This window comes from Paracoccus jiaweipingae, from assembly GCF_044335505.1.
Lineage (GTDB): Bacteria > Pseudomonadota > Alphaproteobacteria > Rhodobacterales > Rhodobacteraceae > Paracoccus.
On sequence record NZ_JBISBS010000005.1, the window covers coordinates 109627 to 167297 of the forward strand.

Below are 57671 nucleotides of genomic sequence, written 5' to 3' on the forward strand. Positions count from 1 at the left end.
GACCGGGTGATCGGCCTGTCGCCCGCCTTTTACGAACGCGTCATGACCGGCGAAATCATCAGCCGCATCACCACCGACACCACGCTGATCCAGTCGGTGGTGGGCTCGTCCGTGTCGATTGCCCTGCGCAACGCGATGATCCTGATCGGCGGCATGGCGATGCTTTTGTGGACCTCGGGCAAGCTGACGGGGCTGGTGTTCCTGCTGGTGCCGCTGGTGCTGGTGCCGATCATTACGCTGGGGCGGCGTCTGCGCGGCATGTCGCGGCGCAATCAGGACCTGATCGCGGACAGTTCGGGCGCTGCATCCGAAAGCCTGCTGGCCGCGCAAACCGTTCAGGCCTTCACCCACGAGGCCCCGACCCGCGCCCGCTTTGGCAGCCTGACCGAACGCAGCTATGACGCCGCGATTGCGCGGGTGCGGACCCGCGCGCTGATGACGGTGATCGTGATTTTCCTGATCTTTGCCGGGGTCACCGGCATCTTGTGGGTGGGCGCGCGCGATGTGCGTCTGGGGATCATGTCGGTGGGGCAGCTGGTTCAGTTCGTGATCTATGCGATCATGGTCGCCGGGTCCGTCGGCGCCCTGTCCGAGATCTGGGGCGAGATCCAGCGCGCCGCCGGCGCCGCCGAACGTCTGGCGGAACTGTTATCGGCACGCGACAGCCTGACCGACCCCGATGCCCCGGTGCCGATGCCCGTGCCGGCAAAGGGGCGCATCGACCTGGACGGCGTGACCTTCCATTACCCCAGCCGGCCCGACACATCGGCGCTGGAAGGGGTTTCGCTGGCCATCGCCCCCGGCGAAACCGTGGCGCTGGTTGGCCCGTCCGGGGCTGGAAAGACCACGGTGATTCAGCTGATCCAGCGTTTCTGGGACCCTGATCGGGGCAGTGTGCGCATTGACGGCGTTGATCTGCGCCAGATGGCCCGCGCCGATTTCCGCCGCCAGATCGCGCTGGTGGCGCAGGATGCGGTGATCTTTGGCGCCTCGGCGCGCGAAAACATCCGCTTTGGCCGCCCCGGCGCCAGCGATGAACAGGTCGAGGCCGCCGCCATGGCCGCCAATGCCCATGACTTTCTGACCGCCCTGCCCGATGGCTATGACACATTCGTGGGCGAACGCGGGGTCATGCTGTCGGGCGGGCAGAAACAGCGCATCGCCATTGCCCGCGCGATCTTGCGCGACGCGCCGATCCTGCTGCTGGACGAGGCGACCAGCGCGCTGGACGCGGAATCGGAACGGCTGGTTCAGAATGCCGTCGACCGGCTGGCGCAGGGCCGCACCACCATTATCGTCGCGCACCGGCTGGCGACGGTGAAAAAGGCCGACCGCATCGTGGTGTTCGACCATGGCCGGATCGTGGCGCAGGGCAGCCATGACGAACTGGTGGCCGAAGGCGGGCTGTATGCCCGGCTGGCGCGGCTGCAATTCACCGATGGCAGCCTTGGCGACGGGAACCAACCGGCCTGAAACGCGTTACAAACCCGACAGTTAAACGAAAGGAGCCGGACATGGCGCTGTGGGATTTCGTGAAAGATGCGGGCAAATCGGTTTTCGGCAGCGAGGCGCAGGCCGCCACCGCCCCCGACCCCAAGGCCGAAGAGACCCGCAAGGTCGAGGCCCTGAAGGCCGAACTAAAATCGCTGGGTCTGGATGGCAGTGACGTTCACCTGACGCTGAAGGGGGATCTGGTCAAGGTCACCGCCAAGGACATCGCGCAGGACAAGCTGGAAAAGCTGATCCTTGCCGTGGGCAACATCAAGGGCATCGCCAAGGTCGAACTGATCGACGAACGTCAGGCCGCTGCGGCGGGTGGTGCCAAGCCGGTGTTCCACACCGTGGCCAAGGGCGAAACCCTGTCGGCCATTGCCAAGGCTTACCTTGGCGATGCCGGTCGCTATCGCGAGATTTTCGAGGCCAACAAGCCGATGCTGTCCGACCCCGACAAGATCTATCCCGGTCAGACGCTGCGCATTCCGGCGAAATAATCACGCCTGACGCTGCGTAGGAAACAGGGGGGCATGGCCATCGGGCCTTGCCCCTTTTCTGACTTTTGTCCCATTGTGACCGGCAGAGCCGTAAGGCCGCAAACGGACAGGGAGGGGAGTCATGGGCCGTTTCACCACCATCGAGGACCGTGACGCGATCGAGGCTGAAAAGCCTTACGAGGCGCGCGACACGGCCAAGACCATCTACAGTTTCCTGACCCGGACGCGCGACCGTCATGGCGACCGTCCGGCGATCAGCTTTCAGCTGTTTTCCGACCCCGGTGCACCGTCGAAAACGCTGAACTGGAACGAATTGCACCAGCGCGTGACCGAAACGGCCAATCTGTTCCGCAGTCTGGGGGTCGGGCCGACCGACACCGTGGCCTATCTGCTGCCCAACTGTCTGGAAACCCCGATCACCCTGCTGGCCGGGGCGACGGCGGGGATCGTGAACCCCATCAACCCCCTGCTTGAGGCCGAACATATCGCCGGCATCCTGCGCGGCACCAAGGCCAAGGTGCTGGTGACGCTGAAATCCTTTCCCAAGACCGACGTGGCCCAAAAGGCCGCCGAGGCCGTGGCGCTGGCCCCGAATGTGGAAACCGTGATCGAGGTCGACCTGCACAGCTATCTGACCGGGATCAAGCGGCTGGTGGTGCCCTTTATGCGGCCCAAGGTCAGCGTGAAACACCACGCAAAGGTGCTGGATTTCAACGCCGCCACCAGTGGCTGTAATCATGACCGGCTGGATTTCGACGACCCGCAGCAGGACCGCGTCGCCGCCTATTTCCACACCGGCGGCACCACCGGAATGCCCAAGGTCGCGCAGCATAAATATTCGGGCATGATCTATAACGGCTGGCTTGGCGGGCGGCTGTTGTTCACCGAACAGGACGTGCTGATGTGTCCGCTGCCGCTGTTCCATGTCTTTGCCGCCTATCCGGTGCTGATGTCCTGTCTGGAATCGGGTGCGCATATCGTCATGCCGACCCCTGCCGGATACCGGGGCGACGGGGTGTTCGACAATTTCTGGAAGCTGATCGAACGCTGGCACGCGACCTTCCTGATCACCGTGCCGACCGCGATTGCGGCGCTGATGCAGCGCCCGGTCAATGCCGATGTGTCCAGCCTGACCAGCGCCATTTCCGGGTCTGCCCCGCTGCCGGTCGAGCTGTATAACCGTTTCAAGGCCGCCACCGGGGTTGAAATTGCCGAGGGTTATGGCCTGACCGAAGCCACCTGTCTGGTGTCGTGCAACCCGTTTGACGGCAAGAAAAAGGTCGGCTCGGTCGGGATCGCCCTGCCCTATACCCATGTGCGCATCCTGCGCCATGACGATGACGGCAACCATATCGAATGCGGCATCGACGAGGTGGGCGAGATCTGCGTCGCCAATCCCGGCGTGTTCGAAGGCTCGACCTATACCGAGCCGGACAAGAACCATGACCTGTTTGCCGAGGACCGGTTCCTGCGCACCGGCGATCTGGGGCGGATCGACCCCGATGGCTATTTGTGGATCACCGGGCGGGCCAAGGACCTGATCATCCGCGGCGGCCATAATATCGACCCGGCCGAGATCGAGGACGCGATGCTGATGCATCCGCAGGTCGCCTTTGCCGGTGCCATCGGCCAGCCCGACAGCTTTGCCGGGGAATTGCCCTGCGTCTATGTCGAACTGGTCGAGGGCGCGACTGTCACCGATGCCGAGCTGATGGACCACGCGCGCACGCATATCCATGAACGCGCCGCCGTGCCCAAGCATCTGGAAACCCTGCCCGAACTGCCCAAGACCGCCGTCGGCAAGATCTTCAAGCCCGCGCTGCGGCGCATGGCCACGGCCCGCGTCTATGGCGCCGCCCTGAAAGAGGCCGGTCTGGCGGTCGAGGTCGACAAGGTCGTCGATGACCCCAAGCGCGGCTTTGTGATCTACCTGCGCAAGACCGGCGATGTCGACGACACCGCCCTGCGTCAGTGCATGGGCCAGTTCACCCGTCCCTGGGAATGGGTGGCGTAACCCCCGGCGGCAGGTCGGCCAGAACCAATGCCCGGTCGCGGTCATCCAGCCGCGACCAGACATGCCCCAGCACCGCCGCCGATTCCGCCCCGGCGATTGCGGCATCCCCGAACAGCGCCAGCCCGGTCAGCGATTGCTGGACCGTGGTCTGCACCTCGACCAGCGCGGCACCATCGCGGGCAATGGGGTCAAAGAACTGGCGATAGGCCGCCACGACATCCAGCGGCGGCACATAAACCCGGTCGGCCACCGGCACCAACGGCGCGCGGCCGGCATCGTGATAACGGCGCAGAACGCGGGTGCCGGCCCGGATCGCCTCGATCGCGGTGCCGGGGTCGTTGATGCCGGGGGACAGCGCCTTGGACGCGACCTCGGCCAGCACGATCAGGCCATAGGTCAGGTCCTGACGGAAATCGCGTTCGCGCCCGATGGAATAACAGTCACAGATCGCCCCCGCATCTGCCGGTCCCGACACCCAGGCCAGCACCTGACCGGCATGGGTGTAATCGCCCGGCAGCCGCGCCGATTCGACCAGCACCCCGGCCTTTTCCGCCAGCTTTTGCAGCGCATCCACATCCATATGCCGGACATAGGCGCTGGCCCGCGACAGCACCGGCACCCAGTCGCCATTGCGCCCCGGCGCCGGGCCGCGCCGGGCACCAAGGCCGGGCCGGCTGCCCTGTTCGACGGCGGCTTCGCTGGCGGCGAATTCGATCCGCTGCACCACGTCCGACACCCGGCCAAAGCTGTTAAGCTGGTTGATCCAGCGCAGCAGCGTCCAGGTGATGATCGCGATCACCCCCAGCGTGGCCAGAAACAGAAAGATCCGCCCCTGATCGTTATACAGCCCCGCCGCAATGCCGATGATTCCCACGATCGAGAACAGGAAGCTGCCGACAAAGGTCGCCAGCGCATTCTGTGCCAGCGGGTCCTGCGCCAGCAGCCGGATCGACCGGGGCGTCGCATTCGAGGTCGCCCCGCCATAGGCGGTCACCATGATGCTGACCGAAAAGGTCGTCACCGCCAGCATGGACGAGGCCAGAATATGCAGAATGTCATCCACCGACCCCGAGGCCAGCGAAATATCGGGGTTATAGGGAATATATTTGCCGATGGTCGATGACAGCACCGCCGCGACCACGGCAATGGCGCTGAACAGCACGACCCGCACCCATAACCGGCGCCACCAGTCGTTCAGGACATATAAAACCCGGTCCGGGATCAGCTTGCGCAACCATGTCATATGTCTGGTCTAACGCCCCCGCGCCCGCGCCGCATCCGCTTTCTGGCGGCGGGCTGACAGAAAACGACCCGCCGGTGGGGGCGGGCCGCGTGTGACGCATCAAAAAACGTCAAAGATATACAGCAGGATGATAATCGGGATCGGAATACCGATCAGCCAGGCCAATGCACCTTTCATATCCGGTCCTTTCGTTGCATTCAGGACCTGAACGCGCCGGATCGCGCGCGGGTTTCTGAATAAAGGTCAGTTTCATGGATCATCTGATGGCGCGCTCGGGCGGGGTGTGTGAATTTTGCGGCGCGACCGACGGGCTGGCCGCGGTGATGTTTGCCCCTGCGGGCGAGGTTTTGCTGTGCCAGACCTGCCGCGACCCCGAAGCCCCCGCCGCGCATTGGCGTTGCCTCGAGGGCGCGGCATGGTCGGTCGAACCGGCGGTGCAATTCGCCGTCGCCCACAGCCTTGCCGACATCCCCGAGGCATGGGCGCAAGAGGCCCGCAACAACATGCAGCCCGACCCGCAGGTGGCCGAATGGCTGGCCGCCGATGCCGCCGCCGTTGTGCATCGCGATTCCAATGGCGTGGTGCTGGAACAGGGCGATACAGTGGTGCTGATCAAGGATCTGCCGGTCAAGGGCGCGGGCTTTACCGCCAAGCGCGGCACCGCCGTGCGCGGCATCTCGCTGGTGGCCGACAACGCCGCGCATATCGAAGGCCGGGTCGAAGGCCAGCGCATCGTTATCCTGACCGAGTTCGTCAAAAAGCGGTAAGCCGATGAACTGGATCGCGATCGAGCATTGGGCCTATGCCAGCAGCGCGGTTCTGGGGACGCTGGCGGTCACCGTCCTGTTCGCGCTGTTGCTGCGCCGCCCCGGCTTTCGCGTCTGGGTGGCGACGCTGGACGGGCTGGCCCCGCCATTCCTGAACGCCCCGGCGACGCTGTTCGGCCTGACGCTGGCCTTTATCGCCGCCGACACATGGGCCTCGCGCGATCGCGCCATCAAGGCGGTCTTCCGCGAGGCCGAGGGGATGCACACCCTGCTGATCATGGCGCAGGCCCTGCCCGATCCGCAGGCAACCGCGCTGGACCGGGCGGTGCGGGCCTATGGTCAGGCGGTGGTCGATGAATGGCCCGAACTGGCCGACAGCAAAGAGGACCGCAACGTCGCACAGACCGGTGACGCGCTGTTGGCGCTGGTGGCGGGGCGCGGCTTTGGCGCGGTGGCGGGCGACCCGCTGCAAGGCGCGCTGCTGGCCAAGGTGGCCGAGGTGCGGTCCGAACGCGACCTGCGCGCCAGCCTGACGCGGATGCATCTGAACCCGCTGAAATGGCTGGGGATGGCGCTGCTGGGGTTCCTGACACTGCTGTCGATTGCGGTGGTCCATGCCGCCAATCCGCGCGCCGGGCTGGTGGGGGTGATCATCTTTGCCACCGCAGCGGCGCCGTCAGCGGCGGTGGTGCTGGTGCAGGGCAACCCGTTCCAGAAACCCGCCGCCGTCAGCCCGCACGAGATCATCGAGGTCGTCGGCCCGCCCGCCACCGGTTGAGGCCCGCCATAAGCGAACCCCGCCGCAAGCTGACCCCGCCGCAGGCTGAGGACCCGCGCGTCGGCGGTGCGGCAACCGGGCGGCTGCACCGGGACGGCGGCGGCTGTGCCGGGGCGGCAACGGGGCTGCGGGGCGGGTCAGCCCAGAACCGCCCGCCCCCGCGTCACCAGCCCTTGCAGGTCTTTCAGCGACTGCTGGCCGAACAGGGCCTCGTCCCCGGCAATAAAGCTGGGGGTGCCGACCAGCCCCATATGGTCGGCCAGCTCCATCGAGCCTTCGATATGTTCGGACACGCGCGGCCTTTCCATATCGGCGCGCAGGCGGTCGGTATCCAGCCCGGCCTGACGGGCGACGCGCATCACCGTGGCCTCGGTCGCGCGGCTTTTCAGCCCCATCAGGCCGCTGTGCATCTGCCAGTATTTCCCCTGATCCAGCGCCGCCAGTGCCGCCTGCGCCGCGAAATACGACCCTTCGCCAAAGACCGGCCATTCGCGGAACACCACGCGCAGATTACTGTCCGCGCCGATCATCTGTTTGATGACCGGCACCATCTTGCGGCAGAAATGGCAGTTGTAATCGAAGAATTCGGTCAGGGTGATGTCACCCTTGGGGTTGCCCAGAACCGGGGCGGCGGGGTCGCGTTCCAGCGCCCGGCGCAGGGCGTCGGGCATGGGGTTGTCACTTTTCGCCCGCGCCATCAGCGGCAGCGGCGCCGCCATCAGCGCGGCGGATGTCAGGGCAAGCGTCTGGCGGCGGGTGATCATGGTATATCCTTTCGCAGCGGTCCCCCGACCCTGACAGGTTGCGGGCGCGGCGCGCAACCGCCGCGGGGTCACGATCATGTCAGGCCATGACAAACCCGCCCGCATTTGCAAAAGGCCCGCCGGGTGGGCGGGCCTTGCAGGGATCAGCGGGTGAATTTCTTGTATTTGACCCGCTTGGGTTCGATGCTGTCCGGGCCAAGGCGGCGCACCTTGTCGGCCTCGTAATCCTCGAAATTGCCCTCGAACCATTCGACATGGGCATCGCCCTCGAAGGCAAGGATATGCGTGCACAGACGGTCAAGGAAGAAACGGTCGTGGCTGATGATCACCGCGCAACCGGCGAAATCCTCAAGCGCGGCCTCAAGCGCCTGAAGAGTTTCGACGTCAAGGTCGTTGGTCGGTTCGTCCAGCAGCAACACATTGCCGCCCGATTTCAGCAGCTTGGCCATGTGGACGCGGTTGCGTTCACCGCCCGACAGCTGGCCGACCTTTTTCTGCTGATCGCCGCCCTTGAAGTTGAAGGCGCTGCAATAGGCACGGCTGTTCATCGTGGCGTCGCCAAGCTCGATCTGTTCGGCGCCACCGCTGATTTCTTCCCACACCGTCTTGTCGGGGTCCAGCGCATCGCGCGACTGGTCGACATAAGACAGCTGCACCGTGTCGCCATAGGTGATGCCGCCCGCATCCGGCGTTTCATTGCCGGTCAGCATCCGAAACAGCGTCGATTTCCCCGCGCCATTGGGACCGATCACGCCGACGATGCCACCGGCGGGCAGGCTGAAGGACAGATCCTCGATCAACAGCTTGTCGCCCATGGCCTTTTTCAGGCCCTCGACCTCGATCACCTTGCTGCCCAGACGTTCGCCATTGGGAATGATGATCTGGGCGCGGGTCAGCTTGTCACGCTCGGACTGGCTGGCCAGTTCGTTATAGGCATTGATCCGGGCCTTTTGCTTGGCCTGACGGGCCTTGGCCCCGGCGCGGATCCATTCCAGTTCGCGTTCCAGCGTTTTCTGCTTGGCCTTATCTTCGCGCGCCTCTTGCGCCAGACGCTTGGCCTTCTGTTCCAGCCATGCGGAATAATTCCCCTCATACGGGATGCCGCGACCGCGATCCAGTTCCAGAATCCAGCCGGTAATGTCGTCCAGGAAATACCGGTCATGGGTCACGCACAGGATGGTGCCGGGGTATTCGATCAGGTGCTTTTGCAGCCACGCAATCGTTTCCGCGTCCAGGTGGTTGGTCGGTTCGTCCAGCAACAGCATGTCGGGCTGTTCCAGCAACAGCTTGCACAGCGCCACGCGGCGGCGTTCCCCGCCCGACAGGGTATCGACATCGGCGTCATCGGGGGGGCAGCGCAGGGCCTCCATCGCGACGTCGATCTGGCTGTCCAGATCCCACAGGTTTTCGGCGTCGATTTCGTCCTGAAGCTTTGCCATCTCCTCGGCGGTTTCGTCGCTGTAATTCATCGCCAGTTCGTTATAGCGGTCCAGCTTGGCCTTTTTCGCCGCCACCCCCAGCATCACGTTGCCGCGCACATCCAGCGACGGGTCCAGTTGCGGTTCCTGCGGCAGGTAACCGACGGTCGCGCCCTTGGCGGCCCATGCCTCGCCCGAGAAATCCTTGTCGATGCCGGCCATGATGCGCAGCAGCGTCGATTTACCGGCGCCGTTGACCCCGACCACGCCGATCTTGACGCCGGGCAGAAAGTTCAGGCGGATGTTTTCAAAACATTTCTTGCCGCCGGGATAGGTCTTGGACACGCCGTCCATGTGATAGACAAACTGATAGCTGGCCATGGCGGGGCCTCCTTGCGCGAATGGGCGAAAACTTGCAGGCGTATGTAGGCGATTTGCGCGCCCGAGGGAAGGTCAGCGCGTCAGCGCCGCGAAATCGGCGCCGAAATGGTCGCGCAGAAAGGCGCGCTGGGGGGCCAGACGTTCGGCCAGCGCGTCAATGGCCTGCGGCGGCGGCATCAGCCCGTCGGGCGTGGCAAAAACCCGGCGGCGCAGATTGGCATAGGGGTAAGGGCCGATCCCCAGATGCGACTCGACCGTGTCCATCAGGCCCTGCGGGTCGGCGGCAATGCGGCCATAGGGCAGGATCAGCAGCTGGTCCGGCCCGAAATGGCGCTGCCAGCGCGGCACATAGCTGGCGTAATCGCCGCGTTCGTCCAGCACGGGGTTTTGCACCTCGGCCAGCCAGTCGGCCAGCGTTTGCGGGCTGCGCTTTTCGCGGCGCAGGTTCATGCGCAGTTGCGACACCGCCCGGTCGACCGGGTCGCGGATCAGGTAAATCACCTTCACGCCGGGCAGAAAGCGGGCGACAAATTCGACGCCTTCCTTGGGCAGGGTCGAATATTCGGGGCTGAAATCCATCGGCAGCGCGAAATCCGGCGCGGGCGCGAAGATGCGTTTATACCAGTGGTTCGAATAGATGTTCTTCGCGGTCGAGGTCTTGTCCAGATAGGCATCCAGCGCGGGGGGCAGCACCTCTTTGCGGCGGGCGTAACCGGCGCGGATCTCTCCGGGTTTGACGCGGTAATGCCATGCGATCCAGTATCGGTGCGCCTGAATGAAGCGGTGGTTGAAGAAGTGAACCTCTTTATAGGGCGGAATCCATACCTGCGGATGTTCGCCCAGAACCTGCGACAGCCACGATGTGCCGGCCTTTTGCGCCCCGATCCCCAAAATCGCGGGCTTGCGCGGCTGGCCATCGGGGTTCCATGCCTTCACGCCAGCCGCCCCCACAGGTCGTATTCGCTGGCCTCGTCCACGGTGACGCGGACGATGTCGCCGGGGGACAGGTCCGCAAAACCCTGGTCGATGAACAGGTTGCCATCAATTTCGGGCGCGTCGGCCTTGGTGCGGCAGGTGGCGCCTTCGTCATCGACGCTGTCGACGATCACCTCCAGCGTGTGACCGACCTTCTGCGCCAGTTTCGCGGCGCTGATCGCCTGCGCCTTTTCCATGAAGCGTTCCCAGCGGTCCTGCTTGACCTCGGCGGGGACGTGGTCGGGCAGGTCATTGGCCCGCGCACCGGCGACGTTTTCGTATTGGAAACAGCCGACGCGGTCCAGCTGTGCCTCGTCCAGCCAGTCCAGCAGGGTCTGGAATTCGGACTCGGTCTCTCCGGGATAGCCGACGATGAAGGTTGATCGCAGTGTGATGTCTGGACAGGCCGCGCGCCATGCCGCGACCTCGTCCAGGGTTTTCGCCGCGGCGGCAGGGCGGGCCATGCGTTTCAGCGTGTCGGGATGCGCGTGCTGGAACGGAATATCCAGATAGGGCAGGATCAGCCCATCTGCCATCAGCGGGATCAGGTCGCGCACATGCGGGTAAGGGTAAACGTAATGCAGCCGCACCCATGCCCCAAGGCTGCCCAGATCGCGCGCCAGATCGGTGATATGGGCGCGGTGGCCGCGCGTTTCGGCGTGTTTCAGGTCAACCCCATAGGCGCTGGTGTCTTGCGAAATCACCAGCAATTCGCGCACGCCATGATCGACCAGCTTTTCCGCCTCGCGCAGGATGGCATGGGCGGGGCGGCTGACCAGACGGCCGCGCATATCGGGGATGATGCAGAATTTGCAGTGGTGGTTACACCCTTCCGAGATTTTCAGATAGCTGTAATGCCGCGGCGTCAGCCTGACGCCGGATGCGGGCAACAGGTCGATGAACGGGTCCGGGTCAGGCGGCACGGCGGCGTGAACCGCGTCCAGCACCTGTTCATATTGATGCGGCCCGGTCACTGCCATGACCGACGGATGCGCCCCGGTGATATATTCGGGTTCCGCCCCCAGACAGCCGGTCACGATAACGCGGCCATTTTCGGTCAGCGCCTCGCCAATGGCGGACAGGCTTTCGGCCTTGGCGCTGTCCAGAAACCCGCAGGTGTTCACGATCACCGCATCCGCCCCGGCATAGTCGGGGCTGATGGCGTAACCTTCGGCACGCAGCCGCGTCAGGATACGTTCACTGTCCACCAGCGCCTTGGGACAGCCAAGGCTGACCATGCCGATGGTGGGCTGTCCGGCGCGGCGGGTGCCGTCGAACACGGGCGCGGGTGCAAGATCGGGGCGTAGCTGGGGGGGATTCTGGCTCATATCGCGGCATATAGCGACGGGAATGCCGTCTGGGAAGGGCGATGTGGACCGGGGCGGCACCGCTGGCCGCCCCGTCATGCCTTACTTGATGATGGTTTCCGGCCCCATCATCGTGGTCGGCAGCCATGTCGACAGGAACGGCACATAGGTGATCAGGATCAGGAAGATGAACAGGATCGCCAGGAACGGCATTGCCGCCCGCACCACCGACATGATCGGCATCCGCGCCACACCCGAGGTCACGAACAGGTTCAGCCCCACCGGCGGCGTGATCATCCCGATTTCCATGTTCACCACCATGATGATGCCCAGATGGATCGGGTCGACACCCAGTTCGATCGCGATCGGAAACACCAGCGGCGCCACGATCATGATCAGCCCCGAGGGTTCCATGAACTGCCCCCCGATCAGCAGGATCACGTTGACCGCGATCAGGAACATGATCTTGCCCATCCCCGCCCCCAGCATCGCATTGGCAATGTGCTGGGGCACCTGTTCGTCTGTCAGGACGTGTTTCAGGATCAGCGCATTGGCGATGATGAACATCAGGGTGATGGTCAGCTTGCCGGCCTCAAGCAGGGTGTCGCGCGTATCGCGGTGCCACAGCGCGGTGACGATGGCCTGCGGGCGCCTCCACAACGCATCGGGGGCGCGGTCGTCATGCGCCAGCGGCCCCATGTCGCGGTAAACGAAGGTCGCAACGATAAAGGCATAGACGGATGCCACGGCGGCGGCCTCGGTCGGGGTGAAGATGGCGCTGGTCACGCCGGGGATGCCATAGATCCCGACCATGATGATCACGATCAGCATCAGCCCCCAGAACGCGTCTTTGAAGCTGTCCCAGACCTCGGCCCAGCCGGCGAAATCGCCCTTGGGCATGTTGCGGGCGCGGGCCACGGCCCAGATCGCAACCATCAGCATGACACCGGCCAGAATGCCCGGAATGACCCCGGCAAGGAACATCCGCCCCACCGACACATCGGTCGCGCTGGCATAAACGACCATGACGATGGATGGCGGAATCAGGATTCCCAGCGTCCCGGCGTTACAAATGACGCCCGCCGCGAAATCCTTGGTATAGCCCGCCTGCTGCATCGCCGCGATGACGATGGACCCGATGGCCACCACCGTTGCCGGGGACGACCCCGACAGCGCCGCAAACAGCATACAGGCAAACACGCCCGCAATCGCCAGACCGCCGCGCAGATGGCCGACACAGGCAATGGCAAAGCGGATGATCCGCTTGGCCACCCCGCCGGTCGACATAAAGCTGGAGGCAAGGATAAAGAACGGGATCGCCAGCAGCGTATAGTGCCCGGCCATCGCATTATAAAGCTGCTGCGCGACCGATGCCAGCGAGGTGTCGGAAAACATCAGCAAAAACAGGATCGAGGACAGCCCCAGCGACACCGCGATCGGCACCCCGATCAGCAGCAACCCGACGATCAGGACAAAAAGAAGAACGACATCCATCAGTGTTTATCCAGTTTCGGGGTGGCGGACAGTTCGTGCGACAGCTCGTCGATGGCGTCCTCGGCCTCGTGGCTGACGATCAGGGCGCTGCGGCGGCCGGTCACGACCTGCGCCGTTGCCTGAACAAAGCGGAACAGCAACAGGCCCGCGCCGACCGGCAGCGTCAGATAGGGCACGACGCGGGGCAGCTTGTCATAGGCCTCGCCCATGTTGATCGCATCTTCAAGCCAGCGAAAGATCCACAGCATCGGGACCTGTTCGGTCTCGTAAAAGGCGCGGTCGCGGGTCTCGATCAGCCCGGTGGGCAGCCAGCGCCCGCCGGTCTGTGACAGCCCGGCATAGGGCGCCCAGTAATCCCACGCGCCTTTCATCAGCAAGACCGCATAGAAAATACAGATCAGCCCGACCAGCACGGCCAGCACCCGGCGCGGGCCGGATGGCAGCATATTGGTCAGCGCATCCACCCCCAGATGGGCCGTCTTGCGCACGGCATAGCTGGCACCCAGCAGCACCAGTGCCGCGAACAGGATCAGCACGACCTCAAGGCTCCAGATGATGCTGGCCTTGAAGACATAGCGCATGATGACATTGACGAATGTCAGCACCGTCATCGCCCCCAGCAACAGGGCGATCAGGTTTTCTTCGATATGGTCGGTCAGGCTGCGCGCCCTGCGACCGGTGTCGGTTGTCATGGAACTTCCCCGCAAAAGCGCATCACGGCGATGGACGAAAAGCCGCGCGGGACCGGTCATGGGTCACCCGCGCGGCAGATCGGTTTCACGCGGCCACAGCGGGCCGCGTGACGGCGTTATTCGCCGGCGTTGATCTTTTGCGCGGCGTCAATGTTTTCCTGCCCGACATCATCCGCGAATTCGGCCCAGACCGGCTTCATCGCGTCGACCCAGTGCTGGCGCTGTTCGGCGGTCAGTTCGCGCACCTCGACCCCTGCGTCGATGACGCCCTGACGGGCGGCGGCGTCGACCTCGGCCACGGCGGCGTTGCGTTCGACGGTGACGTCATGCAGGATCTGCGCCAATTGGTCGCGGATCGCCGGGTCCAGACCGTCCCACCAGTCGGCACCGGTCACCACCAGGTAATCCAGCGCGCCGTGGTTGGTTTCGGTGATGCCGTCCTGCACCTCATAGAATTTCTGGCCATAGATATTCGACCAGGCATTTTCCTGACCGTCGACAACGCCGGTCTGCAAGGCGCCATACACCTCTGAGAAAGCCATCGGCTGCGGGCTGGCACCCAGCGCCTTGAACTGTGCGACCAGCACGTCAGACGGCTGGATGCGGAATTTCAGCCCCTTCGCGTCAGCCGGTTCCAGCAGCGGCTTGTTGGCCGACAGCTGTTTCATCCCGTTATGCCAGAATTCCAGCCCCAGAATGCCGCGCCGCGCCATGGATTGTTTCATCGCCTGCCCCGCTTCCGAGGACTGGAACTTGTCCACCGCAGCCACATCCTTAAACATGAAGGGCAGGTCGAAAATGCGGAACTGCTTGGTGAAGGTCTCGAATTTCGACAGCGAGGGCGCGCCCATCTGGACATCGCCCTGCAACATCGCCTCGAGCAGCTTGTCGTCATCGTAAAGGGTCGAGTTCGGATAGACCTCGACACAGACCTTGCCGTTCATCTGTTCGTTCACGCGGTCAGCGAACAGTTGCGCGGCAATCCCCTTGGGGTGCTTGTCGGCATTGGTGACATGGCTGAACTTGATCACCATTTCACCGGCGTCACAGGCACCGGCGGCATTCGCTGCGGGGGCCAGTGCCAGAATGGCGGCGGCGGTCATCAGATATGTTTTCATGCGATCCTCCCTTGATCGGTTGTTTCCGTTCTTGACGGGTTACGCCCCGTTCTATTGCCTTTGCGGGCCTGCGTCCACTTGCCTGTGCGCGCAGACACAGCGCGCCGGGACCTCCTTTTCCCGGCGCGCTGCGGGGGTCAGACGACCCCGCTTGCCCGAAGATCCCCGATCGCGCCGGCATCCAGCCCCAGCGCGGTCAGAATGGTGTCGCTGTGCTGGCCAAGACCCGGCACCGCGCCCATGGCGGCCTGCCAGCCATCCGCCCGTCCGGGCGGCAGCAGGGCAGGCACCGGACCCGCGGGCGTATCGACCTGACGCCAGCGGTCACGCGCCCGCAGCTGCGGGTGGTCCCACAGCGCGGCCATGTCGTTCATGCGCGCATTCGCAATGCCCGCGCCGTCCAGCCGCGCCAGCACCTGTGCCGCGTCCAGACCGGCAAAGACATCGACGATGATCTGGCGCAGCGCGTCCTTATGCGCCGCCCGCGCGGCATTGCCGTCAAAGCGCGGATCGTCCAGCAGGTCGGGGCGGTCCAGCACCTTTTCGGCAAAGGCACGCCATTCGCGTTCGTTTTGCAGCCCCATCATCACCGTGCCGCCATCGCCGGTCGGAAACGGCCCATAGGGATAGATGGTGGCATGGGCGGCCCCGGCGCGCGGCGGCGGCGCGGCGCCCTCGAACGCGTAATACAGCGGATAGCCCATCCATTCGGCCATCGCCTCAAGCATGGAAACGTCAATCTGCGTCCCCTGCCCGGTGCGCCCCCGCTGGATCAGCGCCGCAAGGATGTTGGTATAGGCATACATCCCCGCGCAGATATCCGCGATGGAAATCCCCGCCTTGCAGGGCTGATCGGGCGTGCCGGTCACCGACAGAAACCCCGATTCCGCCTGAATCAGCAAATCATACGCCTTGCGGTCGCGGTCCGGCCCATCATCGCCATAGCCCGAGATGTTACAGACGATCAGCCCCGGATGATCAGCCTTCAGATCATCCCATGACAGCCCCAGCCGCGCCGCCGCACCGGGGGCCAGATTCTGGACCAGCACATCGGCCTGACCGGCCAGCTGATGCAGGATCTGGCGGCCCTGCGGCGATTTGACGTCCAGCGTCAGGCTTTCCTTGCCGCGATTGGTCCAGACGAAATGGCTGGCCAGCCCATGCACCCGCTGGTCATAGCCGCGCGCGAAGTCGCCGCTGCCGGGGCGTTCGATCTTGATCACCCGCGCGCCCAGATCGGCCAGTTGCCGCGTCGCAAAGGGCGCGGCAATGGCATGTTCCAGCGACAGAACCGTAATGCCGTCCAGCGGGCGCATCAAAACGACCTCGGCAGGCCCAGCATATGCTCGGCCACATAGGACAGGATCAGGTTGGTCGAAATCGGCGCCACCTGATACAGCCGGGTTTCGCGGAACTTGCGTTCAACGTCATATTCGGTGGCAAAGCCAAAGCCGCCATGGAACTGGATACAGGCATTCGCGGCCTCCCAGCTGGCCTTGGCGGCCAGATATTTCGCCATATTCGCCTGCGGACCGCAGGGCTGACCGGTATCGAACAGCCGCGCCGCCTGATAACGCATCAGGTTGGCGGCCTCGATCTCGATCTTGGCTTCGGCGATGGGGAACTGGACGCCCTGGTTCTGGGCAATGGGCCGGCCAAAGACCACCCGTTCCTTGGTGTAATCGACCACCTTGTCAAGGAACCAATACCCGTCCCCGATGCATTCCGCCGCAATCAGCGTGCGTTCCGCATTCAGCCCGTCAAGGATATAGCGGAAGCCTTTGCCTTCCTCTCCGATCAGGCTGTCGGCGGGGATCTCCAGATTGTCAAAGAACAGCTCGTTCGTTTCGTGATTGACCATGTTGGGAATGGGGCGGACCTCCATCCCGTTGCCGATGGCCTCGCGCAGGTCGACAAGGAAAATCGACATGCCTTCGGATTTGCGCGACACCTGATCCAGCGGCGTGGTGCGGGCCAGCAGGATCATCAGGTCGGAATGCTGAATCCGGCTGATCCAGACCTTCTGGCCGTTGATGACATAACGGTCGCCCTTGCGCACCGCCGTGGTCTTGATCCTGGTGGTGTCGGTGCCGGTGGTCGGTTCGGTCACGCCCATGGATTGCAGGCGCAATTCGCCGCTGGCAATGCGCGGCAGATAGGCCTGTTTCTGCGCCTCGGACCCGTGCCGCAGCAGCGTGCCCATATTATACATCTGACCGTGGCAGGCACCGCTGTTGCCGCCCGACCGGTTGATTTCTTCCATGATGACGCTGGCCTCGGTTAGGCCAAGACCAGAGCCGCCATATTCCTCGGGGATCAGCGCGGCCATCCAGCCCGCCCTGGTCAGCGCATCGACGAAAGCCTCGGGATAGCCGCGCTCTTCGTCGATCTTGCGGTGGTATTCCGCCGGAAACTGCGCGCACAGCGCCCGCACGGCATCGCGGATATCCTGATAATCGTGATCCATTCCTTACCCCTCCAGCTCGGCGGTTGCATCCATGGCCAGCGCGCCATCCTGACGCCGCGCCCACAGCCGGACGCGGCCATCGGGCTGCCGCGCCAGATGCGTCGAAAATGTCATGTTGTCGGTGATCGTCGCCAGCGCCCGGAAGGCAAACCCGGTCACCCGCGCATCGGTATGGCGGCGCAGCGTGTCCATCAGCAGCGTGGCAATCAGCGGCCCATGCACCACCAGCCCGGCATAGCCCTCGACCCCGGTGGCATAGGGGGTGTCGTAATGGATGCGGTGGCCATTGAAGGTCAGCGCGGAATAGCGGAACAGCAGCACCGGATCAGGCGTGATCGCGCGGCTGAAATCATCGCCCTCGGGCGCGGGCTGCGGCTGCGGCGCGGGGGCACCGGGATGCGGGTCCTCGCGATAGACGATGTCGTGTTCTTCCGCGATGGTCTGGGTGCCGCCGACGAAATAATCGTGATTGACGGTGACAAAGACCAGATCGCCCGACCGCCCGGCCTTATGCGTGATCTTGCCGATGGTGGACCGCTTTTCCGCCACCGCGCCAATCGGCATATCGGCCAGAAAGCGGAACCGCGACCCCGCCCACATCCGCCGCGGCAAAGGCACCGGCGGCAAAAAGCCCCCCTTGGCGGCATGACCGTCGCGCCCGCATTCCGACAGCTTGTGAACCGGCAGGAAATGCAGCCAGTGCCACAGCGGCGGCAGCGCGGTGCCGTCGGCATAGGGCGCGTCGTCACGGTCCAGCGTCGCGGCCAGCGCATTGGCCGGGAACGGCGCGATCTGTTCGCGCAGGGTTTCGGACCTGCCAAGCCACTGGTTCAGATGATCCATGTCGATCCGGGGCGCTGCCATCGGGGACTCTCCTTGCTTTCGGGCCAGACTGACCCAAAGTCTGTGTTTGGTAAAACTTGTTTTCATTGGGGTGGCGTTCGGATAACCTGAACGCAAGATGCAAGGCAAGATCCATGAACCTTGACCCGACCACATTGCGCCTGTTCACCGAAATCGCCCGCACCGGGTCGCTGACCCAGGGCGCGCAGGCGGCGTTTCGGTCGCCCGCGGCGGCCAGCGCCCGGATTCGCGCGCTCGAGGACGCTTTGGGCCAGCAATTGCTGTATCGCGACAACAAGGGCGTCACCCTGACCGAGGCCGGACAGACCCTGCTGCGCCACGCGCATATCCTGCTGCGCCAGATCGACACCCTGCGCGACGAAATCACCCAGTCCGGCAGCGGCCATATCCGCATCTATGCCAACACCACCGCCGTGACCGAATTCATGCCCGAGATCCTGTCACAGTTTCTGGCCACCCGCCCCCTTGTCACCGTCGATCTGCAGGAACGCCTGACCCATGACATCCTGCGCGGGGTCGAGGATGGCAGCGCCGATCTGGGCATCGTCTCTGGCCCGGTGGAACGCGCGGGGATGGTGGCGCGGACCTTTTCAACCGACCGGCTGATGCTGGCGACCCCCATCGGCCACCCGCTGGCCCGGCGTGACGCGGTCGATTTCGCCGCCACGCTGGACCACGACCATATCGGCCTGCACGAAGGGTCCACCCTTCTGGCCTTTCTGCGCGGGCTGATGGGACCGGCGGATTACGCCCGCCGCCTGCGCGTGCAGGTCCGCAGCTTCGAGGCCATGTGCCGCATGGTCGAGGCCGGTGTGGGTCTTGGCATCGTCCCCGAATCCGCCGCCCGCCGCCACGCCCGCACGATGGAAATCGCGCTGGTCGCCCTGACCGACGACTGGGCCACCCGCGACCGCAAGCTGCTGATCCGCGACACCAAGGCCCTGCCCCGCGCCGCCGCCGACCTTGCCGATGCCATCATGTCCGCCGGCGCCGGCGGCACCCTGACCGATTAGCCGCGCAAAACGCACATCGGGTATTTGAGCAACGAAGAAACGGGCTTCTGCGTTGTCCAAATACCCAATGCGCCTGATGTGGTCACTCGCGCAGGCGCCAGCCGGTGGCGAATATCCAGCGGATCGCCGCCAGACACAGCGCGATCATCACCCCAACCGCGATCAGCGAGGTCATCACCGGCACATCGGCCATGTCGAAAAACGACCAGCGGAAACCGGAAATCAGGTAAAGCACCGGGTTCAGCTTGGCCACGCCTTCCCAGAACGGCGGCAACATGCTGGCGGAATAAAAGGCGCCGCCCAGAAACACCAAAGGCGTGATCACCATCATCGGCACGATCTGCAGCTGCTCGAAATTGCGCGCCCACAGCCCGATGATGAAGCCCAACAGCGAAAAGGCCAGCGCGGTCAGGAACAGGAAGGTCAGCATCCAGAACGGATGCGCGATATGCACCCCGACGAAGAAAAAGCTGGTCAGCAGGATCAGCATCGCGATCATGATCGCCTTGGTGGCCGCCGCGCCGACAAAGCCCAGCGTCATCTCGACCCAGCCGATCGGGGCGGTCAGCATCTCGTAGATCGTGCCCGAGAATTGCGGGAAATAGATGCCAAAGCTGCTGTTGGACACCGATTGCTGCAACACCGTCAGCATCATCAGCCCCGGCACGATGAAGGCGCCATAGGGGATACCCTCGACCGACTGGATGCGCCCGCCAATGGCCGCCCCGAACACGACGAAATACAGCACCGTCGACAGCACCGGCGAGGCGATGCTTTGCCAGATGGTGCGGAAAAATCGCGACATTTCATGGTGAAAGATCGCACGGATGGCTGGCCAGTTCATGCGTCATCCCCCACCAGATCAAGAAAGACTTCTTCCAGACTGCTTTCCTTGGTCGACACGTCGCGCACCGCGACCCCGGCCGCCGCCAGATCGCCCAGCAGCCGCGCAATCCCGGTGCGTTCGGCCCGCGTGTCATAGTCATAGGTGATCTGCATCCCGTCGCCCGACAGCGTCAGGTCGCGCCCGGCAAACCCATCCGGCAGCGCCGCCAGCGGCTGATCCAGCTGGATTTGCAGATGCTTCTTGCCGAATTCGCCCATCAGATCGGCGGTGGGCCGCACCAGCAGCAGCTGACCCTTGCGGATCACGCCGATGCGGTCGGCCATTTCCTCGGCTTCTTCCAGATAATGCGTGGTCAGGATGATGGTCACGCCCTGCTTGCGCAGATCGCCAACCACCTGCCACATCTCGCGCCGCAGGTTGATGTCGACGCCCGCCGTCGGCTCGTCCAGAAACAGCACTTTTGGCCGGTGCGACAGCGCCTTGGCGATCAGCACCCGGCGCTTCATACCGCCCGACAGTGCCCGCGTGGGGGCGTCTTTCTTGTCCCACAGCGCCAATGCCCGCAAAACCTGTTCGATCCACGCATCATCCGGGCCGCAGCCATACAGGCCACGGGTCAGGTTGACGGTGTTCCAGACGGTTTCGAACGGCTCCAGCGCGATTTCCTGCGGCACCAGACCGATCATCCTGCGCGCCGCCCGCCAGTCGCGGCGAATGTCGTTACCGCCGACCCGGACACTGCCGCCAGATGGCACGACCAACCCGCAAATAATGGAAATCAGCGTCGTCTTGCCGGCCCCGTTCGGCCCCAGAAGGGCAATGATTTCGCCTTCCTGAATGGACAGCGACACATCCTTCAGCGCATGTGTGCCGCCGTCATAGCGTTTCGATAAATGCTCTATCTCGATAATCGCGAACATATCCGACCCCTCGCGCAGCCCCCGCGAGACCTAGTCACCCAATCCCCGCTTGTCCACCGCAGGTCATCGCCCTGGCACAAATATCCCACGGGGGTCCGGGGGTGTGAAACCCCCGGCCCTTGCACAGCCGCATCCGCGCGGTCATCAAAGGGGGCAACCACAAGGCAGCCCATGTTCCCGATCCGCGACCACAACCCCTCTGACCGCGCGCCACTGGTGACCTATGCGCTGATCGCGGCCAATATCGTGATGTTCCTGCTGACCCTGCCCTATGCCGGACCTGATTCGGCGGCGCGTTGGGAACAGCTGGCGCTGTATCCGGCGCTGGTCAGTGACGGCCACCCGCTTCCGGGGCTGCTGTCGCATATGTTCCTTCATGCCGGGCTGTTGCATCTGGCCGGGAACATGCTGTTTCTGTGGATATTCGGTGACAACCTCGAGGATCAGATGGGCCATCTGCCCTATCTGGCCTTTTACCTGACCTGCGGCCTTGCGGCGGCGGGGGCGCAGATCCTGTCAGACCCCGACAGTGTCGTGCCGATGGTCGGGGCCTCGGGGGCGATTGCCGGGGTGATGGGGGGCTATTTGCTGATGTTTCCGCGCGCGCGTGTCGATGTCATTGTTATCCTGCTGATCCTTGTGCGCCGGTTCACCATCCCGGCCTGGGTGACGCTGGGGGCGTGGTTTGCCTTACAGGTCGGGTCGGTCTGGGCGGCCCCTGCGGCCGAGGGCGGCGTGGCCTATTGGGCGCATTCCGGGGGCTTCGTGGCCGGGCTGGTGCTGACGGTGCCGCTGTTCCTGCGGCGCGGCGGGGCGCGGTTCTGGAACCGCACCGGCGGCCACCCGCCCCATACCCCACGGCAATATCCGACACGCTTTCCGCAAATCCGCCGCTGATTAGCAATTTATTAATCTTTGGGTTGTAAACCGAATGGCATGTGCCACCGGAAAAAGGCCTGACCATGCCGAACCCTGCCCCCAGCACCCCACCCATATCGCGGTCGATGCACACGCTGTATTGCATCGACGGTCGCCCTGTCGCGGCATTGTTTGATCGCGGCCTGTTCATCTCGGGGTTTTCCCTGCGCGAAGGACGGGGGACTCATCCCGGCAGTCTGCCTGACACGCCCCATTCCGGCACCGGCTGCAAAGACCGCCTCGCGCGCGAGATCGAGGCTGATCTTCGTCTGCGCTTCGGTGACCGGCTGGTCGCCAGCCGCCAGCGCCCGGCCCCCGACACAACCCGCGCTGCGGCAGCCCCAAATGGCGATACCTGACCCAAAGCCGGGGCCACCCCACCCCGCGGGAACCAGGCGCCATCGCTGACGCCGCCCCCGGTTGCGCCGCCGCTGGCGCCCACCGGGCGATGCCCCGGCCCCCTGTCCGGTCAGGGGGCGCGGCGGCCCACGCTCATATGCCGTTTGCCGGCAAAGCCGGGCTGGCGGGACACGTCGAACCCGGCATCCGTCAGCGCGCGGCGCACATGGCCTGCGGCGGTATAGGTCGCGAAACTGCCCCCCGACGCGGTATGCGCCCCCACCGCGGCCATGATCGGGCCAGCCCACATTTCGGGGTTCTTGGCCGGCGAAAACCCGTCCAGAAACCACGCATCCGCCAAACCGTCCCAGACCGGCAGTTGCGCGGCGACATCCCCGATGATCACCTCGGCCTCGACCAGCCCGACCTGCATCCGCCGCCGGGGCCAGCCATCGCGCAATTGCTGCGCCAGCGGGGCCAGCTCCGGGAAGGCCTGATGGGCGCGCGCCATCTCGTCCACCGACATCGGAAAGCCCTCGAAGCTGGTAAAGCGCACCGGCACCGCCGCCACAGCCGCCAGCGCCAGCAGGTTCAGCCCGGTGCCAAACCCCAGTTCCGCGACGTGAAACCCCGGCCTCAGCCGCGCGGGCAGGTCATTTCCCGCCAGAAACACATACCGGGTTTCCGCCAGCCCGCCATTCAGGCTGAAATACGGGTCGTCAAACCGGCGCGAGACAGGCACCCCGCCATCGCGCCATTCAAGCTGCGGCTGGTTGTCCTGTGGCATCGCGGCTATTCCCCGTGGCATTCGGTTTCGAACTGGCGCGATATGGCAAGGGAACGGGCATCATGGCAAGCATCACGGTGATCGGCGGCGGCATTTTCGGCCTGTCCTGCGCATGGGAGATGACCCGCCGGGGCGCCGCCGTGACGCTGATCGAAGCCCGCGGCATCGGTGCCGGGTCCAGCGGCGGCACGGTCGGGGCGCTGGCCCCCCACGCCCCCGAAAACTGGAACGACAAAAAGCAGGTCCAGCTGGACGCCCTGATCGCGGCACAGGACTGGTGGGCGGATATCACCCGCATCGGCGGCACCGACCCCGGCTATCTGCGCGCGGGCCGCATCCAGCCCGTCCCCGACCAGCGCACGCTGGACCGCTGTGCCGACCGGGTCAGGGCCGCCCGCCAGCACTGGCCGGAATGGGCGGAAATGACCCTGACCGACAGCCCCAGGACCCCGCTGATCTGTGACAGCCCGACCGGGGTCTGGCTGCACGACACCCTGACCGCGCGGCTGTCGCCACGGGCGGCGGGGGCGGCGCTGGCGGCGGCGTTGCGGGCGGCGGGCGCCACGATCATCACCGGTCAGCACGCCACCCCTGACGATATCGACGGACCGGCGCTGTGGGCAACCGGGGCGGCGGGCCTGCACGACCTGTCAGCCGACCTGAACCGCCCCATCGGCAACGGCGTCAAAGGCCAGTCGGCGCTGCTGCATCTGCCCGGCGGTCCCGACCTGCGCAACGCGCCCCAGCTTTACGCGGACGGGCTGCATATCGTGCCACACGCCGATGGCGGCATTGGCATCGGCTCGACCTCGGAACGCGATTTCGACGATGGCCGCGCCACCGACCACCTGCTGGACGACATCCTGACCCGCGCCCGCGCCCTGTGCCCGCTGCTGGAAACAGCCGAACTGACCGACCGTTGGGCCGGCATCCGCCCCCGCGCCGCCAGCCGCGCGCCGCTGCTGGGGCCGTGGCCCGGCCGCCCCGGCCATGTCGTCGCCAATGGCGGCTTCAAGATCGGCTTTGGCATGGCCCCCGCCATCGCCGCGATGATCGCGGACCTGATGCTGTCGGACCATGACCGCATCCCCGCCGCGTTCCGGCTGACCTGAGCCCGCTTCTTCGTTGCCCAAATACCCCGAAAAACCACCGCGCAACCCGAACTGCCTGTTTGCGGAATCCGGCGCGCGCGCCTATATGGCGCCCTGACCCCACTGGACCGGAGGCCCCATGTCCGATCTGCAAACACCCTTTTACCTGATCGACCAGACCCGCCTGCAACGCAACATGGACCGCATCCAGCGCCTGCGCGACCGGTCCGGGGCCAGGGCGCTGCTGGCGCTGAAATGTTTTGCCACATGGTCGGCCTTCGACATGATGAAGGGGCATATGGACGGCACCACCTCGTCCTCGCTGTTCGAGCTGCGTCTGGGGCGCGAAAAATTCGGCGGCGAAACCCATGCCTATTCCGTCGCCTGGGCCGATCACGAGATCGACGAGGCCGTCAGCTATGCCGACAAGATCATCTTCAACAGCCTTGGCCAGCTTGACCGTTTTGCCGGGCGCACCGGCGATATTGCGCGCGGTTTGCGGCTGAACCCGCGCTTCTCGACCTCGGGGTTTGACCTTGCGGACCCGGCCCGCCCGTTCAGCCGGCTTGGCGAATGGGACGTAGCACGGCTGGAACAGGCGATGGACCGGATCAGCGGCGTGATGATCCATTATAATTGCGAAAACAGCGATTTCGACCTGTTCAGCGCGCAGCTGGACCGGATCGAGGCCGAATTTGCCCCCATCCTGCGCCATCTGGACTGGGTCAGCCTTGGCGGCGGCATTCACTTCACCGGCGACGGCTATCCGCTGGATGCGCTGGCCGACCGGTTGAAGGCATTTGCCGACAGGTTCGGGGTGCAGGTCTATCTGGAGCCCGGCGAGGCCAGCATTACCGACAGCACCACACTTGAGGTTTCGGTTCTGGATATCCTGAATAACGGCAAGGATGTCGCCATCGTCGACAGCAGCATCGAGGCGCATATGCTGGATCTGCTGATCTATCGCGAACAGGCCAAGCTGCCGCAGACCGGCGATCATGCCTATCAGATCGCGGGCAAATCCTGCCTTGCGGGCGACATTTTCGGGGATGCCCGGTTTGACCATCCGCTGAAAATCGGTGACCGTATCAGCATCCGCGATGCCGCGGGCTATACCATGGTCAAGAAGAACTGGTTCAATGGCGTCGCCATGCCCGCCATTGCCATCCGCGACGCAAACGGAACGATTCGGACCGTCCGCAGCTTTGGTTACGAGGACTATCGCGACAGCCTGTCGTGACCCTGCCTTCCCCTTCCGTCCCAGAGGAGAAAGTCGAGTTGACGAAACCCAACGTCCTGATTATCGGCGCCGGTGGCGTCGCCCAAGTCACCGCTCATAAAACCGCCCAATGGGCGGCCGAGTTCGGCGATCTGCATATCGCCAGCCGCACGAAATCCAAGGCCGAGGCCATCGTCGCCAGCATCGCGGACAAGGGCCACAAGGTCACCATGACCGCCCATGCCGTCGATGCGATGGACACGGCGGCGGTGGCTGATCTGATCCGCCAGACCGACGCCAAAATCCTGATCAATGTCGGCAGCGCCTTTATCAACATGACCGTGTTGCAGGCCTGTATCGACACCGGCTGTGCCTATATGGACACGGCCATCCACGAAGACCCGGCCAGGATCTGCGAGACGCCGCCGTGGTATGCCAATTACGAATGGAAGAAACGCGATGCCGTGGCCAGGGCCGGCATTACCGCGATTCTGGGGGTGGGCTTTGACCCCGGCGTGGTGAACGCCTATGCCCGGCTGGCCGAGGACGAATATTTCGACAAGATCGACAGCATCGACATTGTCGACATCAATGCCGGGTCGCATGGCCGCTGGTTCGCCACCAATTTCGACCCGGAAATCAATTTCCGCGAATTTACCGGCACGGTTTACAGCTGGCAGGACGGCGAATGGAAATCGAACAAGATGTTCGAGGTCGGTCGCGAATGGGATCTGCCCGTTGTCGGCAAACAGACCGCCTATCTGTCCGGCCATGACGAGGTCCACAGCCTGTCCGCCCGTTACAAGGATTCGGATGTGCGGTTCTGGATGGGCTTCGGCCCGCATTACATCAACGTCTTTACCGTGCTGCAAAATCTGGGCCTGCTGTCGGAACAGCCCGTCACCACCGCCGAGGGTCAGCAGGTCGTGCCGCTGAAACTGGTCAAGGCGGTGCTGCCCGACCCGGCCAGCCTTGCGCCCGATTACACCGGCAAGACCTGCATCGGTGATCTGGTCAAGGGCACGCGCGACGGCAAACCCGGCGAGGTGTTCATCTATAACGTGGCCGATCACAAGGATGCCTATACCGAGGTCGGCAGTCAGGGCATCAGCTATACCGCCGGGGTGCCGCCGGTCGCCGCCGCGGTGCTGATTGCGCGCGGGGTGTGGGACGTGAAGAAAATGGTCAATGTCGAGGACCTGCCCGCCCGGCCCTTCCTGGAACAGCTTGGCGAAATGGGCCTGCCGACCCGCGTTATCGACGCGACCGGCGATCACCCGATCTGACGGGGTCTGTTGCCTTCCGGGCCGGGGCCGTTGCGCCGGACCGGGGGTAATGCGCCGCCATCCTGTCAGGCCGGGGCGATAAATATTTATCATTTGCCGGCCCCGGTGCGGAACAACCGCGCCGGGGCCGCATTTTGTGATAAGCGCTTATATTTCCGACCGAACCCACAGCCAGACGGATCATTCCATGCCGCAGCCCGAGCCTCATACAACCCTGTTCCCCCGCGTGATCACCGACGACGACAAGCCCGCGCGTTTCCCGACATGGGCGGTGGTGGGGATCTTTCTGGTTCTGCTGTTCTTTTTCATCTCGGACGCGCGCGATTTTCTGATGCCGGTGACGCTGGCGGCATTGCTGTTTTTCGTCTTTGCCCCGGTGCGGCGGTTTTTCGAACGCTTCGGCATCAATGCCGCGATCAGTGCGACGCTGATCACCGGCGGCATGGTGGCGACGCTGGGGGTTCTGGGTTACCTGCTGTCCGGTCCTGCGGGCGACCTGATCGACGATGCCCCGCAATTGTCGACCGAGATCGAGGCCAAGTTCGAAAAGCTGCGCCAGAATTTCCGCGGTCTGGAAGAGGCCGCCAAGAAGATCGACGAGATCTCGAACGGTGGTGACACCCCCACCCCCGAGGCCGCCCCTGCCACCGCCGCCCCCCCTGCGGCCCTGCCGTCGGGAACGGTCATCAGCGAACAGGCTGACGGGCGCACCGCCGTTCAGACGGCGACCGGGGGCGGTTCGGTCGCGGTCAGCGGCCTGCCCGGCGCGCGTCAGGACATCAAGGTCGAGGTGAACGCCAATACCGGTCCCAGCACGATGGAAAGCGTCATGAACCTTGGCCCGGCCTTTTTCGGGCAGGTGCTGTTCACGATGCTGCTGTTGTTTTTCATGCTGGCCTCGGGCGATCTGCTGTATCTGAAAATCGTGCAAAGTTTCGACACGCTTGGCGAAAAGAAAAAGGCCTATGCCGCCCTGCGCGAGATCGAAAGCCGTCTGGGGTCGTATCTGGGCACCATCACCATCATCAATGCCGGTCTGGGCATCGCCATCGGCACCGCCATGGCGCTGTGGGGGATGCCCGGTGCGCTGTTGTTTGGCATCGCGGGGTTCTTGCTGAACTATATCCCCTATCTGGGGCTGTTCGCCGGGGTAATCCTGTCGTTTCTGGTGGCGCTGGTCCAGTTTGACGACCTGTCCACGCCGCTGATGGTGGCAGGCACCTATCTGGCGCTGACCTCGATCGAGGGACAGCTGATCACGCCTTATTTCGTGTCGCGCCGGCTGTCGATGAACACGGTGGTGGTGTTTCTGACCGTGGCGCTGTGGGCGTGGTTGTGGTCGATTCTGGGCATGGTGGTGGCGATGCCGCTGCTGGTGGTGATGCGGGTCATGGCCGAACATATTCCGGGGCTTGAGAAATTCGGCAATTTCCTGGCTGGCGAGGACCCGCCCGCGCTGGATGACGAGGACGAGGAACAGGCCCGCGACATCGTCGAAACCGCCGAAGCCGAGCCAAACCACGACAAGGCCGTCGCCGCCGCGCAGGGCGTGGATGGCCGCTATGACGGCCCCCGCGACCCCGGCTGAAAGGGGGCACCCGCGCCCCACCGCCCCGGCCCGGCCCGGACAGACAGGACAGACAGGACGGGCCGGGGGCCGGATCAAAAGGCGGGCGGAACGCGCCGCTGCGGCCATGCCCCCGGCGCGGTTTTTTCTTTCCTGACAGGCCGTTTCCGGTCACAATGGTGTCCAACCCGTCTTGCCCCGGTTTGGACACCCAGATGCAACATGTCAGCCTGAATGCCGGTGATTTTCATGGCCGCGCCAGGGTCGAGGCATTTCAGAATGCCGTGGCCGCGATCTGCAAGCTGGAATTTCAGCCCCGCGACCTGCATCGCTTTGAATCGCAGACCACGATTCATGTGCTGCCCGGCCTGATCACCGGACAAGGGCGGCATTCGGTCAGTGACGCGATCCGCACCCCGCGTCTGGCGCAGGAAACCGGCGATAATGTCATGATCCACATGCCCCGCAGCGGTGGTTACACCATGCAGCAAACCGGCGGCGAAACGGTGGAATGCGTGCCCGGCATGATCTATGTCGACCCCAACGAGGTCGCGGGCCATGTCCGGTTCCGGGCCGATATGACCGACGCGTTCTATGTCTCGGTGCCGCGCGCTGTGCTGGCGCCGGTGCAGGCGGCGCTTGGCCGGTCGATGCGCCGGGGGCATGTGCTGACCCCGCCATGGCAGATCTTTACCCGCTATGCGCAGGCGCTGCACGACACGGCAGAGGGGCTGTCGCCCGCGGATCTGGCCCGCTGTGTCGGGCATGTGCACGATCTGGCGCTGATGGCCTTTGGCGCCTCGGCCGGGCCGGCCCGGATCGCCGCGGGCCGGGGCCTGCGCGCGGCACGGCTGCACGCGATCAAGGCAGATATCGACCGCCACCTGACATCGCCCGATCTGCGCCCCGGCTGGATGGCGGCGCGGCATGGCATTTCCGACCGCTATCTGCGCGCGCTGTTCGCGGCGGAACAGACCAGCTTTGGCGATTACGTCGCCAACAGGCGGCTGACCCTTGCGCACCGGATGCTGCGCGACCCGGCACAGGCGCATCAGACCATCACCGGCATCGCGCTGTCCTGTGGCTTTGGCGATATATCGTGGTTCAACGCGCTGTTTCGCCGCCGCTTCGGCAACAGCCCCTCGGCGGTGCGTGCCGGCGCCTGACCTGTTCCGCTGACCCCGTATCCGGTTCCACTGACCCCAAGACGGCCCGTGTCGCGACCCGTTAGACTGTGGCGGACAACAGATCTTGGGGGGTATCTTGCGGACTTACCGGTTTATCGGCGCGCTGGCCATGGCAGCGCTTTCATCGGCCACACCGCTTGCGGCAGGGTCAGGGGACCGGGCCTCGGTGCTGGTTCTGGATGCCTCTGGCTCGATGTGGGGGCAATTGCCGGACGGGCAGTCCAAAATCGAGGTCGCCCGCACGGTTCTGGGCGGTTTCTTTGCCGCGCGTGATGGCAATGTGCCGCTGGGGGTGATTGCCTATGGCCATAACCGCAAGGGCGATTGCACCGATATCGAGGTCATCGCCCCCACCGCCCCGCAGGATGCCAGCGCCCTGCGCGCACGGCTGATGGGCCTCAGCCCAAAGGGCAAGACCCCGCTGGGACAGGCCCTGCGGCTGGCGGCGGCACAGATCCCGGCAACGGCGGAACAGGCCGATATCGTGCTGGTCACCGACGGGCTGGAAACCTGTGACGGGCTGGAAACCTGTGGCGTCGACCCCTGCGCGGTGGCCGCCGAACTGGCCACGGCGGGCATTGCCCTGCGCGCCCATGTCGTGGGATTTGGCCTGACCGCGTCCCAGGCACAGGCGCTGGCCTGCATTCCCGACCAGACCGGCGGGATGCTGCTGCGGCCGCAATCCGGGGCCGAACTGTCCGAAGCGCTGGCCCGCACCACCGCGCCCCCCGCGCCCGCCACCGCCGGCACCCGGCTGATCCTGTCCTGGCCCGGCGCGATGCCCGACAGCTATGGCTGGACATTGCGCAACGAACAGACGGGCCGGGAAACCGTGCTGGGTCAGGTCAGCGGCGATGCCCGCTATCAGCCTTTCGCGGTCGATCTGGCGCCGGGCACCTACAGCGCGATTGTCACGGCGCGCGCGGGCCGGGGCGAGGCGCGCTTTACCGTCGCCGGTCAGGCGCAGGATGTCATCGTGCCCATGCAGGGGCTGTTGCCGGTGACGGTGTTGCGCGACCGTGGCCCCTATGCCGCGATCGGCCAGACCGTGCTGTTCGACCTGACCATCACACAGGAGGGGCAGGAAACCGGGGGGGCCGATCTGGCGCTGCGGCTGTATCCTGCGGGTGGCGGCGACGCGATCACCTATTCGACCGTCGATGGCCGCAAGGGGCTGAAAAACGCCGGGCTGAACCTGCCCGAGAACCCCGGCCCCTATCTGTTACAGCTGGAAACATGGGGCGGCGAGGTGCTGGCCGGGATGACCATCGCCACCGAACGCAACCCCGCCGTGACGCTGGCGGCGGCGCCGGTGGTCGAACCCGGCGCGGTCATCGCCATCGACAGCACCGGCAGCCAGTTGTCCAGCGACCGGATCGAGCTGTGGCAGGGCGAGACCCGCATCGGCTGGGGGCTGACGCTTGGCGATCTGCAATATGGCAACCTGTTGCACGCACCCGATACGCCCGGCACCTATGACCTGGTCTATCGCGGCTATGACATGCAGGGCGCGCAGGTCGAAAAGGCCCGCACCCGCATCGAGGTCGGCACCCTGACCGACGATGCCACCACCCCCGCCGCCATGACGCCCCCGGCCCCGCAGCCCGATGACGGTCACGGCCCCGATGATGGCGGCCCCGATGATAACAGCGATGGCCGACCTTGGGCGGATTACCCCTATCGCTGCCTGCCGGGTGACAAGGCGGACCCGCTTTGCGCCTATCGCGACCGGGCCACGGGGCTGTCATTCACACTGCCGCAGGGCTGGGTGGCCGATCAGCCCTCGGACCGGCCCATGACGGCGGGCCGGGCGGCAGCGGGCGACAGCGCCCCGCCCTCGGTCACGTTCTGGCAGGCGGGCGGCAACCTGCACCAGATCGTCCTGAACCCGCATCAGTGGATCGCTGATAATGGTCCCTGCGTCGTCAGCCGCGCCGGACCGCTGTGCCTGTGGCGCAGCGATACCGCCCCCGACGACCCCGCCGCGACGGGGGCGCTGGCCCGGTTACAGCACAGCCTGACCACCGGCGCGGTGATCCGCCGCTGCGGCGATGCGGATTGTCTGTATGACCACCCGCGTGCCGGCATCATCGGCAGGATGCCCGCGCTGTGGTCGGCCGAAATGCCGCGCAAGCTGGCCGACGGGCGTCTGGCCACATGGTTTTTTGACCGCGACAGGGCCGGAAACGTCAAGCTGATCGGCCTCAATCAGGATGGCGACGGCGATTGCGCCGATACCCGCGCCGGACGGCTGTGCGCCTTTACCCCCTATATCGCCACGCAGGAATTCGACCTGATCCGCGACACGCTGATGCCGCGCGATGGCATCAGCCGGGGGGTGGAACTGGATCAGGACAGCTTTGACCGGGTCGAAACCCTTTTGAAAGGTCAGTAACCATGCACCGTGTTCTTGCCCTGATTTGCCTGATGATCGGCACCAAGGCCGCCGCCTGTGAAGCGCCGGTCATCGTGGTCGGCGCGGATGAGCAGCCGCATTATATCTCGCCACAGCGCGATGCGCTGACCGGGATCGAGGCCCGGTTTGGCGCCCCCGCCGTGCCGGGATCGACGCTTGTGGTCGATGCCAGCACCCGCAATGGCTGGTGGGTGTCGCCCCAATCCAGCCCTACCCCGGCCGAAATGGCGCTGTTGGCCGGCGCGGATACCAGCCGGGGGTTTCGCTATCGCGGCCCGGATGGTTGCGCACCGCCTGACCTGCCGCTTGACCCCGAACTGCCGGTCAGCGGCCCTGACTGGCCCCGGCTGCTGCCAGACCCGGACACCCCCGGCACCCCGCCCGAGGACCTGTTCCCGGACCAGCCCGACACTGGCGTTCAGCCGCGTTCCGGCCTGTGGCAGGCACGGCTTGGCCAGACCCGGTTGCAGGGCTGTCCCGCCGCCATGGCGCAGTCATTCCCGAAATCGCCCGGCGCCCTGCCGCCGGAATGGCGCAAGCCGCGCCCACTGACGTTCCGGCGCCCCTTCCACCCCGACCAACTGGCGCTCAGCAAGACTTTGGCGGCCAATGGTCTGGGACAGGTCGCATGGACCCCGTCCGGCAAAAATGCATGGCAGGCCGAGGTCATGCCCCAGATCTTTGCCCAGATCCCCGCCACGCAGGGCGGCGGCAGCAGGATGGTCTGGACACTGACGGTCAAAGACCCCGATCGGATCGACCATTCGGTCGTGCTGGACATCGGCCTGCCCGCCGCCGCCGCACAGGTTCTGGGCAGCACAAAATGCCGGATGATCACCGACAACCAATGGCTTCGCACCGGCGACTAACCCACCCCCGCCCGATCACAACCAACCACCCGCCCGCAACCAGCGCCCAACATAACCGCTGGCGTTACAGACCATGCGCGGAAAGCGTTGGTGACCCCGGCAGGATTCGAACCTGCAACCTGCCCCTTAGGAGGGGGCTGCTCTATCCAGTTGAGCCACGGGGCCACTCTGGCCGCAGATGCCCATAAATGCGCGCCGTTGGCAAGGCGTCTGCGCGCTTGCGGGGGGCGCGGGCATGCGCTAACGCTCGGTAAAGCCGCTGCCCGAGGATGCCATGACCGACCGCAAGCCCCGCCGCCCGCTGACCCTGCGTGATGTGTCCGAGGCATCGGGCGTGTCGGAAATGACGGTCAGCCGGGTGTTGCGCAATCGCGGCGATGTCTCGGCGGCGACACGGGAAAAGGTGCTGACGGCGGCCAAGACGCTGGGTTACGTCCCCAACAAGATCGCCGGCGGGCTGGCCAGTCAGCGCGTCAATCTGGTCGCCGTGGTCATCCCGTCGCTGTCCAACCTTGTCTTCCCGGATGTGCTGGGGGGGATCTCGGCTGAACTGGACGATACCGAATTGCAGCCGGTGATCGGGGTCAGCCACTATTCCCCCGAGCGCGAGGAAACTGTGCTGTATGACATGCTGTCCTGGCGCCCCTCGGGGATCATTCTGGCCGGGCTGGAACACAGCCCCGCCGCCCGCGCCATGCTGACCAATGCCGGCATCCCGGTGGTGGAAATCATGGATGCCGACGGTCCCGGCATCGACATGGTCGTCGGCATCAGCCACGCCCGCGCCGGGCGCGAGATGGCGCAACAGATCGTCGCCGCCGGTTATCGCAAGATCGGCTTTATCGGCACCCATATGCCCGAGGATCACCGCGCCCGCAAACGCATGGCCGGGCTTGAGGCCGGTCTGGCCGAGGCGGGCCTAAGCATCACTGCCAAGGAATTCTATCAGGGCGGGTCGTCTCTGAAAAAGGGGCGCGAGCTGACCGAACGCATTCTGTCGCGCCAGCCGGACCTTGATTTCCTGTATTATTCCAACGACATGATCGGCGCTGGCGGGCTGTTGTGGTGCATGGATCAGGGCTATGACATCCCCGGCCAGATCGGGCTTGCGGGCTTTAACGCGGTCGACCTGCTGTCGGGCCTGCCCAAGCGTCTGGCCACCACCGATGCCCGCCGGATCGAGATCGGCCGTCAGGCCGCGCGGCTGGTCGCCGGCAAGGACGCGCGGCCCGCAAATGGCGTGGTCGAACTGGCCCCGACCTTTATCCGCGGCGACACCATCCGCAGCGCCTAACCGCGCCCGGCGATCCAGTATGCCGCCAGGTGGGCGCGCGATTTCGCAATGCCCAGACTGTCGAACACCGCCCGTTTCAGCGGCGCCAGCCGGGCTTTTTCCGTCGCCAGCCAGATCTTGTCCGCGTCACAGCCCGCCTTTTCCAACTGCGCGGCCAGCGCGGCCTCGCCCGCCGGGTGGTGGATCAGGCGAATCCCCGGATGGTCAGGGAACGGGTAATCGGCCCGCGCGCCGAACAGCCAGCATTCCCCCTGCGCCTGCGGATCATTCGCCGCCAAAGCGCGGGCCAGCGCCGGATAGGCGGTTTCATCCCCGCCCATCAGTACCCGCGCCGCCACCGGCAGGCCGCCACCGCCGGGACCGTTCAGCCCGACCACATCGCCCGCCTGCGCCGCCTGCGCCCATTCACAGACGCGCCCGCCCTGATGCGCGAAAATGTCGGTCTCTAACCAGCCCGCATCCGGGTTGATCGCGCTGACGGTATAGGCCGGACGGTGCAGCGCCTTCGCGCCACCGGGCCAGACCGTCTGGCCATTCGGGCCAACCACCGGCCATTGCGGGTCCGGGTCGCCCGCCGGGGGCAGGACCAGCCGGAAATGCACCATCTCTTCGGCCAGCCGCCGCAAACCCTCGCCACGCAGCCGCAGACGCAGGAAATCGGCCCCCAGCGAACGAACCGATTCGACCCGCGCCAAACTGAACGGCGGTGGAAACGCCCCAACCCCATCCAGCGCCGACCAGCGCAGATCCGCCGCCTGTTCCGGGGCGACCTGCGCCAGATGCGACACCAGCGCGTCCTGCAAGGCAAACAGCCAGTCACGGCGATGCGCGCGCGCATAAAGGACAGCCCCGTCGCCAGACCGCCGCGCGCCGAATTCGCCCTGATCCAGCCTGATCCAGGTCGACCGGCCATGCCCGGAATGAACCTCCAGCCCGTGTTCCGCCGCATCGGCCCGCAGCAAATTGTCCAGCACGCCGAATGCCACGGCAACGGCGGCTTCGGACTGGAATTCTGGCAAGGTATCTTCACGCATGGCTGCCGCCTCCTCGGACCAGCAATGGTCAATCCGAGGCTGGCTATTAGACCTGACAAAAACTGTCAAGCAATGGCCATCATCCTGGCCCAAATATCCTCAGGGGGGTGACGGCCCCCAGGCCGGAGGGGGGCGCGAGCGCCCCCCTTTCCCGGATCAGCCGCGCAAGACACCGCCGGTGGCCTTGGCCACCTTGTCGATGATCTTTTGCGATACGGCCTCGATCTCGGCCTCGGTCAGGGTCTTGTCGCGCGGTTGCAGGCGGGCGGTGATGGCGATCGACTTCCTGTCGCCCTCCAGCCCGGTGAACTGGTCGAATACGCGCACGCTGTCGATCAGCGCCTTGTCGGCCCCGGCGGCGGCATTGACCAGCGTCAGCGCCTCGACCCGGCTGTCGACGACAAAGGCGAAATCACGCTCGACCGCTTGCAGGTCCGAAATCGTCAGCGCCGCACGGGTCGGCGTCTTGCTTTTGGGCAGCGGCACATTGGCGATGCGGATGGTAAAGGCGACGGCGGCGCCCTTTACATCCATCTGGCGCAGCACCTTGGGATGCACCTCGCCAAACGTCGCCAGAACATTCGGCCCAAGGGCAATATTGCCCGACCGGCCCGGATGCCACCACGCATCGACCTTGCGGTTCATCTGCGCTTTGGCGGGGGCGCCGATGGTTTGCAGGATTGCCTCGACATCGGCTTTGGCGTCGTAAATATCGACCTTGCGGCTGCTGGCAAACGCATCGCGGGGGGCATTGTGGCCGACCAGCAGACCGGTCAGCACGGTCGCCTGCTCGCCCGGCTCGCCACCGCTGAACACCGGGCCGCATTCGAACAGCGCCAGATCGGCAAAGCCGCGCGCCTGATTGCGGGCCGCGGCGGCCAGCAGGCCGGGCAGCAGGTCGGGGCGCAGATGGGTCATCTCGCTGCTGATCGGGTTGTCGACCCGCACCGCGTCCGAACCGCCGCCGAACAGCGCCGCCGCAGCCTGATCAATAAAGCTGTAGGTCACGCATTCATTATACCCCAGCGCCGCCGCCATCCGCCGCGCCGCGCTTTCGCGCCGCTGCAACGGGGTCAGCACCGGCTGCGGCACCCCGGCGCGCGGACGCGGCAACGGTTTGCCCACCAGCCGGGTCAGGCTGGCGATGCGGGCGATTTCCTCGATCAGGTCAGCCTCGCCCTGCACATCGGGGCGCCAGCTGGGGACATGGGCCATGTCGCCCTCCAGCCGAAAGCCCAGGGCCTCCAGCGTCTGGCGCTGAACCGTGTCTTCGATCTGCATCCCGACCAGCGACACGACGCGGTCCGTGTCCAGCCGATAGGCCCGCGCAGTGTCGGGCAGCGCGCCTGCCGTCACCACCTGTGACGGCGTGCCGCCGCACAGGTCCAGCACCATCTGCGTTGCCAGATCCAGCCCCGGCAGGGTCGATTGCGGGTCGATCCCGCGTTCGAACCGGTAACGCGCGTCGCTGTTAATCTTCAGCGCCCGCCCGGTGGCGGCCACGCTGATCGGGTCGAAATAAGCCGATTCGATGAACACATCCACGGTGTCATCGCCCGCCCCAGAGGCCGCGCCACCCATGATGCCCGCGATGCTTTCAACACCGCGATCATCACAGATCACCACCGCCCCTTCGGGCAGGGCATAGGTCTTGTCGTCCAGCGCCACCACCTGTTCCCCCGCCCGCGCGGCGCGCAGCGTCAGGTTGCCCGCGACCCTGGCCGCGTCAAAGACATGCAGCGGGCGGTTCAGGTCATAGGTGAAGAAATTGGTGATATCGACCAGCGCATTGATGGGCCGCAGACCAATCGCCCGCAGCCGCTTTTGCAGCCAGTCCGGCGACGGCCCGTTCCTGACGCCACGCACCACGCGCCCGCTGAAAAACGGCGCCTTTTCGGCCACCTCGGGCGCGATACTGACGCTGATCGGGCAGGCGAAATCGCCACTGATTTCGGCCGTTTTCGCTGGTTTCAACACCCCCAGCCCGCGCGCCGCCAGATCGCGCGCCACGCCGCGCACACCCAGCGCGTCGGGCCGGTTCGGCGTGATCGCGATGTCGATCACCGGGTCGACCTTTTCCGGCTGATATTCGGCCAGCCAGTCGACAAAGCGCTGCCCGACCGTGCCATGGGGCAGCTCGATAATGCCGTTATGCTCGTCCGACAGCTCCAGCTCGCGTTCCGAGGCCATCATGCCGTGGCTTTCCACGCCCCGGATCTTGCCCACGGACAGGGTGGTGTCGATGCCGGGAACGTAATCGCCGGGCTTGCACAGCACCACGGTGATGCCCTCGCGCGCGTTCGGGGCGCCGCAAACGATCTGCTTTTCGCCCTCATCCGTCTGAACCCGGCACACCCGCAGCCGGTCGGCATCGGGGTGCTGTTCGGCATGGGTGACCCTGGCCAGCGTAAAAGTTTTCAGCCGCGCGGCGGGGTCGATGATGTCCTCGACCTCGAGGCCCAGATCGGTCAGCGCATGGCCGATTTCATCCAGCGTGGCAGAGGTGTCGAGATGCTCTTTGAGCCAGGAGAGGGTGAATTTCATGGGCGGGCCTGCTCGTTTTCATGTTGCTCGGGAATACCTTGAACAGCTTTGCGGGCCTCATCCAAGTCACCCCCCAACAAATCTAATCGCGCTTGTATCAACGCATTACTGCGCTGATTTTCTGCATCATGATAGGCTGTGGCGCGGTTTACTTCAGCGATCTTCCGAGGGAATTTTGTTCCATCAACCTCTTTGCGGACGGCATAGCGATAAACGCGAAGACAGTCAGCATATGCGTTACAAGCGGCGATCACACCACCCGGAGCGTAAAGCAACAATGCGCGCTGTGCTTTGTTCAGATCGACAAAATGCGCGCCGAAGTCGTCTATTTTGCCATTATTGAAATTCAGCTTAGAGGTTTCATGGTAATCGTCAGCCACATCAAAGAAATTCCGATAAACCTCGGCTTTTTCTTCTGCTAATTTGACCCGCCGATCCTCTGCCTTTTGAAGAGGATAAACTTTATAAGCGACCCATAACGCAGTCCCGGAAGCAATGACTGCCGCCAATAGTGAATATAAGCTCACCTGCTCAACCCCCCGCTCACCGTCGGCACATCGCCCGCTGCAAAGCCATAATGGCGCAGCCAGCGCAGGTCGCTTTCAAAGAACGCGCGCAGATCGGGGATGCCGTATTTCAGCATTGCGATGCGGTCGATGCCCATGCCGAAGGCAAAGCCCTGATAGTCCTCCGGGTCCACGCCCGCGGCGCGCAGGACCTTGGGATGCACCATGCCGGACCCCAGAATTTCCAGCCAGTCATTGCCCTCGCCAATCGTCAGCTTGCCGCCTTCCCACGAACAGCGGATATCGACCTCGGCCGAGGGTTCGGTAAAGGGGAAGTGGCTGGCGCGGAAGCGCAGTTCGACCTGATCGACCTCGAAAAACGCGCGGCAGAATTCCTCCAGCGTCCATTTCAGATTGGCCATCGAAATGTCGCGGCCAATCGCCAGACCTTCGACCTGATGAAACATCGGCGTGTGGGTCTGGTCCATATCCATGCGATAGACCCGGCCCGGCGCGATAACGCGGACCGGCGCGCCCTGTTCCTGCATCGCGCGGATCTGGACCGGGCTGGTATGGGTGCGCAGCACATGCGGCGGGCGGTCGTCGCCTTCGGCCCGCGCCATGAAGAACGTGTCATGTTCCTGGCGCGCCGGGTGTTCGGGCGGGATGTTCAGCGCGTCGAAATTGAACCAGTCGGATTCGACCTGCGGTCCCTCGGCCACGGCAAAGCCCATATCGGCAAAGATGGCGGTGACTTCTTCCATCACCTGACTGACGGGGTGGATGGTGCCGGCGGGGCGCGGGCGGCCCGGCAGGGTCACGTCCAGCCATTCGCTGGCCAGACGGGCGTCCAGCGCGGCATCCTCGAACCCCTGTTTGCGGGCGCGCAGGGCGGCGTCAATGTCATCGCGCAGGGCGTTCAGGGCCTTGCCGGTGGTCTGGCGTTCCTCGGGGGTCATCTTGCCCAATTCACGCATTTTCAGGCTGATCTCGCCCTTTTTGCCAAGCGCGGCAAGGCGGACCTCCTCCAGCGCGTCGGCGTCTTGGGCCTGCGCGATGCGGTCGGTCCAGGTCTGGCGAAGGGTGTCGATATCGCTCATCTCATCCTCGGGCGTTGAACAGGGTGGGGTTAGCACGGCGAAAGCCGCGCGGGAACCCGCTAAAAACCGGCGAAAGGCAGGGTTGTGCGGGCGTTACCGGCTGGCCAGCCGCCGCATCTCGCGCTTAAGAAGGTCCAGCTCGGCGCGCACCAGTTCCAGCTCGGCGCGGATGTCGCTGTCCAGCACCTGACCGCAGACCAGCGACAGGCTGGCCAACACCCGGCGCGGGTCGCCATCCTGCACCAGCAGCAGGGTCTGGACGCCATCGCATAACAGCGTCTGCGGCACGGCCACGCGGACCGCCCATGCCCCGTCGCCATCCGCCGCCAGTTCAGCCTGCGCGATGTCACGGTTCAGATGGGTCAGCCAGACCGTCGCGGGCTGATCCGCATACAGGCGGCCCGTCCAGATTCCGGCCTGCAACCCGTGATCTTCGAAACGCATCGCTTCCTCCGTCAGATATCGGCGCGCAGATGGCGCGACATGAACAGGTCATGCAGCATGATCGCGTTCATCGAGGGGGCCTCGAAGATCAGGTCAAGCCAGATCTTTTCCAGGCGCTTTTCGTTCATCCGGGTCAGTGCCAGGTCGAATTCGGTCACGTTGCGGTTGGGCTGGCCGGGCTGCATATTGCCCATGTGACGCAGGATGGTTTCGGTATTCGGCCCGTGCTGGATGTTCAGCCGGGCATAGATGTCCAGCGGGCGTTCCACCTGCATCCCGGTTTCCAGCCGCAGGATATGGCTGCTGGTCAGCCCGGTCAGCGCCGTGTCCGGCATATCGACCGACAGCGACAGATAGCTGCCCTGAAAGCCCATCACCTCCAGCCGCAGGGCATAGGGCGACAGGTCCGTCGCCCCCCCGTTCGAAACCTGCCGCAGGATCAGCGCCGCCAGCGGACAGTCATGCCACAGGCGCAATTGCCGGCCAACCTGCTGGCCGCTGTCCGGTGCCGCCATCCCGGTGGGCGAGATCACCCCCGACAGCGCCTCGGGGCGCCAGCGCCAGTCGGTGCCGCCGGGCAGGTCCAGATCATCCAGCCGCGCCCGCGACAGGTAACGCCGTTCATCGGCGCGTTGCAGGAAATGGTCCAGCGTGGCGCGCAGGCAACGGGCCTCGGCCGACAGGCGGCCAAGCCGGGCGCGCCCCAGACGCGGCACCGCCGCATCCAGCCCTTGCCATTGCCGCGCCGCCCGTTGCCGGGCCACGCGGCGCAGATAGGTCAGGGGGCGGAAGGCCATTCCCGGTCTGTCCCTTACTGGTCCATATAAATATGGGTTTCCGCCTTGGCGCCGGGATGCGTCACCGCGCCATAGCGCGCCGACCCGACCAGTTGGGCATATTTCCACAGCGCCCCGGACTGGTAATCGGTCTTGCGCGGGCCGGCCCATTCGGCCTTGCGGCGGGCCATTTCTTCGTCGGACACATCCACGTCGATGCTGCCTTTCACGGCGTCGATGGTGATCATGTCGCCGTTTTGCACAAAGGCGATAGGACCACCATGCGCGGCCTCGGGGCCGACATGGCCGACACAGAAACCACGGGTCGCGCCGCTGAACCGGCCATCGGTGATCAGCGCGACTTTCTTGCCCATGCCCTGACCCGACAGTGCCGCGGTGGTGGCCAGCATTTCGCGCATACCGGGGCCGCCCGCGGGGCCTTCGTTGCGGATCACGAAAACGCAGCCCTCGTCATAGCTGCGCGACTGCACCGCTGCGAAGGCCTCTTCCTCGCATTCAAAGACCAGCGCCGGGCCGGTAAAGACCTGATCTTGCGCCGACATGCCCGCAACCTTCACGATGGCCCCGTCCGGTGCCAGATTGCCCTTCAGCCCGACGACGCCGCCGGTCGGGGTCAGCGGGGTGGCGACGGGGTGGATGACCTTGCCGTCGGGTTCGCCGCTGATGGTGTCCAGCGCCTCGCCAAGGGTCTGGCCGGATGCGGTGATGCAGTCCAGATGCAGCAGCCCCGCCTTGGCCAGTTCCTTCATCACCACCGGCACACCGCCAGCGTCATACAGATCCTTGGCCACATATTCGCCGCCCGGACGCAGGTTCACGAAATAAGGCGTGTCGTGGAAAATATCGCAGACATCGAACAGGTCAAAGTCGATCCCGGCCTCGTGCGCGATGGCGGGCAGGTGCAGCCCGGCATTCGTCGACCCGCCGGTGCAGGCCACCACGCGGGCGGCGTTTTCCAGCGATTTACGGGTCACGATGTCGCGCGCGCGGATGTTCTTTTCCAGCAGCCGCATCACCGCGACACCGGATTCGTCGCCATACTGATCGCGGCTTTCATAAGGCGCCGGCGCGCCCGAGCTGTTCAGCAGCGCCAGACCGATCGCCTCGGACACGCAGGCCATGGTGTTGGCGGTGTATTGCCCGCCACAGGCCCCGGCAGACGGGCAGGCCAGCTTTTCCATGATCGCCAGTTCGGCATCCGACAGCTTGCCCGCCGCGTGCTGGCCTGCGGCCTCGAACAGGTCCTGGACCACGATGTCGCGGCCCTTGTATTTGCCCGGCAGGATCGAACCGCCATAGATGAACACCGACGGCACATTCAGCCGCACCATCGCCATCATCATCCCCGGCAGCGACTTGTCACACCCGGCCAGCCCGACCAGCGCGTCATAGCAATGCCCGCGCATGGTCAGTTCCACCGTGTCGGCAATCGCATCGCGCGACGCGAGGCTGGACCGCATCCCTTCGTGCCCCATGGCGATGCCGTCGGTGACGGTGATGGTGGTAAATTCACGCGGGGTGCCGCCGCCCTTCTTGACGCCCATCTTGACCGACTGCGCCTGACGGGCCAGCGCGATGTTGCACGGCGCGGCCTCGTTCCAGCAGGTCGCGACGCCGACCAGCGGCTGGTGAATTTCTTCCTCGGTCACGCCCATCGCGTAAAGATAGCTGCGATGCGCGGCGCGTGCCGGACCCTCGGTCACATGGCGGCTGGGAAGTTTGGTCTTGTCGAAGCGCGTGTTTTTCATGGCTTGGTCCCCTTGGCTGCCCATTGGATAATGCGCAGGCCAGACAGGGGCAAGCGCAAGCGCGCCCGCGCAAGGCCTTATTACGACAGCCTTTCTGACGCATCCGCCGCCACGCGGACGCTTAACCGCCCATGGCCGCCGCGATCAGCGCATCGGCCTGCGCCGCTGCGACAAAGTCGCGCGGCGTCAGGCCCCCGGCGTCATGGCTGGTCCAGATAACCTGACAATAGCCCCAGCCAAGGCACAGATCCGGGTGATGGTTCAGCGTCTCGGCCAGTTCCCCGATCTGCCGGGTCAGCGCCAGCGCCGGGGCAAAGCCCGTGACCGTGATGCGCCGGGTCAGCACCTTTCCGTCGGGGCTGACCTGCCAGCCGGCATCCAGCGCCGACAGGCGGCGGGCAACCTGTTCGGGCGACAGCGCGTCGGGTGTTGGCACATTGGGGGGCGTTGCGTCAGTCATCGTGGCACCTTTGTGTCGTTTGGGGCGAAAGCGGTCACGGAACGGCGCTTCAGCCGGGGTCACAACAGCGGCGTTGCCAGCGCCACCAGATTGGCCCGCGCCACGCGCCATCGGGGCCAGTTGCGCACCTCGTCCAGCGACAGCGGGTCCGAATCGGCCATGTAACACGCCTGCCGCGCATCCAGTTCACCGGTCAGCCCGGCATCCAGCCACAGCAGGTTCATTTCATAATTCAGATCAAAGCTGCGCCGGTCAAGGTTCGCGCTGCCAAACAGTGCCGCCTGCCCGTCGGCGGTAATGATCTTGGCGTGCAACAGGCCGGGCCGGTAACGCATGATCGTTACCCCGGCCTCCAGCAGGTCGCGGAAAAAGCCTTCGCTGACCCAACAGACCAGCCGGGAATCGTTGCGCGCCGGCAGGATCAGCGTCACCGCAACCCCGCGCGTCGCCGCCGAAACCAGCGCCGCCTGCACCTGCGGATCGGGGATGTAATACGGCGTGGTCACGGTCAGCCGGTGCCGCGCGGCATGGATCAGCGTGACCAGCGCATCCGACAGCGACCCGCGCCGCCAGTCGGGACCGGATGCCAGCACCTGCGCCACCGCCCCGCCACCATCGCCATCCACCGGCTCCAGCATATCGCCCAGATCGGTTCCGCCATAGCTCATCCAGTCTTGCAGGAACACCGCCTGCATCTGCCGCACCGCCGGGCCGGAAATGCGAAAGAACACATCGACCCATGGCGCGAAACGCGGCTTGACGGCAAAGGCCATGTCGGCGGCATTTCGGCTGCCGGTAAAGCCGGTCTGGCCGTCGATCACCACGATCTTGCGGTGATTGCGCAGGTCCAGCCGCCCCCATAACAGGCTGATCAGCGGCAACCCCAGCGGAAAGGCCCGCAATTGCTGCACCCCCGCCGCCGCCATCGCCCGCCACGCATCCGACCGCACAAAGGCCCGCGACCCCAGCGCATCGACAATCACCCGGCAGGCCACGCCCCGCGCCGCCGCCTGTGACACCGCCTGCGCGATCTTGCGCCCCGACACATCGTCCAGCCAGATATAGAACAGCACATGCACATGGTCGCGCGCCTGCCCGATGGCCGCGACCAGATCGTCAATGGCGCTGTCATCCTGCGCCAGCAACACGGCGTGATTGCCCTGCACCGGGCGCATATTGCCCACCGCGTGAATGATCCGCGTCACCGGCCCGAACTGGCCCGACACATCCACCGCCGCGCGGCTGGCCCGCCACAGGTTGGACAGGTGGTTGCGCACATCGGCCATGCGGTTGCGGTCGGCGCGGCGCATCCGCACCTCGCCAAACAACAGATAGGCGCCGATGCCGACCAGCGGCAGGGCCTCGACCACCATGATCCAGGCCAGCCTTGACGAAGGCTCCAGCCCGCGCCGGGTCAGCACGCGCAGCGAAATCAGCGCCGCCGCGCCGAAATGCAGATAAGGAATGATCTGGCCCCACATGGCGTCGAATGATCACCACGCAGCCCCCGCGCGCAAGCCCCCTGATTGCATTCGGGCGCTGTCCGGCCTATCTGAACCCCACGTCATGTTTGCCGTCACGTTTGTGCGAAAGGTCGCAGATGAACTGGATCACCAATTATGTCCGCCCGCGCATCAACTCGCTGTTCTCGCGGCGCGAGGTGCCTGAAAACCTGTGGACCAAATGCCCCGAATGCGGGACGATGCTGTTTCACCGCGAACTGGCCGATAACCAGAATGTCTGCACCAATTGCGACCATCATCTGGCCATCACCCCGCGCAAACGCTTCGAGGCGCTGTTCGACGGCGGCGTCTTTACCGAGGTGAAGGTTCCCGAACCCATCGCTGACCCGCTGGCCTTCCGCGATCAGAAAAAATACCCCGAGCGGATGAAAGCGGCGCAGAAATCGACCGGCGAAAAAGAGGCCATGCTGGTCGCCGAGGGCGAGATCGGTCGCACCCCCATCATCGCCGCGGCCCAGGATTTCAGCTTCATGGCCGGCTCGATGGGGATGTATGTCGGCAACGCCATCGTCGCGGCGGCGGAACGCGCGGTCAAACTGAAACGCCCGCTGGTGCTGTTTTCCGCTGCCGGGGGCGCGCGGATGCAGGAAGGCATCCTGTCGCTGATGCAGATGCCGCGCACCACCGTCGCCGTGGAAATGCTGCGCGAGGCCGGGCTGCCCTATATCGTCGTGCTGACCCACCCCACCACCGGCGGCGTGACCGCCAGCTATGCCATGCTGGGGGATATCCAGATCGCGGAACCCAATGCGCTGATCTGTTTCGCCGGGCCGCGCGTCATCGAACAGACCATCCGTGAAAAGCTGCCCGAGGGGTTCCAGCGCGCCGAATATCTGCTGGAACACGGGATGCTGGACCGTGTGACCCACCGCAAACAGCTGCGCGATGAACTGATCTCGATCCTGCGGATGCTGACCCGGCAACCGGCCCCGGTGGCGGGTGACCTGCCCGCGCCCGATGCCACCCCCCCCGCCGATGCCGCGACCGGCACCAAGGCTGGCGCCAAGGCCGGCTGATCGCAGGCCCGCACCCGACCCAACGGGCCGCCCCGGCCCGCCACACCCCCACCCCGCGCCACGCCCCGGCGGGCCGCGCCGCCGGTGGGGCCTTTGAACGGGCAAAACCATGATCACATCCGATGCCATCCTTGACCGGCTGCTGACACTGCACCCAAAGGTCATCGACCTGTCGCTGGACCGGATGCAGCGCCTGCTGGATGCTTTGGGACACCCCGAACGGGCGCTGCCCCCGGTGATCCACATTGCCGGAACCAATGGCAAGGGCAGCACCCAGGCCATGATCCGCGCCGGGCTTGAGGCAGCGGGCAAGCGCGTGCACGCCTATACCTCGCCGCATCTGGCGCGGTTTCACGAACGTATCCGGCTGGCCGGAACGCTGATCGCGGAACCCGATCTGGCCGCCCTGCTGGCGGAATGCGAGGTTGCCAATGACGGCCAGCCGATCACCTTTTTCGAAATCACCACCGCCGCCGCGCTGCTGGCCTTTTCGCGCGTGCCCGCCGATTATACCCTGCTGGAGGTCGGGCTTGGCGGGCGGCTGGACGCCACCAATGTCATCGACACCCCGCGCCTGACCATCATCACCCCGGTCAGCATCGACCACACCCAGTATCTGGGCGACACCCTGCCCGAAATCGCCGCCGAAAAGGCCGGGATCATCAAACGCCGGGTGCCGGTCATCATCGCCCCCCAGCCCGACGAGGCGCAGGCGGTGATCGAAACCATCGCCGCGCGCAACATGGCCCCCGTCATCGCCGCAGGCCAGCATTACAGCTGCACGCGCGAGGGCGATTCGCTGATCTGGCAGGATGAACGCGGCCTGATGGACCTGCCGCTGCCGGTTCTGCCCGGCCCGCATCAGGTCGAAAACGCCGGCACCGCCATCGCCGCGCTGCGGGAACTGGGCTTTGCCGCCCCCGAGGCGCAGGCCGCCCTGACCCGCACCCACTGGCCCGCCCGGATGCAGCGCCTGACCAGCGGCCCGCTGGCCGATATCGCGCGCGATGCGGGCTGTGAATTATGGCTTGATGGCGGCCATAACCCGGCTGGCGGTCAGGCCGTCGCCGCCACGCTGCGCGCCATGCCAGCCCGCCCCACCCACCTGATCTGCGGGATGCTGAATACCAAGGACGTGGCCGGATATATGCGCCCGCTGGCGGCGCTGGCCGACAGCCTGACCGCCGTGCCCATCCCCGGCGAGGCCAATACCCTGCCCGCCCAGACCACCGCGCAGGCGGCCCGCAGCGTCGGGCTGACCGCCACGCAGGCCGACTCGACCGAAGACGCCATCCGCCAACTGACGGCCGCCCATCCCGGCGCCCGTCTGCTGATCTGCGGATCGCTGTATCTGGCCGGGCGGGTGCTGCGCGAAAACGGCTGAAGGGGAAGGGGCGCTGCCCCTCGGGCCTGCGGCCCTCACCCCGAGGTATTTGGAACAGGCGCGAGGGGGCCGGGCTTCTTCGTTGTCCAAATACCCGGCGGCGCCAGCCACCCTGTGCCCCCGCGCGGGTTGGGGTCGCGGCGCCCCTAGCCCGCCTGCGCGGCGCGGATAACACGCCCCAGACGCGCCATGCCTTCGTCGATCATCGGCTTGTCATGCAGCGAAAATGACAGGCGGATGGTATTGCCGCCCGATCCGTCAGCAAAGAAGGCCCGCCCCGGCACAAAGGCCACGCGTTCGCTTTCCAGCGCGCGGGCCAGCAGGTCGGCGCCGTCCATCGCCTGTGGCAGGGTAATCCAGACGAACATGCCGCCCTCGGGGCGGGTCCAGCTGACGCCCTTGGGCATTTCGCGGCTCAGGGCCTCAAGCAGCCATGTCCGGCGCTGGCCATAGACCTGACGCAGCTTGTCGACATGGGTGGCAAAAACCGTCCGCGCGACCTGTTCGGTGGCGATCTGGTTCAGCGTGGCGCTGTGCAGATCGGCGGCCTGTTTCATCAGCACCAGCCGCCCGATCACCTGTTTGGCGGCGCAGACCCAGCCCACGCGCAGCCCCGGCGCCAGCGTTTTGGAAAACGACCCGCAATAGACGGTGCGGCAGGCTTCGATGCTGCCTTTGCGGGCAATCTCGGTCGCCAGAATCGGCGGGATCGCCGCCCCGTCATAGCGCAGCGCCTGATAGGCCCCGTCCTCGACCACCGCGATGTCCAGCCGGTCTGCCAGATCCAGCAATTTTTCGCGCCCGGCCTGATCGACCGTCTGGCCGGTCGGGTTGGCGAAATCGGCCGAGAGATAGGCGAATTTGACCCGCCCCCCGTTTTCCGCCGCCCGCTGGCGATAGGCATCGGCATCGCGGTTATCGTTCGGGACCAGCCGGTCATAGACGGGTTCATAGGCGTTGAACGCCCCCAGCGCCCCCATATAGGTCGGCCAGCCCACCAGCACCGTGTCATTGGGCGCCAGCATCAGCTTGGCCAGATAGTCCAGCGCCTGTTGCGACCCCGAGGTGATCAGGATGTTATCGGCATCGCAGGGCACGCCGATCGCGGCCATTTCCCCGGCGATCCAGTCACGCAGCGGGCGATAGCCCTCGGACACGGAATATTGCAGCGCCGTGCCTGCCGCCGGGCCGGTCAGCGCCTGCGCCATGGCATCGCGAAAGGCATTGGCGGGGAACAGCGCCGGGTCGGGGATACCCCCCGCGAAAGAGATAATGTCCGGCTGGTCCAGCAATTTCAGCAATTCACGGATTTCCGAAGCCCGCATCCGCGACATGCGCGGGGCCAGGATTTCTTGCCAGGACATGTGTTTTCCCTCTGCCTTCAAAGCCCGGCAAGCCTGCCGGTCAGGCAGTCTTGCGCGGATGCTGTAACCAAGTCAATCGGGCTGACCTTGCCGGTCCTGACCCCAGTTCGCATCCTGCATTTCCCGCAGGCGCGAGGCCGTCCGCTCGAACTCGAAGGCGCCTTCGCCGGTGCCGTAAAGCTGTTCGGGTTGGGCCGCCGCGCTGGCGATGACGCGGGTCTTGGCCTCGTACAGGGCGTCGATCAGGGTGACAAAGCGCTTGGCCTCGTTAAAGGCGGTGCGGTCCAGTTGCGGGATGTCGTCGACGAACAGCACCGACACTGCCGCCGCGATGGCCAGATAATCGGCCGGTCCCAGCGCATGGGCGCATAAATCGGCAAAACCGGCCCGCGCCACCCCGTCATCATGCGCCGGCAGCGTGACTGAACGGCCCTTGACCGTCAGCACCAGCGGCGCGACCTGATCGCCATCGGTCATGCCCTGCCACAGCGCGTCCATTTCCGTTCGCGCGGTGCCATCCAGCGGGCTGAACCAGACCTGATGCCCGGTCAGCCGGTCCTGCCGGTGGTCACGCGGGCTGGCCAGTTCAACCACCGCCATGCGTTGCTTGATCAGCGCGATGAAAGGCAGGAAAAGCTGGCGGTTCAGGCCGTTTTTATACAGGTCGTCCGGCACCCGGTTCGAGGTGGTGACGATCGTCACCCCCTGTTCGAACAGCAACTGAAACAGCCGCCCCACGATCATGGCATCGGCAATGTCGGTGATCTGCATCTCGTCGAAACACAGCAGCCGCGCCTGTGCGGCCACCTGTGCGGCGACGGGGCGGACGGCATCGGCATCGCCGCGCTGGCGGGCGGCGTTCAGCCCGGCCTGAATATCCTGCATGAAGGCATGGAAATGCACCCGGCGCACCGGCACCGGCGACACCTGCGTCAGCATATCCATCAGCATGGATTTGCCGCGCCCGACGCCCCCCCACAGATACAGCCCCTGCGGGCCGGCATCCGGGGCCGGGGCGGCGCTGCGGCCCAACAGGCGCGACAACAGCCCGCCCTGCGCGGGGGCCGGCGCGGCGGACAGTTGCGCAATCACCCGGTCCAGCACCGGCAGCACCGCCCGCTGCGCCGGGTCCGGCGAGACGCGGCCCGCAGCCACGGCGGATTCGTAAAGATCGGTAACAGCACCCATGCCCCGGCATTGCCAAATAAAAAACCGGCCCGCAAGGGGCCGGTCCATGTGTTGTGGGCATGGCTGCCTTTACCGGCCAAGCCGCGAAAAGCCGCCCCGCACATCCTTGCCCTGCCCCAGCCAGTTTTGGGTCACGGCAGCGATATGGTTCACGATCTGCGCGCGCTGGGTAAAGCCCCTGGCGTCGGCCTGATCCCCGGCTTTGCCGGTCAGGGCGGGGAAATCGGCGCGGATCAGCTGGGGTTCGGTCAGCGCGGCGCCGGTTTTGGCGTTAAAGACCTGAACGGTATAGCGGATGTCATGCACCCCGGCATTCATCCATTCGCGCTGGCGCGTCACCGGGGTGACAGCGTGGAACTGCTGAATGACGGCCTCGACCCGGACGGGGGTTTTGCCGCGCGCGACGGTGGCGCCGCGCTGAATACCCTCGCGCACGATGGCGGCGGCCTGTGCGCGGCGGTCGCCATAGGGTTCGCCGTGCCAGACCACGTCGAAATTGGGGGTATAGCTGTTCACCTCGCTGGTGGTCAGGGTCTGCGGGGCGGTGACATTGACCGCCGCCACGCGCCATTGCGCGGCCTGTGCCGCCGGCACCTGAACATAGTTGGTTTCCCAGTTCGAGCTGGCACAGCCCGCAACCGTCAGCGCCAGCCCGCAGGCCAGGGCAATCTGTTTCAGCATCGAATCGTCCTTTCCGTCTGGCGCGGCCATCTGGTGGAACTGACGCAGCGGCCACATGATCGCGCCTGATATGCCACGATTCCGCGATCAAGAGAAGCGATTTCACGCAATCCCTTGCCTTTATTCGGATTCATCCCTGCAAAACCGTTAATCGCCCCGGCGCGGCGCGGCGTTGTCAGTTGACTGCGCGGGCTGCTAGGCTGGGGCCAAAGAACAGCCAGCCGGACCCGCCATGACCCCCGACCCGATCCTGACCGCCGCCGACCCGCGCGACCCCAGCCTGCGCGGCAGTTTTGACGCAATGCGCGCCGCCAGCCGCGAACAGCCGCTGACGCCATGGCCCGACCGCGAGGGCTGGTTACAGGCGCTGGCGGCGATGGTGCGCGACAACCGCGACCGTTTTGCCGATGCCATCGCCAGCGATTTCGGCCAGCGCCCCAAGGCCGAAACCGACCTGGCCGAGGTGTTCCCGGTGCTGGACGGCATCCGTGATGCACTGCGCCACGGGCGGCGCTGGATGCGGGTGCGCCGGGCCGGGGTCGGGCTGTGGTTTCGCCCGGCAAGTGCCCAGATCCGGCCCATGCCGCTGGGGCTGGTGGGGATTGTCGCGCCGTGGAACTATCCGCTGATGCTGTCGGCGGGGCCGCTGACATCGGCCTTCGTGGCGGGCAACCGTGCGATGCTGAAACTGTCGGAACACGCCCCCGCCTTTGCCGCCGCCTTTGCCGAGGCCGCGCCACGCTATTTCGACCCAGAGGTGTTAAGCGTCGTTACCGGCGGGCCGCAGATCGCGCAGGATTTCACCGCCCTGCCCTTTGACCACCTGCTGTTTACCGGATCGACCGCCGTCGGGCGTCACGTCATGCGGGCGGCGGCGGATAACCTGACGCCGGTGACGCTGGAACTGGGGGGCAAATCGCCGGTGCTGATCGCGCCGGATGCGCGGCTGGACCATGCCGCCGCGCGGGTGATGGCGGGCAAGTTGCTGAATGCGGGCCAGACCTGCATCGCCCCCGATTACGTCCTGATCCCCCGCGCGCGCGAGGGCGATTTCATCGCCGCCTGCCGCAAATGGGTGGGCAGGCATTACCCCGATCTGGCCAACAGCCGCGATTACGCCCGGATCATCAACAGCCGCCAATATGACCGCCTGACCGCCGCCGTGGCGCAGGCACGGCAAGGGGGGGCGACGCTGCACCACCTGTCGGCGGCGCAACCCGATGCGGCCAGCCGGCTGATGCCGCCGGTCGCGCTGACCGGGCCAATCACCGGGCCGCTGGCGGACGAGGAAATCTTTGGCCCCGTCCTGCCGGTGCTGCCCTATGACGACCTGCGCGCGGCGGTGGCGCATATCACCGACCGCCCGCGCCCGCTGGCCTTTTACCCCTTTACCGATGATGACCAGACGCGCGACCTGCTGCTGGCCTCGGTCGTGGCGGGGGGGGTGACGGTCAATGACACGGTGCTGCATGTGGCGCAGCATGGCCTGCCCTTTGGCGGCGTGGGCGACAGCGGCATCGGCGCCTATCACGGCAAGGCGGGCTTTGACCGGCTGTCGCATCTGCAACCGGTGCTGCGGCAGGCGCGGCTGAACGGGGCGGGGCTGATCGCGCCGCCCTATGGCCGCCGCTTCCGCAGCCTGATGCGGCTGATGATCGGCAAGTAACGGACATGAAAAAGGCCCCCGCAGGGGCCTTTTCCAAAAGCATCATCGCCGGGTCAGAAATCCATCTTGACCCCAAGCGTCACCGTGCGGCCGGGGGCATAGACCGGCTGGACCCCTTTGCTCTCACGCTGGACATAGCTGCTGCGCTCGTAATAAGCCTTGTCGAACAGGTTATCGACATTCAGATGCACCACGACATTGTCGTAACTGGCCGGGCGCCATTCGGCATAGGCATTCACCACCGTGTAAGAATCATGGTTGTTGAAACCTTCCGGGGTCAGGTAATCGCCCGACAGCTTGTTCGCCCATTCCAGCCCGGCACCCAGTTTCAGGTTATATTCCGGCACCGCCTGATCGACGAACAGGGTGGCAAGGCTGCCAACCGGCATCGCGGTGCCCCCCCACGGCAGAATCTTTTCACCGCCACGGGTCACATCGGCGCGGGTAAAGCTGCCGCCGACGCGGCCAGTGTCCCAGTTATAGGCGGCCTGCATAGTCACGCCACGACTGCGGATTTCACCTTCATTGACCAGCATGAACACCGCCGGGTCAGTGTCATATTTGCCCAGATTTTTCAGCTTGGTATCGAAATAGGTGATGTTTCCGGTCCAGTTGGCCTGATCGGCGTTCAGACCCAGCTTGAAATTGGTGGCCGTGGCGGGCTTGTAATCGGCCACGGTGCGGAAGGCATCAGTACGCACGTGCAGCAGCCCGAATTCGCCCACGTCATAGCCCAGCCAGCTGCGCGAGGCACCGGCAAAGACCTCGTATCCATCCGCGAACTCATAGGACAGCGTGGCGTTCAGGCTGCCGCCGCTGTCGCTGAAACGCTTGCTGTTATAGTCGGTCATGCGGTGATGGTCGAAACGCGCCCCGGTGGACAGGTCGATGCCATTGGCAAATTCGAACCGGCCCTGCACGAAGGCCCCCACCTGCATGGTTTCGATGGTCCAATAGCGCTTGGTGGTGGTGGAATAATTGTCGATTTCATAATCGTCATAGGCGAAATCGACACCCGCCGTAATCGTACCCGACGCGACCTGATAGGTGTTCTTGACCACACCGCCGATGGTGCGGGTTTCCATATCCATATCGCCGTTGAACTGGCGTGGTGCGCCGGTCTGATAGTCGGGGCGCCAGTATGCGCTGCGGCGGACATACAGTTCGACCTGCGGGTCCCATGCGGCGGTGGGGGCGGTGGTGCTGTATTTCAGGCGCAGCGTGTTATTGGTGATCTTCAGCGGATAGGTGTCGTTGGTGCGCGCCAGATCCATGTTCATCTTGATCACGCGGTCGGCGTTGTCCTTGCCGTATTCATAGGCCAGCTCGACCCGGTGGCCCTCGAATTCATAGCCGGTCTTGACCAGCGCGCCTTTGGATTTCGGGGCGCTGCCCGGCAGGGTGCGGCCATTGGCGGCCTCGTAATCGGTGCCATTGGCGCTGTGGACCATCGCGAACCAGTCAAAGCCCTGATAAACGCCGTAACCCGCCAGCGTGCCCGAAAAGCCGCGCCCGTTGCTGCCATAGGACAGGCCGACGCGCCCCCCCTGCGTGCGGCCATCGCGCAGCAGGTCGCGCGCGCCAACGGTTTCATAACGCACCGCACCTGCCGCCGCGCCAAAGCCGGAATCGGCAGCGGCGGCGCCGGCCTCGACCTCGACCGATTTCAGGAAGGCGGGGTCGACGACGCTGGACCCGGTATGGTGCCAGCCGGTGCGCGGCTGCGGGGTGCCATCGACGGTGACCGCAAGGTTCGACTGTTCCAGCCCGAACACATGAATGCGCTTGGACGGCCCGGCCCCGCCCGAAACCGCAACAGCGGAATTGCGCGAAAACAGTTCCGACACATCGGCGGGCTGAAGCGCCTCGATATCCTCTTCGGACACGGCGACGCCGCCGGTCGCGGTGACGTTTTCCTTGCCCTTGGCGATCAGGGTGATGCCGTCAAGGCTGAAGGACCGCACGGGCTTGTCGGCCTGTTGGGCCAGCGCCGGGGCCGCGGCCAGCGCGGTGGCCAGCGCCAGAACGGAAACGGTGGCGCGGTGAAGGGGCGGGTGAAGGGACACGGTTTGGCCTTTCGATGATTAACCTGGAAAATGACTCTGTTTCTTCACCCTTCGCGATTCTCAAGTATTTTTGTTGGTTATTAGGCGCACCACAACCCGCGCTGTGACCATATCGCCACAGCCGTGCCCGACGCGGTGATCGCCCGCATTGCGCGGTTTTCCTTGAATGCCGCGCCGGTGCCGCTAAGGAAGGGCGCGACGATGCAACCGTGACAAGGCCCGATGACCGACGCTGACCACACCGCCCGCAGCCCCGATTTGCATGTCGAGCTGATCGCCGTGCTGACCGCCCTTGGCGAAACCGCGCCGATGGTGATGACGCTTGGCGCGGCGGACCGGCTGCCCTCGGGGCCGTTCGCGCAGGAACACCGGTCGCTGCAAACCGGCCTGCGGCGCTGGGTGGAACATCTGACAGGGCACCGGCTGGGATATATCGAACAGCTTTACACCTTTGCCGACCGCGACCGGCAGGCCGCCGATGCGGCGGGGCGGGCGATCTCGATCAGCTATCTGGGGCTGATGCGGGCCGAAATTGCGGATCAGCCGCATACCCGCTGGTGCGACTGGTATGCCTATTTCCCGTGGGAGGACCACCGCAATGGCGAACCCCCGGTCATCGCCGCCGACATCGCCCCGCGCCTGCGGGCATGGGCGGGCGATGACGCGGCAGCATGGGCGCGCGCGGCGGGGCTGTTCGGGCTGGACGGTCAGGGCTGGAACGAAGAACTGGTCCTGCAACGATACGAGCTGCTTTACGCGGCCGGGCTGGTGGCGGAATCGGGCAGCACCGCCCCGGTGCCGGGCCAGCCGATGTTTGCAGATCACCGCCGCATTCTGGCCACGGCGATGGCGCGGCTGCGCACCAAGATCAAATACCGCCCCGTGGTGTTTGAACTGATGCCGCCCGTCTTCACCCTGCTGCATCTGCAACGCGCGGTCGAGGCCCTGTCAGGCCGCAGCATCCACAAACAGAATTTCCGCCGCCTGATCGAACAGCAGGAACTGGTCGAGGACACCGGCGAGGTCGATTCCGGCACCGGCGGCCGCCCGGCAAAGCTGTTCCGGTTTCGCAGCGCGGTTCAGACCGAACGCACCTATCTGGGGACACGGCCACCGGTGTCGCGCGCCTGACGCGAACTTATGCTTGACTTGAGCATAACTTGCTTATACTCACCCCGAGTATAAGGAGGAGACCGCCATGCTCGACACCCGGATCCCGTTGGAACACCTGTATGAACGGCTGCGCAAGCTGGTGCCGCTGCCGGACTGGCTGAACGCGGTGGATGATATTCAGGCCATCCTGCGCCTGAAACAGGAACGTAACGCCCTGATTCTGGCGCATAATTATCAGGTGCCGGAAATCTTTGGCACGGTGTCGGACATTGTCGGTGACAGCCTGGCACTGGCGCGGCGGTCCGCCGATGCGGATGCCGATGTGATCGTCATGGCGGGCGTGCATTTCATGGCCGAAACCACCAAGCTGCTGAACCCGTCGAAAACCGTGCTGATCCCGGATATGGCGGCGGGCTGTTCGCTGGCCGAATCCATCACCCCGGACGATGTGCGCGCGCTGCGTGCGGCGCATCCGGGGGTGCCGGTCATCACCTATGTGAACACCTCGGCGGCGGTGAAGGCGGAATCGGATATCTGCTGCACCTCGGGCAACGCGCTGAAAATCGTCGAGGGTCTGGGCGTGCCGCGTGTCATCATGATTCCCGACGAATATCTGGCCCGGAACATCGCCGCGCAAACCGGGGTCGAGATCATCACATGGGCCGGCCATTGCGAGGTGCATGAACGCTTTACCCCGCAGGACATCCGCGACATGCGCGCGGCCTATCCCGGCGTGACGGTGCTGGCCCATCCCGAATGCCCGCCCAATGTGGTGGCCGAGGCCGATTTCACCGGCTCGACCGCCGCGATGTCGGATTATGTCGCGCAAAACACGCCGGAAAAGGTGATGCTGGTGACCGAATGCTCCATGAGCGATAACGTCGCCATGGCCCATCCGCAGGTCGATTTCGTGCGCCCCTGCAACCTGTGCCCGCATATGAAGCGGATCACCCTGCGCAATATCCGCGCCGCGCTGGAAAACATGCAGCACGAGGTCACCATCGACCCCGCCCTTGCCGCGCCCGCCCGCCGCGCCGTCGAACGGATGCTGGCGATATGACGCTGCGCGCCGATCTGGCCGGTCAGCCGGTCATTATCGGCAGCGGCATTGCCGGGCTGGTCTGCGCGCTGGAACTGGCCGCGCGGCGCCCGGTGGTGCTGGTGACGGCGGCGGATGCGGGGGCGCAAAGCGCGACCCGGTGGGCGCAGGGCGGCATGGCGGCGGCGGTGGGGGCCGATGACAGCCCGGCCCTGCACGCGCGCGACACGCGGGCGGCGGGTGACGGGCTGACCGACCCGGCGGCGGCGGACTGGCTGACCCGCGCCGCGCCGGATGTGGTGGCATGGCTGGCGGCGCGCGGGGTGCGCTTTGACGGCGGGGCCAGCGGCCCGGCGCTGGGGCTTGAGGCCGCGCATTCCCGCCGCCGCATCCTGCACGCCGCCGGGGACGGCACCGGGGCCGAGATCATCCGCGCCCTGACCGCCGCGCTGGACCGCCACCCCCGCATCACCGTGATCGCCGGGGCGCAGGCCCGCCGCCTGCTGACCCGCGACGGACGCATCGCCGGGGTGATCGCTGTAACCGCGACCGGGGCGCTGACCCTGCCCGCCACGCAGGTGGTCCTCGCAACCGGCAGCATTGGCGGGCTGTATCGCGATGCGACCTCGCCCGGTGAAAACTGGGGTCAGGGGCTGGCCATGGCGGCACAGGCGGGGGCGGCGCTGCGCGATCTGGAGTTTGTCCAGTTCCACCCCACCGCGCTGGACGGCCCCGCCCGCCCCATGCCCCTGATCAGCGAGGCCGTGCGCGGCGAAGGCGCGGTGCTGATCGACGAAACCGGCACCCGCTTTGCCACCGCCCTGCCCGGCGCGGAACTGGCGCCGCGCGACCGGCTGGCCCGCGCCATCGCCGCGCATCTGGCCAAGGGGCACCGGGTGTTTCTGGACGCCACCGCCTGTCCCGGGCCGGGTTTTGCCCGCCGCTTTCCCGGCATTGACGCGATCTGTCGTCAGGCCGGCATCGACCCCACGCGCCAGCCGATCCCGGTGCGTCCGGCGATGCATTACCACATGGGCGGCATTGCCACCGACCTGACGGGGCGCAGCAGCCTGCCCGGCCTGTGGGCCTGTGGCGAGGCCGCCTGCACCGGGCTGCACGGCGCCAACCGTCTGGCCAGCAATTCCCTGACCGAGGCCGCCGTTCTGGCCCGTGCCGTGGCCGCCGATATCGCCGCGCAACCGCCCGCGCCGCCGCTTCTGGCGCTGACGACGGATGACGCGCCCCCGCCCGCCGACCCGGCGCCCGCGCGCAGTATCGTGTCGGACCAGCTGGGGCTGGTACGCGATGCGCAGGGCCTGCGCCACGCCATCGCCGCGCTGTTGCCGGTGGCCCAGGGCGATGGCCCGGCCCGCGCCCCGGCGCAGCTGGCGCTGATGATGGCCGTCGCCGCCCATGACCGCTGCGAAAGCCGGGGCGCGCATACCCGCCGCGACCACCCCGCGACGGCGGCGCTGGCCCGGCATTCGACCCTGACGCTGGGGGCCGCACTGGCCCGCGCCGCAGACCTGACCCCGCAACCCCTGACCGAAAGCACCTGACATGCCGCATTTGCCCCCCCTGCCCGCCGTGATGATCGAACCCATGGTCCGCGCCGCCCTGCTGGAGGATCTGGGCCGCGCCGGTGACATCACCACCGATGCCTGCGTTCCGGCACAGGCGCAGGCGGTGCTGGCGCTGACCAGCCGTCAGAACGGGGTCGCGGCGGGGCTGGATCTGGCGCAGATGGCATTTCACCTGATCGACCCCGCGATCCGCTTTGACCGGCGCTGTCAGGATGGCGACCGGCTGACCCCCGGCAGCGTTCTGGCCACGGTCAGCGGCAGCGCCCGCAGCCTGTTGATGGCGGAACGGGTGGCGCTGAATTACCTGTGCCGCCTGTCGGGTATTGCCAGCGTCACCCGCCAGATCGCGGATGCGATTGCCGGTCACAAGGCCCGCATCGCCTGCACCC

The 57671-nt window shown here is 65.5% G+C and carries 50 protein-coding genes and 1 tRNA gene (2 of these 51 only partly in view); 23 read left to right on the plus strand and 28 right to left on the minus strand.

Going from position 1 to position 57671, the window contains the following annotated elements; genetic code table 11:
* From ACFXP9_RS10290 to ACFXP9_RS10300, 3 genes are all read left to right on the plus strand, one after another.
* Positions 1-1473, plus strand: partial view of an ABC transporter transmembrane domain-containing protein gene (locus ACFXP9_RS10290; protein WP_397208353.1) — the 3' portion only. Its footprint begins 336 nt before the window's first position; 1473 of the gene's 1809 nt are visible here — the last part of the coding sequence; its start codon lies off the left edge, out of view; its stop codon occupies positions 1471-1473.
* Between the two features lie 41 nt (positions 1474-1514).
* The gene (gene lysM, locus ACFXP9_RS10295) at positions 1515-1991 is read left to right on the plus strand and encodes a peptidoglycan-binding protein LysM (RefSeq protein ID WP_397208354.1); all 477 of its coding nucleotides are present in this window, start codon (positions 1515-1517) and stop codon (positions 1989-1991) included.
* A 121-nt stretch (positions 1992-2112) separates the two neighbouring features.
* Positions 2113-4005, plus strand: coding sequence for an acyl-CoA synthetase (locus ACFXP9_RS10300; protein WP_397208355.1), 1893 nt, complete (start codon positions 2113-2115; stop codon positions 4003-4005).
* Here ACFXP9_RS10300 and ACFXP9_RS10305 read toward each other — a convergent pair.
* Positions 3977-5248 carry a DUF2254 domain-containing protein gene (locus ACFXP9_RS10305; protein ID WP_397210190.1) on the minus strand — a complete coding sequence of 424 codons (1272 nt, stop codon included), beginning with the start codon at positions 5246-5248 and terminating at the stop codon, positions 3977-3979. The two genes, ACFXP9_RS10300 and ACFXP9_RS10305, sit on opposite strands and share 29 nt — an antisense overlap.
* A 251-nt stretch (positions 5249-5499) precedes the next feature.
* On the opposite strand from ACFXP9_RS10305, the gene ACFXP9_RS10310 reads away from it, so the two are divergent.
* Together ACFXP9_RS10310 and ACFXP9_RS10315 are read left to right on the plus strand one after the other, a co-directional pair.
* Positions 5500-6015 carry a PhnA domain-containing protein gene (locus tag ACFXP9_RS10310; protein WP_397208357.1) on the plus strand — a complete coding sequence of 172 codons (516 nt, stop codon included), beginning with the start codon at positions 5500-5502 and terminating at the stop codon, positions 6013-6015.
* Positions 6016-6019: 4 nt separating this feature from the next.
* The gene (locus tag ACFXP9_RS10315) at positions 6020-6793 is read left to right on the plus strand and encodes a bestrophin-like domain (protein WP_397208358.1); all 774 of its coding nucleotides are present in this window, start codon (positions 6020-6022) and stop codon (positions 6791-6793) included.
* 137 nt (positions 6794-6930) lie between these two features.
* Here ACFXP9_RS10315 and ACFXP9_RS10320 read toward each other — a convergent pair whose 3' ends face one another.
* The 10 genes from ACFXP9_RS10320 to ACFXP9_RS10365 all read right to left on the minus strand — a co-directional run bounded on the left by ACFXP9_RS10320 (position 6931) and on the right by ACFXP9_RS10365 (position 18273).
* The gene (locus ACFXP9_RS10320; protein WP_397210192.1) at positions 6931-7557 is read right to left on the minus strand and encodes a DsbA family protein; all 627 of its coding nucleotides are present in this window, start codon (positions 7555-7557) and stop codon (positions 6931-6933) included.
* 143 nt (positions 7558-7700) lie between these two features.
* A complete protein-coding gene (gene ettA / locus ACFXP9_RS10325) occupies positions 7701-9356 on the minus strand; it encodes an energy-dependent translational throttle protein EttA (RefSeq protein ID WP_397208360.1) in 1656 nt (551 codons plus the stop codon).
* Positions 9357-9428: 72 nt separating this feature from the next.
* Entirely contained in the window at positions 9429-10292 is an 864-nt protein-coding gene (locus tag ACFXP9_RS10330) for a sulfotransferase family protein (RefSeq protein WP_397208361.1), read from the minus strand.
* Positions 10289-11659 (minus strand): 30S ribosomal protein S12 methylthiotransferase RimO, encoded by a 1371-nt coding sequence (rimO, locus tag ACFXP9_RS10335; RefSeq protein ID WP_397208362.1) that lies wholly within the window; start codon positions 11657-11659, stop codon positions 10289-10291. The genes ACFXP9_RS10330 and rimO overlap by 4 nt, the downstream gene beginning before the upstream one ends.
* 81 nt (positions 11660-11740) lie before the next feature.
* Complete coding sequence (locus tag ACFXP9_RS10340) at positions 11741-13132, minus strand: TRAP transporter large permease (protein ID WP_397208363.1); 1392 nt, start codon at positions 13130-13132, stop codon at positions 11741-11743.
* Positions 13132-13824 (minus strand): TRAP transporter small permease, encoded by a 693-nt coding sequence (locus tag ACFXP9_RS10345; RefSeq protein WP_397208364.1) that lies wholly within the window; start codon positions 13822-13824, stop codon positions 13132-13134. The genes ACFXP9_RS10340 and ACFXP9_RS10345 overlap by 1 nt, the downstream gene beginning before the upstream one ends.
* 116 nt (positions 13825-13940) lie before the next feature.
* Complete coding sequence (locus ACFXP9_RS10350) at positions 13941-14942, minus strand: TRAP transporter substrate-binding protein (protein ID WP_397208365.1); 1002 nt, start codon at positions 14940-14942, stop codon at positions 13941-13943.
* Positions 14943-15079: 137 nt separating this feature from the next.
* Positions 15080-16258, minus strand: coding sequence for a CaiB/BaiF CoA transferase family protein (locus ACFXP9_RS10355; protein WP_397208366.1), 1179 nt, complete (start codon positions 16256-16258; stop codon positions 15080-15082).
* Complete coding sequence (locus tag ACFXP9_RS10360) at positions 16258-17409, minus strand: acyl-CoA dehydrogenase family protein (RefSeq protein ID WP_397208367.1); 1152 nt, start codon at positions 17407-17409, stop codon at positions 16258-16260. The genes ACFXP9_RS10355 and ACFXP9_RS10360 overlap by 1 nt, the downstream gene beginning before the upstream one ends.
* 3 nt (positions 17410-17412) lie before the next feature.
* Positions 17413-18273 (minus strand): HTD2 family dehydratase, encoded by an 861-nt coding sequence (locus ACFXP9_RS10365; protein WP_397208368.1) that lies wholly within the window; start codon positions 18271-18273, stop codon positions 17413-17415.
* Between the two features lie 113 nt (positions 18274-18386).
* Here ACFXP9_RS10365 and ACFXP9_RS10370 point away from each other — a divergent pair, with 113 nt between their 5' ends.
* The gene (locus ACFXP9_RS10370) at positions 18387-19286 is read left to right on the plus strand and encodes a LysR substrate-binding domain-containing protein (RefSeq protein WP_397208369.1); all 900 of its coding nucleotides are present in this window, start codon (positions 18387-18389) and stop codon (positions 19284-19286) included.
* A gap of 82 nt (positions 19287-19368) precedes the next feature.
* On the opposite strand, the gene ACFXP9_RS10375 is transcribed toward ACFXP9_RS10370, so the two are convergent.
* Entirely contained in the window at positions 19369-20130 is a 762-nt protein-coding gene (locus ACFXP9_RS10375; protein WP_397208370.1) for an ABC transporter permease, read from the minus strand.
* The gene (locus ACFXP9_RS10380; RefSeq protein WP_397208371.1) at positions 20127-21053 is read right to left on the minus strand and encodes an ABC transporter ATP-binding protein; all 927 of its coding nucleotides are present in this window, start codon (positions 21051-21053) and stop codon (positions 20127-20129) included. The genes ACFXP9_RS10375 and ACFXP9_RS10380 overlap by 4 nt, the downstream gene beginning before the upstream one ends.
* Before the next feature lie 171 nt (positions 21054-21224).
* On the opposite strand from ACFXP9_RS10380, the gene ACFXP9_RS10385 reads away from it, so the two are divergent.
* A complete protein-coding gene (locus ACFXP9_RS10385) occupies positions 21225-21950 on the plus strand; it encodes a rhomboid family intramembrane serine protease (protein ID WP_397208372.1) in 726 nt (241 codons plus the stop codon).
* A 65-nt stretch (positions 21951-22015) separates the two neighbouring features.
* Complete coding sequence (locus ACFXP9_RS10390) at positions 22016-22330, plus strand: hypothetical protein (protein WP_397208373.1); 315 nt, start codon at positions 22016-22018, stop codon at positions 22328-22330.
* Between the two features lie 110 nt (positions 22331-22440).
* Here ACFXP9_RS10390 and mnmD read toward each other — a convergent pair whose 3' ends face one another.
* On the minus strand, positions 22441-23097 hold the full coding sequence (mnmD, locus tag ACFXP9_RS10395; protein WP_397208374.1) for a tRNA (5-methylaminomethyl-2-thiouridine)(34)-methyltransferase MnmD: 657 nt from the start codon (positions 23095-23097) through the stop codon (positions 22441-22443).
* Between the two features lie 62 nt (positions 23098-23159).
* Here mnmD and ACFXP9_RS10400 point away from each other — a divergent pair, with 62 nt between their 5' ends.
* The 7 genes from ACFXP9_RS10400 (at position 23160) to ACFXP9_RS10430 (ending at position 32732) form a co-directional block, all read left to right on the plus strand.
* On the plus strand, positions 23160-24209 hold the full coding sequence (locus ACFXP9_RS10400; protein WP_397208375.1) for an NAD(P)/FAD-dependent oxidoreductase: 1050 nt from the start codon (positions 23160-23162) through the stop codon (positions 24207-24209).
* A 118-nt stretch (positions 24210-24327) separates the two neighbouring features.
* Positions 24328-25428 carry a carboxynorspermidine decarboxylase gene (locus ACFXP9_RS10405; RefSeq protein ID WP_397208376.1) on the plus strand — a complete coding sequence of 367 codons (1101 nt, stop codon included), beginning with the start codon at positions 24328-24330 and terminating at the stop codon, positions 25426-25428.
* Between the two features lie 38 nt (positions 25429-25466).
* Entirely contained in the window at positions 25467-26693 is a 1227-nt protein-coding gene (locus tag ACFXP9_RS10410) for a saccharopine dehydrogenase family protein (protein WP_397208377.1), read from the plus strand.
* A gap of 187 nt (positions 26694-26880) precedes the next feature.
* Positions 26881-28281: an AI-2E family transporter gene (locus ACFXP9_RS10415; protein WP_397208378.1), complete on the plus strand. Its 1401-nt coding sequence runs from the start codon at positions 26881-26883 to the stop codon at positions 28279-28281.
* Positions 28282-28475: 194 nt separating this feature from the next.
* Positions 28476-29426: a helix-turn-helix transcriptional regulator gene (locus tag ACFXP9_RS10420; RefSeq protein ID WP_397208379.1), complete on the plus strand. Its 951-nt coding sequence runs from the start codon at positions 28476-28478 to the stop codon at positions 29424-29426.
* A gap of 130 nt (positions 29427-29556) precedes the next feature.
* Positions 29557-31842 carry a vWA domain-containing protein gene (locus tag ACFXP9_RS10425; RefSeq protein ID WP_397210195.1) on the plus strand — a complete coding sequence of 762 codons (2286 nt, stop codon included), beginning with the start codon at positions 29557-29559 and terminating at the stop codon, positions 31840-31842.
* 2 nt (positions 31843-31844) lie between these two features.
* Positions 31845-32732, plus strand: coding sequence for a hypothetical protein (locus tag ACFXP9_RS10430; protein WP_397208381.1), 888 nt, complete (start codon positions 31845-31847; stop codon positions 32730-32732).
* An 88-nt stretch (positions 32733-32820) separates the two neighbouring features.
* Here ACFXP9_RS10430 and ACFXP9_RS10435 read toward each other — a convergent pair.
* Positions 32821-32897 (minus strand) — tRNA-Arg (locus tag ACFXP9_RS10435).
* Between the two features lie 109 nt (positions 32898-33006).
* Here ACFXP9_RS10435 and ACFXP9_RS10440 point away from each other — a divergent pair.
* A complete protein-coding gene (locus ACFXP9_RS10440; protein ID WP_397208382.1) occupies positions 33007-34026 on the plus strand; it encodes a LacI family DNA-binding transcriptional regulator in 1020 nt (339 codons plus the stop codon).
* On the opposite strand, the gene ACFXP9_RS10445 is transcribed toward ACFXP9_RS10440, so the two are convergent.
* From ACFXP9_RS10445 to cls, 9 genes are all read right to left on the minus strand, one after another.
* The gene (locus tag ACFXP9_RS10445) at positions 34023-35060 is read right to left on the minus strand and encodes a siderophore-interacting protein (protein WP_397208383.1); all 1038 of its coding nucleotides are present in this window, start codon (positions 35058-35060) and stop codon (positions 34023-34025) included. The two genes, ACFXP9_RS10440 and ACFXP9_RS10445, sit on opposite strands and share 4 nt — an antisense overlap.
* Positions 35061-35216: 156 nt before the next feature.
* Positions 35217-37604 carry a phenylalanine--tRNA ligase subunit beta gene (pheT, locus tag ACFXP9_RS10450; RefSeq protein ID WP_397208384.1) on the minus strand — a complete coding sequence of 796 codons (2388 nt, stop codon included), beginning with the start codon at positions 37602-37604 and terminating at the stop codon, positions 35217-35219.
* Positions 37601-38131 (minus strand): hypothetical protein, encoded by a 531-nt coding sequence (locus ACFXP9_RS10455; RefSeq protein ID WP_397208385.1) that lies wholly within the window; start codon positions 38129-38131, stop codon positions 37601-37603. The genes pheT and ACFXP9_RS10455 overlap by 4 nt, the downstream gene beginning before the upstream one ends.
* On the minus strand, positions 38128-39210 hold the full coding sequence (gene pheS / locus ACFXP9_RS10460; protein WP_397208386.1) for a phenylalanine--tRNA ligase subunit alpha: 1083 nt from the start codon (positions 39208-39210) through the stop codon (positions 38128-38130). The genes ACFXP9_RS10455 and pheS overlap by 4 nt, the downstream gene beginning before the upstream one ends.
* Positions 39211-39303: 93 nt before the next feature.
* Entirely contained in the window at positions 39304-39654 is a 351-nt protein-coding gene (locus tag ACFXP9_RS10465; protein WP_397208387.1) for a hypothetical protein, read from the minus strand.
* An 11-nt stretch (positions 39655-39665) separates the two neighbouring features.
* Entirely contained in the window at positions 39666-40451 is a 786-nt protein-coding gene (locus tag ACFXP9_RS10470) for a DUF6478 family protein (RefSeq protein WP_397208388.1), read from the minus strand.
* A gap of 14 nt (positions 40452-40465) precedes the next feature.
* Positions 40466-42199 (minus strand): dihydroxy-acid dehydratase, encoded by a 1734-nt coding sequence (gene ilvD / locus ACFXP9_RS10475; protein WP_397208389.1) that lies wholly within the window; start codon positions 42197-42199, stop codon positions 40466-40468.
* A 121-nt stretch (positions 42200-42320) separates the two neighbouring features.
* Positions 42321-42659, minus strand: coding sequence for a 4a-hydroxytetrahydrobiopterin dehydratase (locus ACFXP9_RS10480; protein WP_397208390.1), 339 nt, complete (start codon positions 42657-42659; stop codon positions 42321-42323).
* Positions 42660-42718: 59 nt separating this feature from the next.
* Positions 42719-44140, minus strand: a complete 1422-nt coding sequence (gene cls, locus ACFXP9_RS10485) for a cardiolipin synthase (protein ID WP_397210197.1) — start codon at positions 44138-44140, stop codon at positions 42719-42721.
* Between the two features lie 119 nt (positions 44141-44259).
* Between cls and accD the strand changes: the two genes are divergently transcribed.
* Positions 44260-45198, plus strand: coding sequence for an acetyl-CoA carboxylase, carboxyltransferase subunit beta (accD, locus tag ACFXP9_RS10490; RefSeq protein WP_397208392.1), 939 nt, complete (start codon positions 44260-44262; stop codon positions 45196-45198).
* 109 nt (positions 45199-45307) lie between these two features.
* On the plus strand, positions 45308-46582 hold the full coding sequence (locus tag ACFXP9_RS10495) for a bifunctional folylpolyglutamate synthase/dihydrofolate synthase (protein WP_397208393.1): 1275 nt from the start codon (positions 45308-45310) through the stop codon (positions 46580-46582).
* Positions 46583-46728: 146 nt separating this feature from the next.
* Here ACFXP9_RS10495 and ACFXP9_RS10500 read toward each other — a convergent pair whose 3' ends face one another.
* From ACFXP9_RS10500 to ACFXP9_RS10510, 3 genes are all read right to left on the minus strand, one after another.
* On the minus strand, positions 46729-47946 hold the full coding sequence (locus tag ACFXP9_RS10500; protein ID WP_397208394.1) for an aminotransferase-like domain-containing protein: 1218 nt from the start codon (positions 47944-47946) through the stop codon (positions 46729-46731).
* Positions 47947-48018: 72 nt separating this feature from the next.
* Positions 48019-49134, minus strand: coding sequence for a cell division protein ZapE (zapE, locus tag ACFXP9_RS10505; RefSeq protein WP_397208396.1), 1116 nt, complete (start codon positions 49132-49134; stop codon positions 48019-48021).
* Positions 49135-49203: 69 nt separating this feature from the next.
* Complete coding sequence (locus tag ACFXP9_RS10510; RefSeq protein WP_397208397.1) at positions 49204-49815, minus strand: DUF6778 family protein; 612 nt, start codon at positions 49813-49815, stop codon at positions 49204-49206.
* Between the two features lie 232 nt (positions 49816-50047).
* On the opposite strand from ACFXP9_RS10510, the gene ACFXP9_RS10515 reads away from it, so the two are divergent.
* Complete coding sequence (locus tag ACFXP9_RS10515) at positions 50048-51481, plus strand: coniferyl aldehyde dehydrogenase (protein WP_397208398.1); 1434 nt, start codon at positions 50048-50050, stop codon at positions 51479-51481.
* Positions 51482-51534: 53 nt separating this feature from the next.
* On the opposite strand, the gene ACFXP9_RS10520 is transcribed toward ACFXP9_RS10515, so the two are convergent.
* Positions 51535-53547 (minus strand): TonB-dependent receptor domain-containing protein, encoded by a 2013-nt coding sequence (locus ACFXP9_RS10520; protein WP_397208399.1) that lies wholly within the window; start codon positions 53545-53547, stop codon positions 51535-51537.
* Between the two features lie 222 nt (positions 53548-53769).
* Between ACFXP9_RS10520 and ACFXP9_RS10525 the strand changes: the two genes are divergently transcribed.
* From ACFXP9_RS10525 to nadC, 4 genes are all read left to right on the plus strand, one after another.
* Positions 53770-54678, plus strand: coding sequence for an NUDIX hydrolase (locus ACFXP9_RS10525; RefSeq protein ID WP_397208400.1), 909 nt, complete (start codon positions 53770-53772; stop codon positions 54676-54678).
* A gap of 67 nt (positions 54679-54745) precedes the next feature.
* A complete protein-coding gene (gene nadA, locus ACFXP9_RS10530) occupies positions 54746-55720 on the plus strand; it encodes a quinolinate synthase NadA (protein ID WP_397208401.1) in 975 nt (324 codons plus the stop codon).
* Entirely contained in the window at positions 55717-57258 is a 1542-nt protein-coding gene (locus ACFXP9_RS10535) for an L-aspartate oxidase (RefSeq protein ID WP_397208403.1), read from the plus strand. Before nadA ends, ACFXP9_RS10535 begins: the two co-directional genes overlap by 4 nt.
* Position 57259: 1 nt before the next feature.
* On the plus strand, positions 57260-57671 hold the 5' end (the start) of the coding sequence (nadC, locus tag ACFXP9_RS10540) for a carboxylating nicotinate-nucleotide diphosphorylase (protein ID WP_397208404.1). The gene runs 449 nt beyond the window's last position; the window shows 412 of its 861 coding nt (coding positions 1-412); it begins with the start codon at positions 57260-57262; its stop codon lies beyond the right edge, outside the window.

What these genes read in the sequence shown, in the direction of transcription:
- zapE (WP_397208396.1), bottom strand. Translation starts at nt 49,134, where the DNA reads ATGGGTGCTGTTACCGATCTTTACGAATCCGCCGTGGCTGCGGGCCGC.
- ACFXP9_RS10430 (WP_397208381.1), top strand. Translation starts at nt 31,845, where the DNA reads ATGCACCGTGTTCTTGCCCTGATTTGCCTGATGATCGGCACCAAGGCC.
- ACFXP9_RS10360 (WP_397208367.1), bottom strand. Translation starts at nt 17,409, where the DNA reads ATGGATCACGATTATCAGGATATCCGCGATGCCGTGCGGGCGCTGTGC.
- ACFXP9_RS10440 (WP_397208382.1), top strand. Translation starts at nt 33,007, where the DNA reads ATGACCGACCGCAAGCCCCGCCGCCCGCTGACCCTGCGTGATGTGTCC.
- ACFXP9_RS10420 (WP_397208379.1), top strand. Translation starts at nt 28,476, where the DNA reads ATGCAACATGTCAGCCTGAATGCCGGTGATTTTCATGGCCGCGCCAGG.
- ACFXP9_RS10380 (WP_397208371.1), bottom strand. Translation starts at nt 21,053, where the DNA reads ATGTTCGCGATTATCGAGATAGAGCATTTATCGAAACGCTATGACGGC.
- accD (WP_397208392.1), top strand. Translation starts at nt 44,260, where the DNA reads ATGAACTGGATCACCAATTATGTCCGCCCGCGCATCAACTCGCTGTTC.
- ACFXP9_RS10365 (WP_397208368.1), bottom strand. Translation starts at nt 18,273, where the DNA reads ATGGCAGCGCCCCGGATCGACATGGATCATCTGAACCAGTGGCTTGGC.
- ACFXP9_RS10310 (WP_397208357.1), top strand. Translation starts at nt 5,500, where the DNA reads ATGGATCATCTGATGGCGCGCTCGGGCGGGGTGTGTGAATTTTGCGGC.
- cls (WP_397210197.1), bottom strand. Translation starts at nt 44,140, where the DNA reads ATGTGGGGCCAGATCATTCCTTATCTGCATTTCGGCGCGGCGGCGCTG.
- ACFXP9_RS10370 (WP_397208369.1), top strand. Translation starts at nt 18,387, where the DNA reads ATGAACCTTGACCCGACCACATTGCGCCTGTTCACCGAAATCGCCCGC.
- ACFXP9_RS10400 (WP_397208375.1), top strand. Translation starts at nt 23,160, where the DNA reads ATGGCAAGCATCACGGTGATCGGCGGCGGCATTTTCGGCCTGTCCTGC.
- ACFXP9_RS10425 (WP_397210195.1), top strand. Translation starts at nt 29,557, where the DNA reads ATGGCAGCGCTTTCATCGGCCACACCGCTTGCGGCAGGGTCAGGGGAC.
- ilvD (WP_397208389.1), bottom strand. Translation starts at nt 42,199, where the DNA reads ATGAAAAACACGCGCTTCGACAAGACCAAACTTCCCAGCCGCCATGTG.
- ACFXP9_RS10315 (WP_397208358.1), top strand. Translation starts at nt 6,020, where the DNA reads ATGAACTGGATCGCGATCGAGCATTGGGCCTATGCCAGCAGCGCGGTT.
- ACFXP9_RS10345 (WP_397208364.1), bottom strand. Translation starts at nt 13,824, where the DNA reads ATGACAACCGACACCGGTCGCAGGGCGCGCAGCCTGACCGACCATATC.
- ACFXP9_RS10375 (WP_397208370.1), bottom strand. Translation starts at nt 20,130, where the DNA reads ATGAACTGGCCAGCCATCCGTGCGATCTTTCACCATGAAATGTCGCGA.
- nadA (WP_397208401.1), top strand. Translation starts at nt 54,746, where the DNA reads ATGCTCGACACCCGGATCCCGTTGGAACACCTGTATGAACGGCTGCGC.
- ACFXP9_RS10500 (WP_397208394.1), bottom strand. Translation starts at nt 47,946, where the DNA reads ATGTCCTGGCAAGAAATCCTGGCCCCGCGCATGTCGCGGATGCGGGCT.
- ACFXP9_RS10300 (WP_397208355.1), top strand. Translation starts at nt 2,113, where the DNA reads ATGGGCCGTTTCACCACCATCGAGGACCGTGACGCGATCGAGGCTGAA.
- lysM (WP_397208354.1), top strand. Translation starts at nt 1,515, where the DNA reads ATGGCGCTGTGGGATTTCGTGAAAGATGCGGGCAAATCGGTTTTCGGC.
- pheS (WP_397208386.1), bottom strand. Translation starts at nt 39,210, where the DNA reads ATGAGCGATATCGACACCCTTCGCCAGACCTGGACCGACCGCATCGCG.
- ACFXP9_RS10445 (WP_397208383.1), bottom strand. Translation starts at nt 35,060, where the DNA reads ATGCGTGAAGATACCTTGCCAGAATTCCAGTCCGAAGCCGCCGTTGCC.
- ACFXP9_RS10495 (WP_397208393.1), top strand. Translation starts at nt 45,308, where the DNA reads ATGATCACATCCGATGCCATCCTTGACCGGCTGCTGACACTGCACCCA.
- ACFXP9_RS10465 (WP_397208387.1), bottom strand. Translation starts at nt 39,654, where the DNA reads ATGCGTTTCGAAGATCACGGGTTGCAGGCCGGAATCTGGACGGGCCGC.
- mnmD (WP_397208374.1), bottom strand. Translation starts at nt 23,097, where the DNA reads ATGCCACAGGACAACCAGCCGCAGCTTGAATGGCGCGATGGCGGGGTG.
- ACFXP9_RS10355 (WP_397208366.1), bottom strand. Translation starts at nt 16,258, where the DNA reads ATGCGCCCGCTGGACGGCATTACGGTTCTGTCGCTGGAACATGCCATT.
- ACFXP9_RS10510 (WP_397208397.1), bottom strand. Translation starts at nt 49,815, where the DNA reads ATGCTGAAACAGATTGCCCTGGCCTGCGGGCTGGCGCTGACGGTTGCG.
- ACFXP9_RS10415 (WP_397208378.1), top strand. Translation starts at nt 26,881, where the DNA reads ATGCCGCAGCCCGAGCCTCATACAACCCTGTTCCCCCGCGTGATCACC.
- ACFXP9_RS10480 (WP_397208390.1), bottom strand. Translation starts at nt 42,659, where the DNA reads ATGACTGACGCAACGCCCCCCAATGTGCCAACACCCGACGCGCTGTCG.
- ACFXP9_RS10385 (WP_397208372.1), top strand. Translation starts at nt 21,225, where the DNA reads ATGTTCCCGATCCGCGACCACAACCCCTCTGACCGCGCGCCACTGGTG.
- pheT (WP_397208384.1), bottom strand. Translation starts at nt 37,604, where the DNA reads ATGAAATTCACCCTCTCCTGGCTCAAAGAGCATCTCGACACCTCTGCC.
- ACFXP9_RS10350 (WP_397208365.1), bottom strand. Translation starts at nt 14,942, where the DNA reads ATGAAAACATATCTGATGACCGCCGCCGCCATTCTGGCACTGGCCCCC.
- ACFXP9_RS10470 (WP_397208388.1), bottom strand. Translation starts at nt 40,451, where the DNA reads ATGGCCTTCCGCCCCCTGACCTATCTGCGCCGCGTGGCCCGGCAACGG.
- ACFXP9_RS10405 (WP_397208376.1), top strand. Translation starts at nt 24,328, where the DNA reads ATGTCCGATCTGCAAACACCCTTTTACCTGATCGACCAGACCCGCCTG.
- ACFXP9_RS10390 (WP_397208373.1), top strand. Translation starts at nt 22,016, where the DNA reads ATGCCGAACCCTGCCCCCAGCACCCCACCCATATCGCGGTCGATGCAC.
- ACFXP9_RS10535 (WP_397208403.1), top strand. Translation starts at nt 55,717, where the DNA reads ATGACGCTGCGCGCCGATCTGGCCGGTCAGCCGGTCATTATCGGCAGC.
- ACFXP9_RS10320 (WP_397210192.1), bottom strand. Translation starts at nt 7,557, where the DNA reads ATGATCACCCGCCGCCAGACGCTTGCCCTGACATCCGCCGCGCTGATG.
- ettA (WP_397208360.1), bottom strand. Translation starts at nt 9,356, where the DNA reads ATGGCCAGCTATCAGTTTGTCTATCACATGGACGGCGTGTCCAAGACC.
- rimO (WP_397208362.1), bottom strand. Translation starts at nt 11,659, where the DNA reads ATGAGCCAGAATCCCCCCCAGCTACGCCCCGATCTTGCACCCGCGCCC.
- ACFXP9_RS10525 (WP_397208400.1), top strand. Translation starts at nt 53,770, where the DNA reads ATGACCGACGCTGACCACACCGCCCGCAGCCCCGATTTGCATGTCGAG.
- ACFXP9_RS10305 (WP_397210190.1), bottom strand. Translation starts at nt 5,248, where the DNA reads ATGACATGGTTGCGCAAGCTGATCCCGGACCGGGTTTTATATGTCCTG.
- ACFXP9_RS10515 (WP_397208398.1), top strand. Translation starts at nt 50,048, where the DNA reads ATGACCCCCGACCCGATCCTGACCGCCGCCGACCCGCGCGACCCCAGC.
- ACFXP9_RS10340 (WP_397208363.1), bottom strand. Translation starts at nt 13,132, where the DNA reads ATGGATGTCGTTCTTCTTTTTGTCCTGATCGTCGGGTTGCTGCTGATC.